We start from the raw sequence: 57,296 nt of genomic DNA on the forward strand, positions 1-57,296 counted from the left end.
CTCGACCCGACGTCCGCCCACGTCGACCACCCGCGCCAGCGAGAACGGGCGGTTCGGCGCGACGAGCGCGTCCGCGTCCACCCCGAGCTCGGCCGCGTCGCCCGCGCACTCCGGCCGCTCCAGCCACTCGGCCACGCTCTCGTGGGCGTAGGCGGGCAGGCCGGCGAACCCGGCCAGCCCGAAGAAGTGGTCGTAGTGCCAGTGGGTGACGACGACTGCGACGACGGGGACGCCGGCCGCCTGCTCGGCCCGCTCCCGGATCAGGGCGCCCTGCGCGGGCGACGAGCCGGTGTCGACCACCAGGCACCCGGACGGTCCGACGACCAGCCCGATGTTCACTCCTGCCGGCTCGGCGACGGCCACCAGGACCCCGTCGGCCACGGTCCGGAACTCACCCACACTGAACTGCGTCACTCCCGCAGCCTAACGCTAGACTGGCACTCCACCATCGAGAGTGCCAGTCGCTGACGGGAGGAGAGCATGCTCGACGACCGGAAGCTCGCCATCCTGCGGGCGATCGTGACCGACTACGTGTCCATGCAGGAGCCCGTCGGCTCCCGCGCGCTGGTCGAACGACACCACCTCGACGTCTCCCCTGCGACGGTCCGCAACGACATGGCCGTGCTGGAGGAGGAGGGCTACATCATGCAGCCCCACACCAGCGCCGGCCGCATCCCCACCGACAAGGGGTATCGCCTCTTCGTCGACCGCCTCGGCACCGTCAAGCCGCTGACCACCGCCGAGCGCAGGGCGATCGAGACGTTCATGGCCGGGGCTGTCGACATCGACGACGTCGTGCGCCGCACCGTCCGGCTGCTCGCCCAGATCACCCGCCAGGTGGCGATCGTGCAGTACCCGGTGCTGTCCAGCGCGACCATCCGGCACATCGAGATCGTCGAGCTCTCCGCAGGCCGCGGCCTGGTGATCGTCGTGAACTCCTCGGGCAAGGTCGACCAACGGTCCGTCGAGCTCGGCGACGCGCCCGCGGAAGTGGTCGCCGACCTGCGCCAGCGGCTCAACGCCGCCCTCGTCGGGCTGGCCCCCGCGCAGGCGGTGGAGCGGGCGGACGCGCTGGTCGACGAGCTCCCGGGGGCTGTCCGCGGGGTCGGCGCTGCCGTGGTCTCCGCCGTCCTCGAACTCGTCACCACCGACCCGTCCACCCGTGTCGTGGTGGGTGGCGTGCCGAACCTGACCCGGTTCTCCGACCAGTACGAGACCACCGTCCGCCCCGTCCTGGAGGCGCTGGAGGAACAGGTGGTGCTGCTGCGGTTGTTGGGGGAGGTGTCGGGCACGGGGGACGTGACCGTCCGGATCGGCCACGAGAACCCGTACGCGCCCCTGCGGGCCACGTCGGTGGTCGCCAGCGGCTACGGCACCACCACCGACATCTGGGCCAACCTCGGAGTGGTCGGCCCCACCCGGATGGACTACCCCTCGACGATGGCGGCGGTGCGGGCCGTGGCCCGCTACGTCGGCCGGTTCCTAGCTGAAGGATGATGTGTGAGCACTGACTACTACGAGGTGCTGGGGGTTCCCCGGGACGCGACGCCGGAGCAGATCAAGAAGGCGTACCGGCGCCTCGCGATGAAGTACCACCCGGACGTCGCCGACACCCCTGACGCCGCGGAGAAGTTCAAGCAGATCGGCGAGGCCTACGAGGTCCTGCACGACGAGAACAAGCGGTCGATGTACGACCGCGGCGGCGACCCGCTGGGCGGCGGCTTCGGCGGCGCGCAGGGGTTCGGCTTCCCCGGCGGCGGGTTCGACTTCACGAACCTGGTGGACGCGATGTTCGGCGGCCAGGCCAGCCGCGGACCCCGCTCGCGCGTGCGCCGTGGCCAGGACGCCCTCGTCCGGCTGAACCTGACCCTCGCCGAGGCGGCGTTCGGCATCACCAAGCCGCTGCGCGTCGACACCGCGGTGGTGTGCCCGAAGTGCAACGGCTCGGGTTCGGAGGGCGGCGGCGAGCCCGTCACGTGCCCGACCTGCCACGGCGCGGGAGACGTGACCCAGGTGCAGCGCTCGTTCCTCGGCGAGATCCGCACCAGCCAGCCGTGCCCGGCCTGCCGCGGCTACGGCACGGTGATCACGAACCCGTGCGGGGAGTGCTCGGGCGAGGGGCGCGTCCGCAGCAGCCGCACCATCAACGTGAAGATCCCCGCCGGCGTCGCGTCCGGCAACCGCGTCCACCTGGTCTCGCAGGGCGAGGTCGGGCCCGGCGGGGGGCCCGCCGGTGACCTGTACGTCGAGCTCACGATCGCCCCGCACGAGGTGTTCACGCGCAACGGCGACAACCTCGAGGTGGTCGTGAAGGTGCCGATGACCGCCGCCGCTCTGGGCACCCGGGTCACGCTCACCACGCTGGAGGCCGAGCGGGACGACCTGGACGCCGAGCTGGCCACGGTGGCCGTCGACATCCCGGCCGGAACCCAGTCCGGCACCCGGATCACGATCCCCGGCCGCGGCGTGCCCAAGCTGCGCCGCGAGGGACGCGGCGAGCTCGGCGTGACCCTGCTAGTGCAGACGCCGACCAAGCTGGACGACGAGCAGCGTGAGCTGCTCCGCCAGCTGGCCTCGCTGCGCGACGAGAGCCGCCCCGAGGTGTCGATGTCCCGGCACGGCAAGGGTGTCCTCGGCTGGCTGAAGGAGACGTTCTCGTGACCGAGCCGCTGTTCCTCGCGGCCCTCGACTCCCCGGCGGTCGGCCAGGTGGTGGAGCTCGGCGGTGAGGAGGGCCGGCACGCGGCCTCCGTCCGCCGGCTGCGCGTGGGCGAGGTGATCCTGGTCAGCGACGGCAACGGGACCGCCGTCCGCGGGCCGGTGACCGCCGTCGACAAGAGCACCCTGTCGATGACCGTCGAGGAGGTGCTGCGCGAGCCGGAGCGGCCCGTCCGCTACGTCGCCGTGCAGGCGCTGCCCAAGGGCGATCGGGCCGAACAGGCCGTGGAGATGCTGACCGAGCTCGGCATCGACGAGATCGTGCCGTGGCAGTCCGCGCGCTCAGTGGTGCGCTGGGCACCCGACCGCGTCGAGCGCGGGCTCACCCGCTGGCGGGCGACGGCGCGCGAGGCGGCCAAGCAGTGCCGGCGCTTCCGCGTCCCCACGGTCTCCACGCCGATGACCACCGCAGAACTGGCGCTCCGGATCGCACAGACCGACCTCACGGTCGTGCTGCACGAGACCGCGGAGACCCGGCTGGGCACGTTCGCGCTGCCGCCGATCGGGGAGATCATGTTCATCGTCGGGCCCGAGGGCGGGCTCACCGACGAGGAGGTGGAGGCCTTCACCGCCGCGGGGGGACGCACAGCGCTGATCGCGGACGCGGTCCTGCGCACCGCCACCGCCGGCGTGGTCGCGCTGGCCCAGCTCGAGGCGCTCGCCGTCCGTGACCGCTGACTTCTCGTTCACCCCGGGCGCCGACCTGCCCGACGGCCAGGGCCGCACCGGGGTGATCCACACCCCGCACGGCGACATCCGGACGCCGGCGTTCATCGCAGTCGGAACGAAGGCCACGGTGAAGGCCGTCCTGCCCGAGAGCGTGGCGGGCGTCGGCGCGCAGGCCGTGCTGGCCAACGCCTACCACCTGTTCCTCCAGCCCGGCTCGGACCTCGTCGACGAGGCCGGCGGGCTGGGTGCGTTCATGAACTGGCCGGGGCCGACGTTCACCGACTCCGGCGGCTTCCAGGTGATGAGCCTGGGGGTCGGGTTCAAGAAGGTGCTCGCGATGGACGCCACCGGGCTGGCCGACGACGACGTGATCGCCGCTGGCAAGAACCGGCTCGCCCACGTCGACGACGACGGGGTGACGTTCACCTCGCACCTCAACGGGGACCGGCACCGGTTCACGCCCGAGGTGTCGATGCGGATCCAGCACGAGCTGGGCGCGGACATCATGTTCGCCTTCGACGAGTGCACGACGCTGCTGAACACCCGTGGCTACCAGGAGCGGTCGCTGGCCCGGACGCAGGCGTGGGCCGTCCGCTGCCTCGCCGAGCACGGCCGGCTCACCCTGGCCCGCGTCGGCAAGCCCTACCAGGCGCTGTTCGGCGTCGTGCAGGGCGCCCAGTACGAGGACCTGCGCCGCACGGCCGCCCGCGACCTGGCCGGGCTCGAGGTGGACGGACGCCGCTTCGACGGCTACGGGATCGGCGGCGCGCTGGAGAAGGAGAATCTCGGCACGATCGTCGGCTGGGTGTGCTCCGAGCTCCCCGACGACGCCCCGCGGCACCTGCTCGGGATTTCCGAGCCCGACGACTTCTTCGCGGCGATCGAGGCCGGCGCCGACACGTTCGACTGCGTGATGCCGTCCCGCGTGGCCCGGAACGCGGCCATCTACACCGCCGACGGACGGTTCAACGTGAACACCGCGGCGAGCCGCCGGGCCTTCCGTCCGCTCGAGGACGGCTGCGACTGCTACACCTGCGCGCACTACACCCGGGCCTACCTGCACCACCTGTTCAAGGCGAAGGAGATGCTCGCGGCGACGCTGGCGACCATCCACAACGAGCGGTTCACCGTCCGGCTGGTCGACGACATCCGGCAGAGCATCGAGCAGGGTCGGTTCGCGGCGTTCCGGGAGGAGTTCCTGGGGCGCTTTTATTCCGGCCATCGCTGACGCGATGTCCGTCGAGACTCCCTGACGCAGTCTTCCTGTGTCCCACCTGTGGGGACTGACGTCGCAGGCGTGCGTCCGATTAGCCTCGGGGTGCTCATCCACCCCTCCCGAGGGCGTCAGCCCGGAAGGACTCCGTCGTGACGTGCCCGTCGTGCGGCCAGGACCTGGCCGACCCCACCCAGTCCTGCCCGACCTGCGGCCATCCCGCCCAGGAGAGCCCCTGGTCCAGGCCTGACTCCGAGGTCCAGTGGGCCGCCCCCGAGTCGGCTCCCGAGGCCCCAGGCGTTCCCCTCAGCTTCGCCTCGCCCGCCGAGTACGCGGCCGCCCATCCGGACGCCGCGGCGTCCGTCGCCACCTTCGTCCCGGAGTGGACGACCGCCGTCCCCGCTCGACGGCGCCGTCGTGCCCTGCCGGTGCTGGTGGCCGCGCTCGTGCTCGTCCTGGTCGGCGGCGGGGTGGCAGCCGCCGGCACGTACCTGGGCTGGTTCGGTGGCGCGGGGAGCAGGCCGGCGCAGGTCGTCCCTGCGTCCGCGGTCGGCTACGTCCAGGTGGACCTCGACCCCTCCCTCGCGCAGAAGGCCGCGGTGTGGCAGTTCCTGCGTGACCTGCCCGAGGTCAGGGACGCGGTCGCGGCCGGCGACGCGGACCCGCGCGCGATCGCCTGGAAGGTGATCGCCCAGGCCGAGGGCAGCCCGCTCGCCGGCCTGGACTACGCCACCGACGTGAAGCCGTGGCTCGGTGACGCGCTGGCCTTCGCCGCCGTGCCTCACGGCACCGGGGCCGCCGGGCTCGTGGTCGTCCAGGTCAGCGACGAGTCGAAGGCGAGGACCGCACTCACCGACATCGCGGCCAAGGTGGGCCAGCCCTGCGACGTGACGTTCCGGGACGGGTACGCCCTGCTCACCCTGACCGACGACACCCGCGCCGTCCTGGCCGCGCTCGACGCCGGGACACTGGCGCAGAGCCAGGCCTTTGCCGCGGACTTCGCGTCCCTCGGCGACCCCGGCATCCTCGCCGGCTGGGCCGACCTGGGCGCGCTGGCGAAGCTCCAGGGCGCCGACGACTCCAGCGAGGACCTGGCGAAGGGCCGTGCGGTCGGGGCGCTGTCCTTCAGCGCCGACACGCTCGCACTCGCCGGACGGATCGTCGGCCTGGGCGACGTCGGCCTGCACGGTCAGGCCGACATCGGAGAGCTCCCGGCGTCCACGTGGGCGGCGGTCGGGTACGCGGGACTCGGGGAGGCCCTGCAGAAGGCCTGGCCGCAGGTTGAGACCGAGGCAGGGCCGGCACTGGAGGGGATGGGGCTGACGAAGGAGGACCTCATCGCGCTGCTCGGCAGTTCGGTCACAGTGGGCGTGTCGTCACCGGGGTCCGAGCCCGACCTCGCCAGCACGCCGGACCTCGGCGCGCGGATCGTCACGCCCGACCCCGACCGGGCGTCCGCGGCACTGGAGAAGCTGCGTCCCGGGCTGTCCGGGGAGGCGATCTTCGTCCGGACCGGGGACGGGGTGCTGACCGTCAGCTCGTCGCAGTCCTACGGGGAGGAACTCGTCCGTCCGACCGATCGGCTCGTCGCGCAGGAGGTGTTCACGAAGGCGGTGCCCGACCACGCGACAGCGACGGTCTCCGGGTTCGTGAACCTCGCCGTGCTGAAGGACCAGCTGGACGGGGTCGACGCCCGCTACCGCGACTTCGTGGGCTCGTTGCGCAGCGTCGGGCTGTCCTACGTCTCCGACGGCGACGACTCCGGGGCGTGGGCGGTCCGCCTGATCCGGTCCTGAGCAGGAGCGGGAGCGGGGATTGCGCGCGGGCGGCTCCCGATCCCGCGGCGGGCGTGGCAGTCTAGGCACATGACCGACTACGACGAAGCCGTCCCCGAGGAGGCAGAGCAGCTCGACCAGCTCCAGCCCGACGAGACCCTGCTCGACCGCGGTGTCGACGATGTCCTGGACGAGGGCTACGTGACCGGAGAGAACTGGTCGCCCGCGCAGGGCTTCGGCAACACGGCGAAGGAGATGCGGCAGGGCGAGACCCTCGAGATGAGGATCGCACAGGAGTTGCCCGAGCAGCCGGTCAAGCTCGAGGGGCCGTGGAACCCGGACGCGTCCGAGCCCCGCGAGGTCGGGAAGGCCCGCGCGGGGCGCCTGGTGGACGCCAACGGTGGCGTGCCCGGGCTGGACACCGAGGCCGAGAGCGTGGGGTCCGACGTGGGCATCGACGGTGGGGCGGCGACCGCCGAGGAGGCGGCGATGCACATCATCGACGACTACGACGACGATGACGACGACTGAGGTGGCCGCCCTCGACGACATCCTCTACCCGCCCACAGAGCCGTACCTCGACGGCATGCTCGCCGTCGGTGACGGCCAGCAGCTGTACTGGGAGGAGTGCGGCAACCCCGACGGCAAGCCGGTGGTGTTCGTCCACGGCGGTCCCGGCGGCGGCTGTACGCCGAACTACCGCCGCTACTTCGACCCTGCGCGCTACCGGATCCTCCTGTTCGACCAGCGGGGGTGCGGACGCAGCACGCCCCACGCGAGCGAGGCCGTGGCCGACCTGAGCGCGAACACGACCTGGCACCTCGTCGACGACATCGAGCGGCTCCGCGAGGACCGCGGCATCGAGCGCTGGCAGGTCTTCGGCGGTTCGTGGGGGAGTGCGCTCGGCCTGGCCTACGCCGAGGCCCACCCGGACCGCGTGACCGAACTGGTGCTGCGCGGCATCTTCACGCTGCGGCGCAGCGAGCTGGACTGGTACTACAACGGCGGGGCCGCGAACCTCGCCCCGGAGTGGTGGCGCTCGTTCGAGGCGCCGCTTCCCGAGGGGTACGCCGGCGACCGGATGCTGAAGTACAACGAACTACTCTTCGACCCGGATCCGGCCGTTCACGGCCCGGCGGGGGTGGCCTGGACGACGTGGGAGGCCGCCACGTCCACGCTGGAGTTCTCCCAGGACCTGGTCGACGAGTTCTCCGACCCGGCGTTCGCGCTGGCGTTCGCGCGGATCGAGAACCACTACTTCGTCAACGCGGGCTGGTTCCGGGAGGGCCAGCTGATCGAGGACGCGGTGAAGCTCGCCGGCATCCCCGGCGTGATCGTGCAGGGCCGCTACGACCTGCCGTGCCCGATCACCACGGCCGACGCGCTGCACAGGGCGTGGCCGGAGGCGGACTATCGGGTGGTCCTGGCCGGCCACTCGGTGAGTGAGCCTGCGATCGCCGCGGAACTGGTGGCAGCGACCGACCGGTTCGCCTGATCGTCGCCGGCCGCGCCGGATGCGTCCCGCCCGATCCTTCCCGGGCGCCCCGCACAAACGCTCCCGAAACTCGCAAACGCTCCCGAAATTTCGGGAGCCTCTGCGCGTTTCGGGAGCGTCTGCGAGTCGGGACGCCTGCGGCGGACGGTGGGCAGGAACGGGTGGCATGGCGGACGGTTCGACGGGAGCGGGCGTGGGTGCCGGCGGTTAGGATGAGGGTCTGACGTCCAGGAGGAACTTCTGAATCAACCGCAGAGCGCTGTCGCCGAGCACCGCGTGGCGATCCCCGCGTCCATCAACATGGTGTCCGTGCTGGGCCCGCGCGACGAGTTCCTGCGGATCCTCGAGCGCGAACTGGCCGCTGACCTGCACGTGCGGGGCAACGAGATCACCATCACCGGGGCACCCGCGGACGTCACGGCGGCCACCGACGTCCTGACCGAGTTGATCACAATCGTCCGCACCGGGCAGGGGCTCACCGGCGACATCGTCGAGCGGGTGGTCGGCATGACCGCCGCCGAGGACGTGAGCGCCGCAGAGGTCCTGACCCAGAACATCCTGTCGAGTCGTGGTAAGACGATCCGTCCCAAGACGCTGAACCAGAAGCGGTACGTGGACGCGATCGACGCTCACACGGTGGTGTTCGGCATCGGTCCCGCGGGCACCGGCAAGACCTACCTGGCGGTGGCGAAGGCCGTCCAGGCGCTCCAGGACAAGCAGGTGAACCGGATCATCCTCACCCGCCCCGCGATCGAGGCCGGCGAGCGGCTCGGCTTCCTGCCGGGAACCCTGAGCGACAAGATCGACCCCTACGTCCGTCCGCTCTACGACGCGCTGCACGACATGCTCGACCCGGAGTCGGTGCCGAAGCTCCTCACGTCCGGCACCATCGAGGTCGCGCCGCTGGGCTACATGCGTGGACGGACGCTCAACGACGCCTTCATCATCCTCGACGAGGCCCAGAACACGACGATGGAGCAGATGAAGATGTTCCTCACCCGGCTGGGGTTCGGGTCGAAGATCGTCGTCACCGGCGACGTCACGCAGATCGACCTGCCCACCGGCACGCGGTCGGGGCTGACCGTGGTGGAGCAGATCCTCGACGGCGTCCACGACATCGCGTTCTGCCGCCTGACCAGCCACGACGTCGTCCGGCACCGCCTGGTGGGACGCATCGTCGCGGCCTACGACCGCTTCGAAGCCACCCTGCCGCCCGGCCGCCGCACCTGAGGAAGCCATGATCGAACTGAACAACGAGTCCGGAGTGGCGGTCGACACCGAGCGCCTCGTCCAGTTGGCGACCTTCGCCCTGGACGCGCTGCGGATCCACCCGCAGGCCGAGCTGTCGATCGTGCTCGTCGACACCGAGACGATGAGCGCGTACCACGAGAAGTTCATGGACGAGCCGGGCCCGACCGACGTGCTCAGCTTCCCGATGGACGAGTTGCGGGCGCCCGAACCCGACGAGGAGCCGCCCGTCGGCCTGCTCGGCGACATCGTGCTGTGCCCCGAGGTCACTGCGGCCCAGGCCGCTGAGAGCAACCGGACGCCGGAGGAGGAGGCGGACTACCTGCTCATCCACGGCCTGCTGCACCTGCTCGGCCACGACCACGCCGAGCCCACCGAGAAGAAGGTCATGTTCGACCTCAACGACAAGATCATCGCTGCCTGGACCGCGTCCCGCGCCTGAGCAGCCCGTCTGCGCCTTGCCCCGAGATCCCGGGTCAAGCCCGGGATGGCAGCTCCCGCACCACAAGGTGGACGGTTTGTCGTGAGTTCCCCGCGGAAGCGTCCACTCTGTGGTGGGCGGTGGCGGGGTCCGCGTCAAGGTGGACGGTTTGTCGGGAGTTCGCCGCAGAGGCGTCCACCTTGTGGTGGGCGGGCGGCGCGTCCGGTACACGGTGGACGTCGTCTTCGCCCTGCTCAAGGTGGACGGTTTGTCGCGAGTTCGCCGCAGTTGCGTCCACCTTGTGGTGGACGCGGCTGCTCAGGCGACGACGGGGCGGGGCCTCGACGCGACCGGGCCGGACGGGAGCGACGCCTGCGCGCGCCAGGCGCGGCCGAGGCGGCGCATCGCCTCGGCGACGACCTCGGGCGGGTCCTTGTACGGCAGCCGGACGTACCGCTGGAGGCCGTGGCTGACCGCGAACTGCGGGCCGGGACTGACCAGCAGGTCCTCGTTCCTCGCCGCGGCCGCCAGCTGGTTGGCCCGCGGCTCCGGCAGCTCCACCCACAGGAACAGGCCGCCGGCCGGCGTCACCCACCGCGCCCCCGGCAGCGCGTCCCGCAGCGCGGCGACCATCGTCGCCCGCGCCGCCCGCAACTCGTCCCTCCGCTCGGGGTGCAGCCCGTGGCCACGCCGCAGCAGCTGCACCAGCGCGAGCTGCTCGAGCACAGGTGCGCCGAGGTCGTCGGCGATCCGGGCCTGCGCGAGCTGGGGCAGCAGCGGACGCGGCACGCGCAGCCAGCCGATCCGCAGTCCGCCCCAGTGTGACTTCGACGCGCTCCCGACCAACACGCACCGCGACAGGTGGGCGGCGAACGGCAGCGGCACCGGCCCCTCGTCCAGCCGCACCTCGAGCATGGTCTCGTCGACCACGGCCACCGTCCCGGCCCTGCGCAGCGCCGCGGCCAGACGCTCGCGGTCGGCGTCCGGCATCAGCGCGCCGGTGGGGTTGTGGAAGTCGAGGATGAACTGGGCGACGACCGGGGTGGCCGCGGCGATCGTGGCCGCGGCGAGGTCGAGGTCCCAGCCGGTCGGGTCGACCGGGAGCGGCACCAGCCGTGCCCCCGACCGCCGCGTGGCGTCGATCGAGTTCGGGTAGGACGGCGACTCGACCAGGACGCGGTCGCCGGGCCGCGACAGCGCGCGGACCGCCAGCCCGACCCCGGCCAGGCCGCCGCCGACGATCATCACCTGGTCGGGCGCCGTCGGCAGGCCCCGTTCGGCGTAGCGCGCGGCGATCAGTTCGCGCAGCTCGGGCAGACCGGCCGTGGCGTACCCCGTCCCCGCGAGGTAGCTCGGGAGCGCGTCGAGGGCCGCCGCGTACGCCTCCGCCGTTCCCGCCGGCGCGCGACCGGCCGCGCAGGTGAGGTCCAGGACGTCCTCGGCGTCGCCGGTGCCCGGCAGCAGGGCGCCGCCCACCCCGAGCCGTTCCCTGCCCAGCGGCAGCGTGACCACGTGCCCCGACCCGTGCCGTGCGACCAGGAAGCCCGTCTCCACCAGCAGCGCGTACGCGCGGGTGACGGTGGTGCGGCTCGCGTCCAGCGCCTCGCTCAGCCGCCGCTCGCTGGGCAGGGCGTGCCCGGCCGGAACCCGGCCGTCGGCGATCACGCGACGCAGCCCGTCCGCCAGCCATCGGTACGCGGGCACTCCCGACTCCCTGCGCCCGAGCAGCTGGACGAGCCGGGCGGCACTGGTCGCGGGCGCAGTCATGGGAACCACTCTGCGCGAAGTGGCACTTTTTCACAAGGCCACTTCGCGAAAGGATGTGGTCATGCCGATCTCCAGCCCACTGCGGTCCACGGACGTGCTGGCCGACCTCGGTCCGCTCGAGCAGCTGCGCGCCGGGCGCCTCGGCCGGCGGCTGCCCCAGCTCCTGGTCGGGCTGTGGCTGTACGGCACGGCGATGGCCATGTTCGTCCGCAGCGGCCTGGGCCTCGATCCGTGGGACGTGTTCCACGCCGGCCTCCAGCACCTGCTGGGCTGGTCGTTCGGGACCGTGGTGATCGTCGTCGGCTTCCTCGTCCTGCTGCTGTGGATCCCCCTGCGGCAGTGGCCGGGGCTGGGCACCATCGCCAACGCCGTCGTGATCGGGCTCGCCACGGACGCGACCCTCTCCCTCCTGCCAGCGGCCACGTCCTGGCCGGTGGCCTGGGTACTGCTGGTCGGCGGCCTCGTGGTGAACGGGCTGGCCGGCGCCCTCTACATCGGGTCCCAGCTCGGGCCCGGGCCCAGGGACGGCCTGATGACCGGGATCGCGCGGCGCACGGGGTGGTCGCTGCGCCTCGTCCGCACCGGCCTGGAGCTGTCCGTGCTCGCGATCGGCTGGCTGCTCGGCGGTGCGGTCGGCATCGGAACCGTGGTGTACGCCCTCGCGATCGGACCGCTCGTGCAGTTCTTCCTGCCGTTCGTCGCCGTCCGGCTCGACCCCCCGGCGGACGGCCACTGAGCCGCACGCGCCGCGCTCCACTACACTGAACGCTCACCAAACCCGGAAGAGGCGTGTGAGCGACCGTTGACCCAGACCGAGTGGATCCTGGTGGCCGTTGCCGCCGTCTGCGTGGTCCTCGCCGCGCTCCTCACGACCGCGGAGGCCGCCCTCTCCGCGATTCCGCGCTCCCGCGCCGAGAGCCTCCTCGAGGAGGGGAACGGACGCGCCCGGCGGCTGCTGCTGGTCGCCCAGGACCCGGCCCCGCACCTGAACACCTCGATGTTCCTGCGGGTGTCGCTGGAGGTGGTGGCCACGGTCCTGGTCTCGCTCGTGATCTTCGAGCACGTGGACGCCACGTGGGAGCGGGTGCTGTACCCGGTCCTGACGATGGTGCTGGTCTCGTTCATCGTCCTCGGTGTCGCGCCGCGGACGCTCGGACGCCAGCACGCCGAGCGGGTCGCGCTCGCCGCGGCAGGGCCGATCGGGGCGCTGACGTCGGTGCTCGGCCCCATCCCGCAGCTGATGATCCTGATCGGCAACGCGTTGACGCCGGGCAAGGGCTTCACCGAGGGCCCGTTCACCTCCGAGGCCGAGTTGCGCGAGCTGGTCGACATCGCGGAGGCGCGCGAGCTGATCGAGGCCGGCGAGCGGAGGATGATCCACTCCGTCTTCGAACTCGGTGACACGATCGTCAAGGAAGTCATGGTGCCGCGCACCGAGATGGTGTTCATCGAGCGCAGCAAGTCCCTGCGCCAGGGCCTGTCCCTGGCGCTGCGCTCAGGGTTCAGCCGCATCCCTGTGATCGGGTCGGACGTCGACGACGTGGTCGGCATCCTGTATCTCAAGGACGTCATGCGCCGCATGTACGACAACCCGAGGGCGCAGTCGAACGAGACCGTGGACACCCTGATGCGCCCGCCGACCTTCTGCCCGGACTCCAAGCCGGTCGACGAACTGCTGCGCGAGATGCAGGTGACCCGCAGCCACGTCGTGATCGTGATCGACGAGTTCGGCGGCACCGCCGGCCTCGCGACGATCGAGGACGTGCTGGAGGAGATCGTCGGCGAGATCGTGGACGAGTACGACCACGAGGTGCCCCCGGTGACCCGGCTCGGCGAGAACCGGTTCCGGGTGACGGCACGGCTCCCGATCGACGACCTGGGTGAGTTGTTCGGCCTCAAGGTGGACGACGAGGACGTGGACACCGTCCTCGGCCTGATGGCCAAGGAGCTCAACAAGGTGCCGATCCCCGGCTCGGTCGTGCAGTGGGAGGGCATCGAGCTCACCGCCGAGCGGGGCACCGACCGGCGGCACACCATCCAGACCGTGCTGGCGTCCCTGGCCGACGACGACGCCGATTCGGCGGCGGACGCGGCGGCCAAGCTGGCCGAGGAGTCCGCCAGGAGGAGTTCATGACCACCCACCGTTCCGGTTTCGCCTGCTTCGTCGGCCGCCCCAACGCCGGCAAGTCCACCCTGACCAACGCGCTGGTGGGGGAGAAGATCGCGATCGCGTCCTCCCGTCCCCAGACCACCCGGCACGCCGTCCGCGGGATCGTGAACACCCCGGACGCGCAGCTCGTGCTGATCGACACCCCCGGCCTGCACCGCCCGCGCACGCTGCTCGGCGAGCGCCTCAACGACCTCGTCTACGAGACCTGGGCCGAGGTGGACGTGATCGGCGTCTGCCTGCCCGCGAACCAGCGGATCGGCCCCGGCGACACGTTCCTGGTCGGCGAGATCGCTAAGCTCCCGCGCCGGCCCAAGCTGGTCGCGCTGGCCACCAAGTCCGACCTCGTCAGCAAGCAGCGGATGGCCGAGCACCTGCTCCGGATCGCCTCACTGGAGGAGGAGTTGGGCATCCGGTGGGAGAGCATCATCCCCGTCTCCGCAGTGACGTCCGACCAGGTCGACGTGGTGGTGAGCGAACTCGTCGCGCTGCTGCCGGACGGCCCGAAGCTGTACCCGGACGATGAGGTCACCGACGAGCCGCTGGAGACCAGGATCGCCGAACTGATCCGGGAGGCGGCGCTGGAGGGCGTCCACGACGAGTTGCCGCACTCCATCGCGGTCATGATCGACGAGATGGGGGAGCGGGAGGGCCGACCGGCCGACAAGCCGCTGCTGGACATCTTCGCCTCGATGGTCGTGGAGCGGGACTCCCAGAAGGGGATCATCATCGGCCACAAGGGCGAACGCCTGCGCCAGGTCGGCACGGAAGCCCGGACGCAGATCGCCGCCCTCGTCGGCATGCCCGTCCACCTCGACCTGCGCGTCAAGGTGCTCAAGGAGTGGCAGCGCGACCCGAAGTACCTCAACCGGCTCGGCTTCTGAGGCCTCCTACACCCTGGCCGAACCGCGGGGCAGCCGCGGCCAGCCGCGCCGGGTGGGCCGGCCGTCCGGCGCCGGCGGCATAGCCTGACGACGTGGACGCAGCGGGCAGGACGTGGGAGCGGCTGGCTCGGCGGAGCCGCCGGCTCGGCGTCGCCCTGCGGCTGCGGGCCCGGGACGGCTGGCGGCGGGCCGTCGGCTCGTTCGTCCCTGTCCTTCAGGCCGCCGCCGCGGCGGCACTGGCGTTCTCGCTGGCGCACTTCGTGGTCGGGCACCCGTACCCCTTCTTCGCCCCGGTCGCGGCCTGGGTGTGCCTGGGGTTCACCCGCAACCGGCAGCCACGCCGGGTGGCGGAGCTCGGCGCGGGCGCCGTGCTCGGCGTGCTGACCGGCGAACTGCTGCACCTGCTGATCGGCACCGGCCCGTGGCAGATCGGGGTCGTGCTCGTCGTCGCGGCACTCGGCGCGAGGTTCGTCGACAGGGGCGACCTGTTCACCATGCAGGCCGGCGTCAACGCGATGGTCGTGCTCGCCACCTTCACCCTCATCACCTCCGACCCCGTGGGCCGGGCGGTGGACGCGCTGCTCGGCGCGCTCGTCGCCCTCGTCCTGGCCGTGCTGCTGCCCAGGGACGTGACCAGCAGGCCGAAGCGCTACCTCGCGTCCGTGCACACCGAAAGCGAGGTCCTGCTGCGGATGGTCGCCGACGCCCTCCGCTCCGGCGACACGGCAGGTCTGCGGGACGCGCGGACCCAGCTGCGCGGCGTCCGCGACATCCTCGACTACGGGCGAGCCGTGGTGGGTTCGTCCGGCCAGGTCGCGCGGCTGAACCCCACCCTGCGGCGCGACCTGCCCGTCCTGGCGGAGCTCGAACGCCAGGCCGTCCTGCTCCGCAGGATGCTGAACACCGTCGAACTGCTGGTCCGGCAGGGACGCGGCGTCGTGGGGGAGTCCGGCCCCCAGCCGGTGGTGGCGATGCTCGTCGCGGAGGCGGCAGGCGTGGCGGGCCAGCTGGCCGCCTCGGTGCGGGAGTGGAGCTTTCCCGCCGAGGCCCGGCGCAGGGCGTCCAACCTCGCGGCGGAGTGTGCGCCGTCCGCGGTGATGCACTCGACCTGGCGGGCCGTCGCGCTGGTCTCGGTGATGCGCTCGGTGACCGTGGACCTGCTCCAGCTGACCGGCCTGTCCCGGGAGGCGGCGCGGGCCGCGCTGCCCGATCTCCCCGATTCCCGCGAGGTCGAGGACGCCGCCGACGGGCCGGACGGGGCGTCCGGAATCTGGGCGGAACGTCCATGATCGCGTGTCGGGGGTTGGCGAACCGAGCGTCGGTGTGCCAGCATGACGGACATGTCATGGGCGCGACTCATCCTTCGTCGCCGCAGCGAGGCCTCGTAAGTCCCGATCAGGCCTCCTCGCTGCGGAGTTCGTCACGCGCCTGCCAGCCAGCCCGCACCAGCGAGGAACCATGACAACCAACACTTTCGGAACGCGCCAGCAGCCCGTCCCCGTCCAGCAGCCCAGCCCGATGCCGTTCGGACGGTACACGCCGTTCGAGCCCATCGACCTGCCGGACCGGACGTGGCCGACGAAGAAGATCACCGCCGCACCCCGGTGGCTGTCCACCGACCTGAGGGATGGCAACCAGGCGCTGATCGACCCGATGACGCCGTCGCGGAAGCGGAAGATGTTCGACCTGCTGGTCCGGATGGGCTACAAGGAGATCGAGGTCGGCTTCCCGTCCGCGTCCCAGACGGACTTCGACTTCGTGCGCAGCCTGATCGTCAGCGATGCCATCCCCGACGACGTCACCATCAGCGTCCTCACCCAAGCCCGTGAGGACCTGATCGAACGCACCGCCCAGTCCCTGATCGGGGCGAAGCGTGCGACCATCCACCTGTACAACGCGACCGCGGAACTGTTCAGGCGAGTGGTGTTCGGAATCGACGAGGCACAGTGCATCGCGATGGCGACCCGGGGGACCGAACTCGTCATGAAGTACGCCGAGCAGAACCTCGGCGACGTCGAGTTCGGCTACCAGTACAGCCCGGAGATCTTCACGCAGACCCCGACCGACTTCGCGCTCGAGGTGTGCAACCAGGTGATGGAGAGGTGGCAGCCCGACCCCGGCCGGGAGATCATCCTGAACCTGCCGGCCACGGTCGAGCGGTCCACCCCCAACACCTACGCCGACCAGATCGAGTACTTCGGTCGGCACATCGACAACCGGCCCTACGTGGCCATCTCCCTGCACCCGCACAACGACCGCGGGACGGCGGTGGCTGCGACCGAGCTGGCCCTGATGGCCGGCGCCGACCGGGTCGAGGGCTGCCTGTTCGGCCACGGTGAGCGGACGGGCAACGTCGACCTGGTCACGCTCGGCCTGAACCTGTTCAGCCAGGGCGTCGACCCGAAGATCGACTTCTCCGACGTCGACGAGATCCGTCGCACGGTGGAGTACTGCACCAACCTGCCGGTCCACCCGCGCCACCCGTACGCGGGGGACCTGGTCTACACCGCCTTCTCGGGCTCCCACCAGGACGCCATCAAGAAGGGGCTGGAGGTGCTGGAGAGGACGGCCGCCGCCCAGGGGATGGGTCTGCACGAGATCCCCTGGGAGGCGCCGTACCTCCCGATCGACCCGCACGACGTGGGCCGCACCTACGAAGCCGTGATCCGGGTCAACAGCCAGTCCGGCAAGGGCGGCATGGCCTACATCATGAAGTCCGAGCACAAGCTGGACCTGCCCCGTCGGCTGCAGATGGAGTTCTCCCGGGTCGTGCAGGCCCGTACCGACTCCGAGGGCGGCGAGGTCGGGCCCGAGGAGATGTGGAAGATATTCTCCTCCGAGTACCTGGAGGACTCCGCCCCGCTCGAGCTGGTCACGGTGAAGTCGGTGTCGAACGGTGGTGGGTATGTCGTGACCGCTGTCGTCCGCGACCACGGCGTCGAGCGGGAGATCACGGGCGAGGGCAACGGCCCGGTGTCGGCGTTCGTGGACGCCCTGGGCATCCTCGGCTACCACGTCCGCGTCCTCGACTACACCGAGCACGCGCTCTCCTCCGGAGGGGACGCGAGGGCCGCTGCCTACGTGGAGGCCGAGATCGGGGAGGGTGAGGACGCGCACGTCCTGTGGGGCGTCGGCCTGCACGAGTCGATCGTCACCGCGTCCCTGAAGGCCGTGGTCGGCGCGCTCGACAGAGACGCCCGGATCCAGGCCGCGGAGTCGGTGCCCGGCGAGCCGCGTCCCTGAGCGGTCAGGCCAGGCCGGCCTGGTAGTGCTCCTTGGCCTGGGCGGCAGTGAGCACCGCGGAGTAGACGGCTGCGTACTGGATCTGGCCCTTGAAGTAGTTCAGCGAACTCCAGCTGGCCGAACCGGCCGCGTTCGGCCAGCTGCCGCCGAGGTTTCCACACCCGGCCTTCCAGTAGCCCGTGGTGTTCTCCGCGGCGGTGTAGGACGTGTTCGACGCGACCAGGGCTCCGTCGATGTACAGCTTCATCCCCGTGCCCGCGGAGAACGTCGCGATCACGTTGTGCCACGCGCTGTCGGCGTAGCTGGTCCCGGCGGGGGAGGAGATCACCTGGAAGCCCCCGTTGTAGGTGCCGAACACCACCCTGCCGGCGTCGTCGACGTACACGTGCCGGTCGTAGGTCGTGTCACTGCCGTTCTGGGTGTTCCCGAAGCCGATCACCTTCCCGTTCGGCTTCGTGGCGGTCCAGAACCACGCCTCCAGGGAGAACGTCTGGGGGTTGGAGATCGTCGCGCCGGTGTAGAGGCACTGTGACGTGCCGTTGAAGTACACCGACGCCTTCGGGGTGTCGTTGTTGCAGCCGACCGTCGTCGTGCCGGTGGTCGACGTCCCCAGCGCCGTCGAGTTGGCGAACGTGCCGACCCTGGTGGTCGCCGTGCTGCCATTGAGGTCGGCGGCCTTCGTGGTGCCGGCCGTGCCCATCGCCCAGGCCAGGTACGGGCTGCCGCCGGACGACGTCACGGCGTTCGTGCAGGTGAAGAAGGTCCGGTTGCCGGCGGTGTTGGTGCTGTTGGCGACCTTCGCCGTGAGGGCGGCGCTGGTGGTGCTGAAGGTCACCACGGCGACGCTGACCACGACCGCGAACACGATCGCGGCGATCAGGATCAGCCGACGCAGGTCGGGGTGGTCCTCCTCCTCGTCCCCTCCAGCGTCCTCGGCGGGTGCGGTCGCGTCCTGCGCGCCCGCGTCGGCGGTGGCGTCCTCCTCCACCGCGCGGCTGGGGGTGTGCGGGACGCGGTCGTCCCTGATCAGGAACGCGATCAGGGTCGGGACGAGGCAGAGCAGCAGGAGGCCGAGTTGCTCCCACCAGTGGAAGGCCAGGCCGGGGGTGAGCGTGTACTCCCCTGCGGCGTTCTGTTCGGTGACGTGGACGATGGCGTCCTGGCCGCTGACGAGCCGGTCGCCGAGGACGTTCAGAGGGAAGAGCCCCGTGTTCACCACGTGCATGTCGGCGCCGCCGGTGTCGGCCGGCGTCCACGACAGCATCGAGAGGCTCACCCACGGCCGCAGCCAGAAGGCGACCAGACAGATCACCAGGGTCCAGCCGCTGAGCCGGAGCACCCACCGCCAGGTCCGGTCGAACCGGCTGTTCAGGGAAACGGCGTAGACCACCAGGCCGCCCAGGAGGAGCCAGGGCAATCCGCGCCACAACCAGCCCAGCCCCGGCGCGATCCAGATCGCCCTGCCCACGATCTCCCTGCTCGAGACCGGGAGGGGGTCGGCCGACGCGTTCAGGTCGCCCTTGGTGACGAACGTCCCGTCCGGGTTGGCGGTGATGATCCGGTGGGTGTAGCTGCGTCCGTTGCGCTCATAGGTGACGACCTCACCGACCTGGTAGGCGTCGGCCGGGCGGGTCACCACGAGGGTGCCGACCGGGGCGGTCTCGCCCATGGACGGGGTCATCACCGTGTAGAAGCGCAGCCCCGATGCAACGATCAGGGCGGCGATCACGACTGCTGCTCCGATGACGGCGGCTGCCCAGACGGCTGCTCGCTTGGTCATGTACTGCATCACCTTCCGTCGGTACGGCTACAGGGGCCGGGGGCGGCAGAGCGCTCCCCGGCCCCAGGCCGAGAGTATTTCAGGCCGAGACCCCTGCCGGGCTCAGGCCCCGAAGGTCCAGGTGATCGGCTGGGTGATCGCCAGGCCCTGGTAGGTCGCGTCCGCGGAGGAGTCGAGGGTGATCTTCACTACGATCGTCACGGTCGAGCCGGCGGTGACGCCGGAGCCGATCGTCGTGGTCGTCCCTGCGAAGGCCGCAGCGGTGCCGGTGTAGACGCTGGTCCCGCCCGCGGTGATCACGAGGTTGAACTTGCCGCACAGCTGGGCCTGCGTGGCGGAGCCGTTGACGGTGCCGTTGGTCGACATCGTGCAGGTGCCGCCGCCCATGGTGAAGGTGGAGGCGTCGACGGTGCCGGAGTTCTTGATCGTGACGGTCGAGGTGACCGAGCCGCCCGGCTTCAGCGCCATGTAGCCGCTCGAGGCCGTGTTGCCGCCGAACTTGTTGATCGTGGAGCAGGTGGCGCTGCCGGTGGCGCCGCTGGTGCAGGTGGTGCCCATGTCGCTGCTGGTCTCGGTCATGACCAGGGTGCCCGTACCGGCGGTGTTGGCCGAGTTCGTGATCGCCGCGGTCAGCGCGGAGAAGGTCGGGGTCAGGCTGAAGGCCAGCAGCAGGGAGCTGAGGCCGCCGGCGATGACAACGGGCAGCGCGACTCCGCGACGCTTCCGGGCAGGCTTGTACGAATCGGACATGGCAGTAATTCCCCTAAGTCGTTGGATGAGTGGCACTCCCTGGGCGGCTGAGGACCCCTCCCGTAGCCGCTTGCAGTTCTTGTCGTGATGAATCATGTCGGATTCGCAACCCGTGTGCGAGTCCCCACGCAGGCGACACCCGTCCGGGTATCGCCTGCGTGGGTGACAAGGGCGTTCCCGGTCCCGTTCCGGGGTCGTGCGCGACCACCGATAGGATCGTCGGCATGCCCAAGGTCCTCACCGAACTCCCTGTCGGCGAACGCATCGGTCTGGCGTTCTCCGGCGGTCTCGACACGTCCGTCGCCGTTGCCTGGATGCGCGAGAAGGGCGCGGTGCCGTGCACCTACACCGGCAACCTCGGCCAGTACGACGAGCCCGACATCGACTCCGTCCCCGGGCGCGCGCTGGAGTACGGCGCGGAGCTGTCCCGGATGGTCGACTGCACGCCGGCGATGGTCGAGGAGGGCCTGGTCGCGCTGGTCTGTGGCGCGTTCCACATCCGCACCGGCGGCAAGACCTACTTCAACACCACCCCGATCGGACGCGCCGTCACCGGCACCATGCTCGTCCGCGCCATGCGTGAGGACGACGTGTGGATCTGGGGCGACGGCTCCACCTACAAGGGCAACGACATCGAGCGGTTCTACCGCTACGGCCTGATGGCCAACCCGCAGCTGCGGATCTACAAGCCGTGGCTGGACGCCGACTTCGTCCGCGAGCTCGGTGGACGCGCCGAGATGAGCCAGTGGCTGGCTGAGCGCGACCTGCCGTACCGCGACTCCAAGGAGAAGGCCTACTCCACCGACGCCAACATCTGGGGCGCCACGCACGAGGCCAAGGAGCTGGAGAACCTCGACGTCGGCATCGAGATCGTCGAGCCGATCATGGGGGTCCGGTTCTGGGACCCGGCCGTCGAGATCCTGACCGAGGACGTCACGGTCGGCTTCGAGCAGGGCCGGCCTGTGACCATCAACGGTCGGACCTTCGCCACCGCGGTCGACCTCGTCCGGGAGGCCAACGCGATCGGCGGGCGCCACGGGCTGGGCATGAGCGACCAGATCGAGAACCGGATCATCGAGGCGAAGTCGCGCGGCATCTACGAGGCGCCCGGGATGGCGCTGCTGCACATCTGCTACGAGCGGCTCGTCACCGCCATCCACAACGAGGACACGTTCACGAACTACCAGCTGGAGGGGCGCAAGCTCGGCCGGCTGATGTACGAGGGTCGCTGGCTCGACCCGCAGTCGCTGATGATCCGAGAGTCGCTGCAGCGCTGGGTCGGGTCCGCGATCACCGGCTCGGTGACGCTGCGGCTGCGCCGCGGGGACGACTGGTCGATCCTCGACACCGAGGGCCCGGCGCTGTCGTACCACCCCGAGAAGCTGTCCATGGAGCGGGTGGGCGACGCCGCGTTCGGGCCGACCGACCGGATCGGCCAGCTCACCATGCGCAACCTGGACATCGCCGACTCCCGCACCCGGCTCGAGCAGTACGCGCAGCTCGGCCTGGTCGGTGGCGAGGTGTCCGCCCTGGTCGGCCAGCTCGACTCCGGTCGGGCGTCCCAGATCACCGCGGGCAACGCGACCGAGCCCGCGATCGAGGAGGCCCAGAACCTCTCCGGCATGGAGTCCGGCACCGACTGACGCGAACCCGCTGCGCCACCACCATCGGCGACAGCCCGGCCGCCCTTCTCTCCTGTCATCCCGGCGCAGGCCGGGATCTCGTGGTCGGCCCCCCTCTTCTGTCATCCCGGCGGAGGCCGGGATCTCGTCGTCGGCCCGCCCACGGTTGTCATCCCGGCGGAGGCCGGGATCTCGTGGTCGGCCCACCCTCTTCTGTCATCCCGGCGCAGGCCGGGATCTCGTGGTCGGGGTGGGGTCTGGTCTGTGGAGGGATCCCGGGTCAAGCCCGGGATGACGGGGGGTGGGTGCGCAGGCCGGGATCTCGTGGTCGGGGTGGGGTCTGGTCTGTGGAGGGATCCCGGGTCAAGCCCGGGATGACGGTGGGGCCACGCTCTTCTGTCATCCCGGCGGAGGCCGGGGTCTCGTGGTCGGGGTGGGTGTGGTCTGTGGAGGGATCCCGGGTCAAGCCCGGGATGACGGGGGGTGGGTGCGCAGGCCGGGATCTCGTGGTCGGGGTGGGTGTGGTCTGTGGAGGGATCCCGGGTCGAGCCCGGGATGACAAGTGGGTGGGGCAGGCTCAGCCGAGTTGGTTGGGGACGGCGCCGCCGTAGCGGCGGTCGCGGTGGGCGTACAGCTCGATCGCGCGCCACAGGTCGCGGCGGTCGAAATCGGGCCACAGTCGGTCCAGGAAGACCATCTCCGCGTACGCGGACTGCCACAGCAGGAAGTTCGACGTGCGCTGCTCGCCAGACGAGCGCACGAACAGGTCGACGTCGGGGATCTCGGGTTCGTCGAGGAAGCGGCGGAACCGTTCCTCGGTGAGCCGGGACGGGTCGAGCTCGCCGCGGACGGCTGCCTCGGCGACCGCGCGGGCCGCGTCCACGATCTCGGCCCTCCCGCCGTAGTTCACGCAGAACTGCAGAGTGAGGACATCGTTGCCCTCGCTCTGCACCTCCGCCTCCTGCAGTTCCCTGATCACGCTGCGCCACAGCTTCGGCGTCCGGCCCGCCCACCGGATCCGGACGCCCATGGCGTCCAGCTGGTCCCTGCGGCGGTGGATGACGTCGCGGTTGAAGCCCATCAGCCAGCGCACCTCGTCGGGGGAGCGGCGCCAGTTCTCGGTGGAGAACGCGTAGGCCGACAGGTACCGCACCCCGATCTCGATCGCGCCCTCGATCACGTCGAACAGCGCGTCCTCGCCGCGGGCGTGGCCCTCGGTGCGGGGCAGGTTCCGGGCCTTCGCCCAGCGCCCGTTCCCATCCATCACGATCGCGACGTGGCGGGGGAGCAGCTTCGGGTCGATCACCGGCGGCCGGGCGCCCGAGGCGTGCGGGACGGGCGGACGGAACTGCTTGCGCTGGGCCACGCCAGAACTCTACGGCCCGGTCAGGTGAAGGGGAGCGACACCTTGTTCAGGCGGTTGTGCTGCGCCCTGGTCAGCTTGAGCTCCGCGGCCGCCATGATCGGGCCGACCTGCTCGGCCGAACTCGCGGACGCGATCGGCGCCGCGACCCCCGGCTGGTGGCCGACCCACGCCAGGGCGACCGTCGCCGGCTCGACCCCGAGTTCGTCGGCGACGGCCACGACCGCGTCCACCACGTCGAAGCCGGCGTCGGTCGCATAGGAGCGCACCCGTCCGGCACGGGCACCATGGATCTGCTCGCCGCGCCCATACTTGCCGGTGAGGAAGCCCGCGGCCAGTCCGTAGTACGGGACGAGCGCGAGGTGGTGCTGCGCGCACAGCGCGGCCAGTCCGGAGGTCTCCACCTCCGCCCGGTGGACCAGGTTGTACTGCGGCTGGACGGCGACCGGCAGCGCGAGGCCCTCCTTCGTGGCGACGTCCATCACCTCGGCGACCCGCTCGGTGGTGAAGTTGGACAACCCGTAGTGCCGGACCGCCCCGCTGTGGATCAGCTGGTCGAACGCGCCCAGCCACTCCGCGGTCGGCACGTGGGGGTCGTCCTCGTGCGCGTAGTACAGGTCGATCGTCTCGACGCCGAGCCGCCGCCGCGAGCCGTCCAAGCAGATCCGGATGTTGGCCGGACGCAGGCCACGGTGGACGGGGTGCTTGGCGACCTTCGTGGCCACCACCACCTTGTCCCGGTTGCCGCGGTGCCGCAGCCAGCCGCCGATCACGCTCTCGGACTCGCCTCCCCGGTGGCCCGGCACCCAGGTCGAGTACGCGTCCGCGGTGTCGACGAAGTTCCCGCCCGCGTCGACGAACGCGTCGAGGACGGCCTCGGACGTGGCCGCGTCGGCCGTCCAGCCGAACACGTTCCCGCCGAGGCAGAGCGGAGACACTCTCAACGTTGAGATCCGGTGCATGGCCTCAGCCTAGGGTGACAACGCGAAGTCCACGCTCAGATGCACGCAGAGCTCGCTCGTGGCGTTCAGTTCGATGCCGAGGTCGAGGGGCGCGGACGCTCCGCGCGCCGACGCGGCCATCATCGGGGCGGGGAACGCCCGGTCCATCCGCGCGGGCATGCTCCACGAGTCCGACGCCTCCAGGATCCCGGTCACCTCGAGTCCGGCGGCGGCAGCGACGGCGTCCGCCTTGCGCCTGGCCATCGTCATGGCCGTGGCGGTCACTCCGACACTGGCCTCGAACTCGTCGTAGACCCACTCGACCCGGTCCACGGCCAGGCCCTGGCGGTCGGCCAGCACGCCCAGCACGTCGGGGAGCAGGTCGGTGGCGACGTCGACGACCAGGCCGAACTCCACGCTCTGGCTGCGCAGCAGTCGGCCGTCGCTCGTGGACAGGCGCACACCGGTGACCTCCACGGCATCCTCGGGCACGCCGTGCGCGGCCAGGTCGGCCACCAGTTCACGGACGAGCGCAGCCTTCCGCCCGGCCACGCCGGAGGTCAGCGTCGCCGAGCCGGTGACCGTGGCGTGGACGCGGGCGGAGCGCGCCGAGATCCGAACGGTGTGGTCGACGGTGATGCGAAGGGTTCCCATGGCAGCGAGCCTAGATCAGGAGGGTACGAAGCCACCCACTACGGCCCTGAACCCAGAGCCGCCACAGTGGAGCGGCACGAAAGCTGGGCGGCTCCCTCTCCTTGGGGACGCCGTTCGCTGACAGCGAGGTTTCACGGGTTATCCGGCGAGGATGCCGACCGCCAGCCCGAGACAGCGAGGTTGCCCGGCATATGGGGCGGCCGGCCGGGCGGATAAGCCGGGCAACCTCGCGGTCAGCCGGGGCGATGGTCGGAGACGTCCCGATAACCCGGGAAACCTCGCGGTCGCGCTCGGTCCCCGACGGCCTCCCTGCCGCGCGAGACCAGCAGCGGGTCGGTCTCGCCAACGATCGCCCCGTCCTTGCCCTTGTCGTCGAACAGGCTGAGGAACAGGCGCATCGCGTTCAGCCGGTCACCCTTCTTGTCACTGCTCTGAACCGTCTGGGCGTGGCCCCCGGATCCGGAGCACGCCGCAGTATGGCCGGGAGGTCAGGTGTTCTCGACCGCGGCCCGCTCGACGACCAGGCCTGCGGCGAACCGCTCGACGTACGCCTCGAAGCCGGCGACGTCGGACGGGTCGGGCTCGACCGTCTCGATCGCGGCACCGGCGAAGACCGTGGTGGTCAGGTAGTCGGCGAGCGACTGGCCCTCCGCGCGGTCCCTGGCGTAGGCGGCGAGCAGTGCGATACCCCAGGCGCCCCCCTCCGCGGCGATGTCGCCGACCGAGACCGGCGCGTCGACCGCAGCCGCGAGGTAGCGCTGGGCGACGCCCCGCGTCCGGAACAGGCCGCCGTGGGCGAACAGTGCGTCCAGCCCGACGGACTCCTCCCTGAGCAGGATGTTCATGCCGATCCGCAGGCTCGCCAGCGCCGCGAACAGCTGCGCGCGCATGAAGTTCGCGAGCGTGAGGTGGGAGTCCGGCGTCCGAACGAACAGCGGCCGGCCCTCCTCCAGCCCGGTGATGTGCTCACCGGAGAGGTAGTTGTACGCGAGCAGGCCGCCCGCGTCCGGGTCGCCCTCGAGGGAGGCACGGAACAGCGTCTCGAAGACGGTCCCGGTGTCGGCGGTGGCGCCGATCCGTCCAGCGAACTCCCCGAACAGAGCGGCCCACGCGTTCAGCTCGCTCGCCCCGTTGTTGCAGTGCACCATCGCCACCAGGTCGCCCGACGGGGTGGTGACCAGGTCGAGTTCCGGGTGCATCCGGGTCAGCTCGTGCTCGAGCACCACCATGGCGAAGATCGACGTGCCCGCGCTCACGTTGCCCGTGCGAGGCGCCACCGAGTTGGTGGCGACCATCCCGGTACCGGCGTCGCCCTCCGGCGGGCAGAACGGGATCCCCGGCTGCAGGGTGCCGGACGGGTCGAGAAGCGCGGCCCCGGCCGCGCTCAGCGCTCCGGCGGGCTGCCCGGCCGCGCGCACGGAAGGAAGGATGTCGGCGAGGTTGCAGGCGAAGCCCGCCTCAGCGACCAGCTCGTCGAACCGGGTGACCATGGCGGCGTTGTAGCCGCCGGTCGTGGTGTCGATGGGGAACATGCCGGACGCGTCGCCGACGCCGAGCACGCGCTCGCCGGTGAGCTGGTGGTGCACGTAGCCGGCCAGCGTGTTGATCGTGGCGATCCGCGCCACGTGCTCCTCGCCGTTGAGGATCGCCTGGTACAGGTGCGCGATCGACCAGCGCTGCGGGATGTTGTGGCCGAGGACCGCGCTGAGCTGCTCGCTCGCCGGCCCGGTGATCGTGTTGCGCCAGGTGCGGAACGGCACCAGTAACTGGTCGTTCGCGTCGAAGGCGAGGTAGCCGTGCATCATCGCCGAGACGCCCATCGCTCCGACGGTGCGCAGTTCGACGCCGTACCGCGCGCGGACGTCGTCGGCCAGCGAGCGGAACGCGTCCCTCAGGCCCGTCCACACGGCGTCCAGCGAGTACGTCCACACCCGGGCGACGAACTGGTTCTCCCAGTCGTGGCCGCCGGTGGCGAGCGGCTGGTTGTCCGGGCCGGTGAGGACGGCCTTGATCCTCGTCGAGCCGAATTCGATGCCCAGCGCCGTGCGTCCTTCCGCAATGGCGGCGCGGATGTCCTCGATCATCGTTGATCCCTTCCTCGAGCGGTCAGCGCGGCGACGTCCAGCGCGTCCCGTGACCGGTCCACGGCCATCATGGCAGGCGAGTGTGTGCGCTAACAACGGCTCGCCGCGTCGTCCTGTCCGGCTCCCGTGCCGAGCGGGGGGAGAATGGTCGCGTGCCGACCTACCGTGACGAGGCGGTCGTGCTCCGGACCCACAAGTTGGGCGAGGCCGACCGGATCATCACCATGCTCTCGCGTCGGAACGGAAAGGTCCGGGCCGTCGCCAAGGGCGTGCGGCGGACGTCGTCGAAGTTCGGCGCCCGCCTGGAGCCGTTCAGCCACGTCGACCTCCAGTTCGCGACGGGTCGCACGCTCGACGTGATCACCCAGGCCGTCACGCTCCACGCGTACTCCGAGCCGCTCGCGCACGACTACGAGCGCTACACGACCGGGCAGGTCATGATCGAGACCGCCGACCGGCTGGTCACGGAGGAGCGCGAGCCGGCCCTGCAGCAGTTCCAGTTGCTCGTCGGGGCGCTGCACGCGCTGACCGCGGGCACGACGGACGGGCCCCGGCCACCCGCGATGGTGATGGACGCCTACCTCTTGCGCTCGGTCGCGCTCGCCGGGTACGCCCCGACGCTCACCGACTGCGCGCGCTGCGGTGCGGAGGGTCCGCACGAGGCGTTCTCGCCCCAGCTCGGCGGGATGGTGTGCCGGCGCTGCCGGCCGCCGGGCTCCGCGCACCCCGCTCCCGCAACCGTCGCCTACCTCGCCGCCCTGCTCACCGGGGACTGGCAGGGCACGCAGGGGGTCGGCGACGTCACCGTCCGGCAGGGCAGTGGCCTGGTGGCCGCGTTCATCGGCTGGCACCTGGAGCGCGGACTGCGCTCGCTGGGGCACGTCGAGCGCACCCGCGTCCCTGATTGAACGACACGCTGCGCGACCCCTCTGCACTTGCCACGGGGCTGTCGGAGGTGCTGTGATACCGGTAACATCAGGGAGGTCGGCGGCACCGAGGCCGCGAAACCCCGGACTCACAGTGAGGTGACGGATCCCGTGCGAACCACATCGCGACCGGCTCTACCCGGCGTCCCCCGCGCAGGCGGCGGACGATGACCGGCGTGCCGGCGGAACTCCGGCAGGTCGTCGACGAGCTGAAGGCCGAGGTCGCGGCGCTCCACGCGGAGCTGCCGCGCAACAACCTGGTGGTCTGGACGGCGGGCAACGTGTCGGCCAGGGTGCCGGGCGCCGACCTGCTGGTGATCAAGCCGTCCGGCGTGTCGTACGACGACCTCACCCCGGAGGCGATGGTGGTCTGTGACTTCGAGGCGAACCTCGTCGAGGGGGAGCGCAACCCGTCCTCCGACACCGCGGCGCACGCGTACGTGTACGCGCACATGCCCGAGGTCGGCGGGGTCGTGCACACCCACTCCGACTACGCGACGGCGTGGGCGGCCCGGCGTGAGCCGATCCCGTGCGTTCTGACCATGATCGGCGACGAGTTCGGCGGGGAGATCCCGGTGGGCCCGTTCGCCCTGATCGGTGACGACTCGATCGGCCGAGGCATCGTCGAGACCCTGCGCTCGAGCAGGTCTCCGGCGGTGCTGATGGCCAACCACGGCCCGTTCACGATCGGGGCCAGCGCCAGGGCGGCGGTGAAGGCCGCCGTGATGGTCGAGGACGTCGCGCGCACCGTCCACCTGGCCCGGCAACTCGGCGAACCGGTGCCGATCCCGCAGGCCGACATCGACAGGCTTTTCGACCGTTACCAGAACATCTACGGACAAGGGAGTGCCCAATGAGCAAGCAGATCTGGTTCCTGACCGGCAGCCAGGGCCTGTACGGCGAGGACGTGCTGCTGCAGGTGCGGGACCAGTCCGCGCAGATCTCCGACGCGCTCGCCGCGTCCGAGCAGATCCCCGTCGAGGTCGTCGCGAAGCCGGTACTGACGGACGCGTCCGCGATCCGCCGCGTGATGCTGGACGCGAACGCCGACGACGACTGCGTCGGTGTGATCGCATGGATGCACACCTTCAGCCCGGCGAAGATGTGGATCGGCGGCATGGACGCGCTGGCCAAGCCGTTCCTGCACCTGCACACCCAGGTGAACGTGGACCTGCCGTGGGCGACCATCGACATGGACTTCATGAACCTCAACCAGGCCGCGCACGGCGACCGCGAGTTCGCGTTCATCGCCACCCGGCTCGGCGTCCCGCGCAAGACCGTCTCCGGCCACGTCTCCGACCCCCGCGTGGTGGCCAGGGTCGGGGTGTGGGCGCGTGCGGCGCTGGCGCGTGCCGAGGTGCGGACGCTGAAGCTGGTCCGCTTCGGCGACAACATGCGCAACGTCGCGGTCACCGAGGGCGACAAGGTCGAGGCCGAGCGCCGGTTCGGCGTGTCGGTGAACACCTGGGGTGTGAACGACATGGTCGCGGTGGTGGACGCGGTCGCCGAGAGCCGGATCGACGCGCTGGTCGAGGAGTACCTCGACCTCTACGACGTGGCTCCCGAACTGCACCCGGGCGCCGACCGGCATGATTCGCTGCGCTACGGCGCCCGGATCGAGGCCGCCCTGCGTACCTTCGTCGTGGACGGCGGCTACGGGGCGTTCACCACGAACTTCGAGGACCTCGGCGGGCTGCGCCAGTTGCCCGGCCTGGGCGTCCAGCGCCTCGAGGCGGAGGGCATCGGCTTCGCCGGCGAGGGCGACTGGAAGACCGCCGTCCTGGGCAGGACGCTGGGCGTGATGGCCGCGGGGCTGCCCGGCGGCACCTCCTTCATGGAGGACTACACCTACCACCTGGAGCCCGGCAACGAGCTGAGCCTCGGCGCGCACATGCTCGAGGTCAGCCCGTCCATCGCGCTCGGCAAGCCGCGGATCGAGATCCACCCGCTGGGCATCGGGGACCGCGAGGACCCGGTCCGGATGGTGTTCGACGCGGCTCCGGGCGAGGGCGTCACGCTCGGCCTGTGCGACCTGGGCGACCGGTTCCGCATGGTGGCGAACGAGATCGAGGTGGTCGCGCCGCTGGCCGACATGCCGAAGCTCCCGGTCGCACGGGCGGTGTGGAAGGCGAAGCCGGACTTCACCACGTCGACGGAGTGCTGGCTGAGCGCGGGCGGGCCGCACCACACCGTGCTGTCGACCGCGCTCACCTCCGAGCACCTGACCGACCTGTCCGAGATGCTCGGCGTCGAGCTCGCCCTGATCGGCGAGGGCACGACGACCAACCAGTTCATCAAGGAACTGCGCTGGACCAACGCCTACCACCGCCTGGCGATGGGCTTCTAGGCCGGCCCCCCACCGTCGAACCCCGGACCGCGCGAGCGGTCCGGGGTTCGCTGTGTCCGTGCGGCTCAGGCGGGGTCGGCGATCAGGACCTCGGAGATCGCCGACTCGAGGGTCGCGCGGATCTCGGCGCTGGCCCCGTGGTCCATCACGATCGTGTCCGCACGGCTGAGCGGAGCCATCGAGACGAGGCCCACCACTCCCCATTTGGTGTGGTCGGCGACCACCACGAGGTGCTGCGCGGCATCGATGAGGTAGCGGTTCGTGTCGGCCTCAAGGAGGTTCGGGCAGGTGAACCCGACCCGCTCCTCGATCCCGTGCACGCCGAGGAAGACGACGTCGAGGTTGAGGCCGGTGAGGGAACGGACGGCCAGCTCGCCGACCAGGGCGTCGGACGGCGTCCGTTGCCCACCGGTGAGCAGCACTGTCCGGTCGGGGCGAGGGCTCTCGCGGAACACCTGGGCGACCGGGATGGAGTTCGTGATCACCGTGAGGTCCTCCACGTCCAGCAGGTACCGGGCGAGCGTGGCCGTGGTCGTGCCGGCCGAGAGCCCGATCGTCTGGCCGTGGGTGACGAGCGTTGCCGCGACCTGCGCGATCGTCTGCTTGGCCGCCTCCATCTCGCCGCGCTTGGCGTCGAAGCCGGGCTCGTGCCTGCTGTCGTTCCTGCGGGCCCTCGCGCCGCCGTGCACGCGGGAGACCAGGCCCTGGCGGTCAAGTTCGACGAGGTCACGTCGCACGGTCATGTCGGACACCTGGAACGTGCGGGTCAGGTCGCTGACCCGGACCCAGCCGCGTTCGGCGACGAGCGCCAGGATCGACTGCTGCCGATCCGCAGCCAGGAGGAGACTGTCTCTGCTCACGTGAGCGATCATGCCAGATTCACCCGTAATAATCACCAGTTGATGAGTGTTTTCGTTCGGAATCTTCGTCTCGCGCGGGTCCGTCCGCACGTCGTGGGGCGGCTTCGACCGCGCCTGTCGACCCGGGTGGGGAGGTGTGATCGCGAATCGATCTCCGTCGGAACGGCCGAGCTCCCCAATGTGACGTTCACTAGGTGGTATGAGTCCATCCTAGGCCTGAACTGCGAGCAAGGGCGGCTCGGCACAGGCGCCACACAGGCGACTCTCATGGTCCCGACAAGTTGCCCACAAGTTGCCGAAAAGCGGTTGACACCGCCTCCGTGGGGATCGAAAGTGAGCGCGTCGCAAATGTGCGATTGCGTTTGGTTCCTGTTCGCAGCTGGTGTTCGACTCAGAGAGGAGTCACTCTTTCATGCTACGTAAATTGACGGTCCTGGCGGTGGGCGCAAGCCTCGCCCTCGGGCTGCCTGCGCTGTCGTTGGCCACGGCGCCAACGGCCGCCGCCCTCGACAACGGCCTCGCACTCACCCCTCCGATGGGCTGGAACGACTGGAACTCCTTCGGGTGCGACATCAACGAACAGGACGTCATCGACACGATCGACCTGTTCGTCTCCACCGGCCTGCGGGACGCGGGCTACGAGTACATCAACATCGACGACTGCTGGGCGGAGTCGACCCGAGACGCCGACGGCAAGCTCGTGCCCAGCGCCGAGGACTTCCCCGACGGGATCGCCTACGTGGCCGACTACGCCCATGCGCACGGCCTGAAGCTCGGCATCTACTCCAGCGCGGGCGACACCACCTGCCAGCGGGTCCAGCCCGGCTCCCTCGGCCACGAACTCACCGACGCCCGGACGTTCGTGGAGTGGGGCGTCGACTACCTGAAGTACGACAACTGCGGCACCAAGGACGGGTACGAGGAGACCCAGGAGTCCTACATGGCGCGCTACCAGGTGATGGCGGACGCCATCGCCCAGGTCAAGGAGGAGACCGGGAAGTCGCTGCTCTACAGCATCTGCGAGTGGGGCAACTACGAGCCGTGGACCTGGGCAGGGGAGCAGGGCAACCTGTGGCGGACCACCTTCGACATCTCCGACACCTACTCCAGCATGCTGGGCATCTTCAAGGACAACGCCGCACTCGCCGAGTACGCCGGTCCCGGCGCCTGGAACGACCCTGACATGCTGCAGGTCGGCAACGGGGGCATGACCGACGAGGAGTACCGCACACACTTCAGCCTCTGGTCGATGATGGCCGCACCGCTGCTGATCGGTACCGACCTGCGCGAGGCCGACGAGGCCACGATGGACATCTTCCTGAACACCGATGTCATCGCGGTCGACCAGGACACCCTCGGCAAGCAGGCCACCGTGATCAGCCAGGACAACGGGTTGTACGTCCTCGCCAAGCCGCTGTCGAACGGTGACGTGGCCGTCGCGTTGTTCAACTCCGGGTCGAAGGCACGCACGATCTCCACGACCACGACCGCGGTGGGCGCGGCCAGCAGCAAGAACTACAAGCTGACCGACCTGTGGTCGAAGGAGGCCACCGCAACCACGAAGAACATCAGCGCGTACGTCTCCGGTCACCAGACGGTGGTCTACCGGGTGTCGGCCACCTCCCAGGTGCGGCCCTCGACCACGCTGTCGATCAAGGCGTCCTCGGAGTCGGTGAAGGCCGGTGGCACGACGAAGGTCTCCGTGACGCTGAAGAACAACAGCGACTCGAAGCTCACCTCGGCCTCGGTCAAGCTCACCCGGCCCGATGGCTGGAAGCTGGTGAACCGGAACGCGGGCAGGACGACGATCACGAAGGGCTCGAAGTCCACGACCACCTTCGTCGTGAAGGCGCCCAAGGCGTCCACGCCGATCAGCTCCGGAACGTTCACCGCCGCGTCGTCCTTCCGGTACGGAGGGATCACCTACACCGGGTCCTCGGCGCTGGACGTCTCCAGCTACAAGCCGGTGACCAGCACGTTCCGCGTGGCCGACACCACGTCCAGTGATGATGCGGTGGCCGGCCAGCTCGGCTCGACCATCCAGATCCTGGCCGCAGGATCGGGCGTCGGGCCGGCCACGAGCAGCTTCACCGGCACGACCGCAGCGTCCGATGAGTACGGTGCGGTCTACCGGAAGAAGTCGGTGGACGCGGATGACACGATCCAGGCCACGGTCACCACGGTCGGTGGCACCGGTTCTGCGGACCGGACCGGCCTGATGGTGCGCAACGACATGGACGGAGGCGTGGTGGGCGTGGCCCTCTACGTGAACGGCCAGAGCAGCGTGTCGATGGTCTACAGCACCGAGGCGGGCACCGAGTACACCGCGAGCTACCCGGTGAGCCAGGGCCCCGGCCCCGGCGGTCCCGGTGGCGGCGGGATCAGCGTGACCCTTCCGGTGACGCTGAAGCTGGAGCGCAGTGGCACGACCTTCATCGGCTACTACTCCACCGACGCGGGCGCGACCTTCACCCGGATCGGCGGTGATGACGGGTCGGTGACCGTTGCCGACGCGGCGGCCGCGACCACGATGGACGCCGGTGTCTTCCACACCTCCGGATCGGGTGCGGCAGCGACCACGGCGGAGGTGAGCGGCCTGGTCGTGAGTTGACCGTCCCGCCCCAGGGACGCTGAGGGTGCCGGCCGGACCCCCGTCCGGCCGGCACCGCCCACAGGGTAGGCCGGAACGCACGATTTCCGCGGCGCCCCTGCCATCCGAAGAATGCAGGAATGCCGGTTGCCGAAGGTTTTCGGCAGCTCTCGAGAATGTATTTCAAGGGGTGAATTCGGCGTGCGGTCGGCGCCGGCGCAGCCGAGGACGCGACGCCGGTGGTCGGCCGGCCCTGCGCCTGGGCAGACGCTGGCCCCGTTCGACGAAGCCAGCCCCTGTTCGTCGCCCTCGACGGATGCTCCCGGTGTCGCGCACGGCTCGCGGACAGCGTCTGCGACGCCGTGATGTTTCCGGTAACATCCGCCGTGGTGTTTGCGGTCACATCGTTGTGAAACTGTGACCTTCCGCACGCCGTGGCCGCGTTGACGCGGTGGCTGCGGGATGAAAACATGACGGCACGCACACTTCCCGGCAAAGGCTGCCGGAACGACCATTCAGGTCGGTACTCAAGGACGAGAAGGAGCGCACAAGAAATGCGGAAGATTGGAATGGCGATCGTCAGTATCGCCACCGCACTCATGCTGGCCGCCTGTGGCGGCACCGGTGCCGGGGGTGGCGCAGCCACGTCCGCCAGCGCCGGCGGCAGCGCGGCAGCCGGCGACACACTGGTGGGCGTGGCCATGCCGACGCAGACCTCGGAGCGTTGGATCGCCGACGGCAACGCGGTCAAGGAGGGCCTGGAGAAGGCCGGCTACAAGGTCGACCTCCAGTACGCCAACGACGACATCCCGACCCAGACCCAGCAGATCGACGCCATGATCACCGCCGGCGCCAAGCTGCTGATCATCGCGGCCATCGACGGCACCGCGCTCACCAGCCAGCTGGAGACCGCGGCGTCCAAGGGGATCAAGGTCATCGCGTACGACCGCCTGATCCGCGACAGCGAGAACGTCGACTTCTACGTGTCGTTCGACAACTACAAGGTCGGCGTGGCGCAGGCCACCGCCCTGCTGTACGGCCTCGGCGTGACCGACCGTGACGGCAAGGCCACCGGCACCGCGACCAAGGGCCAGAAGATCGAGCTGTTCGCCGGCTCGCTGGACGACAACAACGCCCACTTCTTCTGGAACGGCGCCATCGACACCCTGAAGCCCTACATCACCGACGGCACCCTCGTCGTGGGCTCCGGCCAGGACACCATCGAGCAGGCGGCCACGCTGCGCTGGCTGCAGGAGACCGCCCAGAAGCGCATGGAGGACCTGCTGACCTCCACCTACGGCGGCAAGGGCACCGGCCTCAAGGGCGTCCTGTCCCCGTACGACGGCATCTCTCGCGGCATCATCACCGCCCTCCAGGGTGTGGGCATGGGCCCGTCGATCAAGGAAGGCCTGCCGGTCGTCACCGGTCAGGACGCCGAGATCGCCTCGGTCAAGCTGATCGCCGACGGCGTCCAGCAGTCCACCATCTTCAAGGACACCCGCAAGCTGGCCGCGCAGGCCGTCACCGCCGCCCAGGACTTCCTGAGTGGCAAGACCCCGACCCCGAACAACACCACGGACTACGACAACGGCAAGAAGGTCGTCCCGTCCTTCCTGCTCGAGGTCGACACGGTCTACGCCGACACGATCCAGGCCATGCTGATCGACTCCGGCTACTGGACCGAGGACGAGGTCAAGTCCGGCGTCGCCAAGTGATCGAGTCCTGACCAACCGGGGTGGGCCCAGTTCGACTGGGCCCACCCCGGGCAACTGTCTGTCTGAGGAAGTGAAATGAGCGAAATCCTCCAGATGCGGTCGATCACCAAGGAGTTCCCCGGCGTCCTCGCCCTGAAGGACGTGACGCTGACGGTGGAACAAGGGGAGATCCACGCGATCTGTGGAGAGAACGGGGCCGGCAAGTCGACCCTGATGAAGGTCCTTTCGGGGGTGTACCCCCACGGCACGTACACGGGCGAGATCATCCTCGACGGCGAGGAGATGAGCTTCGGATCGATCAACGACTCCGAGGCCAGGGGCATCGTGATCATCCACCAGGAGCTGGCCCTCGTGCCGTACCTCTCGGTGGCGGAGAACCTCTTCCTCGGCAACGAGGTGAAGGGCTTCGCGGGGTTGATCGACTGGAATGCCGCCAACGCCCGGGCCACCGAACTGATGAACCGGGTCGGCCTGCACGAGAACCCGACCACACCGGTCTCCCAGCTGGGCGTCGGCAAGCAGCAGCTGATCGAGATCGCGAAGGCGCTGGCCAAGGACGTCCGGCTGCTGATCCTCGACGAGCCCACCGCCGCCCTGAACGACACCGACTCCGAGCACCTGCTGGGGCTGATCCGTCAGCTCAAGGAGCAGGGCATCACGTCGATCATGATCTCCCACAAGCTGAACGAGATCGCCGAGATCGCCGACAACACCACGATCATCCGGGACGGTCGCACGATCGAGACGATCGACATGTCCGACCCGGCCTCCACCCAGGAGCGGATCATCCGCGGCATGGTGGGTCGCGACCTCGAGCACCGGTTCCCCGAGCGGACGCCGGAGATCGGCGACCCCGTCCTCGAGGTGAAGGACTGGACGGTCTACCACCCGACGCAGACCGGGCGGCTGATCATCGACCACGCGTCCTTCAGCGTCCGGGCCGGCGAGGTCGTCGGCATCGCGGGGCTGATGGGCGCCGGGCGCACCGAGCTGGCGATGAGCCTGTTCGGCCACTCCTACGGTCGCGACATCAGCGGCGAGATCAGGATGCACGGCCAGGTCATCGGGGCACCGACGGTGTCGGACGCGATCCAGCACAAGATCGCCTACTGCACCGAGGACCGCAAGCGCTACGGCCTCAACCTGATCGCCGACATCAGGGAGAACATCTCCTCCGCGGGGCTGTTCAAACTGGCCAAGGGCGGCTGGGTGAACGGCAACGAGGAACTCCAGGTCGCGGAGGAGTACCGCAGGAACCTGAACATCAAGACCCCGACGGTGATGGCGCAGGTCGGCAAGCTGTCCGGCGGCAACCAGCAGAAGGTCGTGCTGAGCAAGTGGCTCTACACCGACCCGGAGGTCCTGATCCTCGACGAGCCGACCCGTGGCATCGACGTCGGCGCCAAGTACGAGATCTACACGATCATCAACCGCATGGTCGCAGCGGGGAAGGCCGTCGTGGTCATCTCCTCCGAGCTGCCCGAACTGCTCGGCATCTGCGACCGCATCTACACCCTCGCCTACGGGCGCATCACCGGTGAGCTGCCGGTCGGCGAGGCCTCCCAGGAGCGGCTGATGTCGCTCATGACGCTGGAGCGCGACCAGCCGATCCCGGTCACCAGCTTCTCCAGCTACGCCGCGCGCGTCGCGGACTCCACCACCGACTTCACGGACGAGACGAAGGGACTTCAACGATGACTGCCACCTCTGTGGCCGAGACTGCCGGGGTCGGCGAGGTTCTGAAGAGGAACCTGCGCCAGAACGGCATCCTGATCGCCTTCATCGTCGTCTTCGGCGTGGCGGCGGTGCTGAACCCGAACTTCCTCAGCGGCGGCAACATCACCAACCTGGTGCTGCAGTACTCCTACATCCTGATCCTGGCGATGGGCATGCTGCTGGTCATCGTCGCGGCGCAGATCGACCTGTCGGTCGGCTCCGTCGTCGCGCTGACCGGCGCCGTGTCGGCCGTCCTGGTGATCAAGAACGGCATGCCGTGGTGGGTGGGCGTCCTCGCAGCCCTCGGCGTCGGCCTGCTGGTGGGCGCGTGGCAGGGCTTCTGGGTGGCCTTCGTCGGCATCCCGGGCTTCATCGTCACGCTCGGCGGCATGCTGCTGTTCCGCGGCCTGACCTACCTGGTCCTGAACAGCATCTCGCTGTCGCCGTTCGGCGGCGCCTACTACGACATCGCGAACGGCTTCCAGAACGGCCTGCTCGGCGGGTACGGCGTGGACAACTTCACGATGCTGGTGTTCGCGCTGGGCGGGCTGGCCTTCGTCTACCTGCAGTGGCGCACCCGGCAGGGCCGGCTCCGCTACAAGCAGCAGGTCGACGGCCTGCCGCTGTTCATCGGCAAGCAGGTGGTCATCTTCGCCGTGCTGATGTGGTTCGGCTACCAGCTCGCCACCAGCCGTGGCCTGCCGAACGTGCTGGTGCTGCTGGTCATCCTGATCATCATCTACACGCTGGTCAGCCAGAAGACCGTGTTCGGACGCCACGTGTTCGCCATCGGCGGCAACCTCAACGCGGCCAAGCTGTCCGGCGTCCGGGTGCGGCGGATCAACTTCTGGGTGTTCGTGAACATGGGCCTGCTGGCGGCCGTCGCCGGCATCGTGTACTCGTCCCGCATGAACGCCGCGCAGCCCAACGCCGGTGACGGTGTCGAGCTGGACGCGATCGCCGCCTGCTTCATCGGCGGCGCGTCCACCACGGGCGGTATCGGACGGATCGGCGGCGCGATGATCGGCGGCATGATCATGGCCGTGATGAGCAACATCATGCAGCTGATGGGCTGGCCGCAGCCGACCCAGAAGGTGGCCAGGGGCCTGGTCCTCCTGCTCGCCGTCGCGTTCGACCTGTGGAACCGTCGTCGCTCGGAGACGGCCGCCTGATCGATCGTCCCGTGCGCCCACCCGGCCTCCCGGGTGGGCGCACGGCTGTGTCCTCCCCGGGTGGTTAGGCTGGGCCGGTGATCGCGATCAGCAGGTTCCGGGTGCCGGGGGACGCGTCCGGGTTCGTCGGCCTGGCGCAGCTGGTCGTCGAGCGGTTCGCCGCGTCCCCGGGCTGTGTGGACGCGCGGCTCGTGCAGAACCTCGACGAGCCGGAGCTGTGGGCGCTGGTGAGCAACTGGGCCGACGTCGGGTCGTACCGGAGGGCGTTCAACGGGACCGAGGCCAAGCTTGTCCTGATGCCGCTGATGAGCCTCGCGATCGACGAGCCGGGGGCCTACGCGGAGCCGTCGGCGGTCGGCGAGAACCGTCCCCGCGGGACGGTAGGCTAGCCGGGCTGCCAGCCAGGCAGCACGTCGCAACGACAAGGAGTGCATGGTGGCCAGCCGCCTGGAGAACGTGATCAGCCTGACCAAGCGGCGGGGGTTCGTGTACCCCTGTGGCGAGATCTACGGAGGCACGAGGGCTGCCTGGGACTACGGCCCCTTCGGCGTCGAGCTGAAGGAGAACATCAAGCGGCAGTGGTGGCGCTCGGTGGTGCAGGGTCGCGACGACGTGGTGGGCCTGGACTCCTCGATCATCCTGCCGCGGCAGGTATGGGTCGCGTCCGGTCACGTCGGGGTCTTCTCCGACCCGCTGACCGAGTGCCTGAACTGCCACAAGCGGTTCCGCGCCGACCAGCTGGAGGACGCGTTCGCGTTCAAGAAGGGACGCGCCCCGTCCGGCCTGGAGGAGATCAACTGCCCCGAGTGCGGCACCCTCGGCCAGTTCACCACCCCGCGCGACTTCAACATGATGCTGAAGACCTACCTCGGCGTGATCGAGGACGAGTCCGGGCTGCACTACCTGCGTCCGGAGACCGCACAGGGCATCTTCATCAACTTCAAGAACGTCGAGGGCACGAGCCGGATGAAGGTGCCGTTCGGCATCGGCCAGGTCGGCAAGAGCTTCCGCAACGAGATCACGCCGGGCAACTTCATCTTCCGGACGCGAGAGTTCGAGCAGATGGAGATGGAGTTCTTCGTCAAGCCGGGCACCGACGAGGAGTGGCACCAGCACTGGATCGACGCCCGGACGGACTGGTACACCGACCTGGGCATCAGCCGGGACAACCTGCGGCACTACGAGCACCCCAAGGAGAAGCTGTCGCACTACTCCAAGCGGACCGTCGACATCGAGTACAACTTCGGCTTCACCGGCGGCGACGGCTGGGGCGAGCTGGAGGGCATCGCCAACCGCACCGATTTCGACCTCGGGACGCACTCCGAGCACTCCGGGACGGACCTGAGCTACTTCGAGCAGGCCAGCGGCGAGCGCTACCTGCCGTACGTGATCGAGCCGGCGGCCGGCCTCACCCGCTCGCTGATGGCGTTCCTCGTCGAGGCCTTCACCGAGGAGGAGGTGCCCACGGCCAAGGGCGGCACCGAGACCCGGGTCTCGCTGAAGCTCGACCCGCGGCTGTCGCCGGTGAAGGTCGCCGTGCTGCCGCTGTCCCGCAACACCGACCTCTCGCCGAAGGCGCGTGACCTCGCCGCGCAGCTGCGCAGGGCGTGGAACATCGAGTTCGACGACGCCCAGTCGATCGGACGCCGCTACCGCCGTCAGGACGAGATCGGCACGCCGTTCTGCGTGACCGTCGACTTCGACACGCTGACCGACGACGCGGTGACGATCCGCGAGCGGGACACGATGACGCAGGAGCGGGTCGCGCTCGACCAGGTGCAGGGCTACCTCGCGTCCCGCCTGATCGGCTGCTGAGGGGCGCGCGCGGCGTCCGCGGCTACACCAGGGGGACGAAGGCGAAGCGGTAGCCGGTGACGGGTTCGCGGTGCCAGCCCTCGTGGTCGCGGTCCACCACCCACATCACGCCGGCGGCGGGCAGCACCATGCGTCCACCCGCCGCGAGCTGGGTCTCCAGCGCCTCGGGGACGCCGCCGGCGTCCGCGGAGACGAGGATGCGGTCGAACGGGCCGTGGTCCGGCGCACCGACGCGGTCGGGGTCGGCGGCGACGATCTCGGCCCACGGCAGGTGGAACGCGGAGAGGCTCTCCGTCCCCATCGCGACCAGCTCCGGCACGACCTCCACGCCGCGCACGCTCCCTCCGGCACCGACGAGGTGGGCGAGCAGCGCGGTCGTCCAGCCGGACCCGCTGCCCACGTCCAGCACCGTGGCGCCCTCGGGGACGCGGAGCAACTCGAGCATGAACTGGACCGTCCACGGCTGGGAGTTGGTGGCGCCGTGGCCGATCGGCAGCGGCTCGTCGAGCGCCGCCCGGTCGCGGACGGAATCGGGCAGGAAGCGGGCCCGCGGGATGGCCGCCATCGCTGCGATCACGCGGCTGTGGTCGGTGCTCATGGTCCAGAGCACACCGGGGGACCGCGTTGGCGCAAGGGCCCTAGGCAAGGGTCGGTAGGCTGGCGGGCCGAACATCGTGACGTGATTCCGCCGTTCGACGGTCAGGACGGGACGTGGGGGACGGGTGGTGCGGCAGGAGTGGCCGGATCGCGACAAGGAGTGAGGATGGCTGAGCAGTTGCGCCTGGTGGCGCCGTCGGGGGGCACCGTGGAGGTGCCGGTCCCGGTCGTGCTCGCGCCCATGGCCGGCATCACGAACGCCGCCTACCGCCAACTCTGCCGCGAGCAGGGTGCGGGTCTGTATGTCTGTGAAATGATCACGTCCCGCGGGATCGTCGAGCGAATCCCGAAGACGTTCGACATGCTGCGGTTCGATCCGGGCGAGACCGTGCGGTCCGTCCAGCTGTACGGGGTCGACCCGCAGGTGATCGCGAAGGCGACGAAGATCCTGTGCGAGGAGTTCGGGGTGGCGCACGTCGACCTGAACTTCGGCTGCCCCGTCCCGAAGGTCACCCGACGCGGCGGCGGCGGCGTCCTGCCCTGGAAGCGTGACCGGCTCGCCGCGATCCTTCGTGCCACCGTGGCGGCCGCGGACCCGTACGGCGTCCCCGTGACCATCAAGACGCGGCTCGGCATCGACGTCGACCACCTGACCTACCTGGACGCGGGCCGGATCGCGCAGGACGCCGGGTGCGCGGCCATCGCTCTGCACGCCCGGACCGTGCAGCAGGCGTACTCCGGAGAGGCGGCCTGGGAGACGATCGCCACCCTGGTGGACGCCGTCGCCATCCCGGTCCTCGGCAACGGCGACATCTGGGAGGCCGCCGACGCCGTCCGCATGGTCGAACAGACCGGGTGCGCGGGCGTGGTCGTGGGCCGGGGCTGCCTGGGGCGTCCGTGGCTGTTCCGCGACCTGGCCGACGCCTTCGAGGGCAGGACGACCCGCACCCTGCCGACGCTGGGTGAGGTGGCCGCGATGGTGCGCAGGCACGCGGAGCTGCTGGCCGGCCTGTACGGCGAGAGGCACGGCCTGACCGACCTCCGCAAGCACATGGCCTGGTACTTCAAGGGCTTCCCGGTCGGCGGGGACCTGCGGCGGTCCCTGGCGATGGTCTCGACGTTCGAAGAACTCGACGCGGCCCTCGCCCCGCTCGACCCCGCGGTGCCCTTCCCCTCCGGGGAACTCGGGGCACCGCGGGGTCGCCAGGGCACGCCGCGCGATCGCGTGGTCCTTCCGTACGGCTGGCTCGACTCCACCGAACTCGGCGAGGAGGACATCGCCGCCGCCGAGTCGGACGCGTCCGGGGGCTAGCCCGTCCCGGCGACCGCGGCCGGCAGCGACGCTCAGTCGTCGTAGCCGTGCCGGTTCTCCCAGCGGTCCTCCACCCGGTCGGACGCGTGGCGCTGGCGCAGGATGTCGCTCCCGGTGCCGCCGCTGAGCCGGTCGGACCCCGTCCCGCCCTCGAGCAGGTCGTGCCCGGACTGGCCGTACAGCCGGTCCGCGCCGGACTCGCCCTCGAGGTGGTCGTTGTTGCTGCCGCCGTAGAGGGTGTCAGCGCCGGTGCCGCCCTCGAGCCGGTCCCTGCCCGATCCCCCGGAGATCCAGTCGTTGCCGGAGCCGCCGTCGACCTCGTCGTGGCCGGCGCCCGCGCAGATCACGTCGTTGCCGCCGTTGCCGTCGATCTCGTCGTTCCCGCCCAGCGCGACGATCACGTCCCGCCCCGGGGTGCCCTCGATGTCGTCGTGCCCGTTCGTGCCCACGATCGTCGCGGCCAGGCCGTGGCAGGTGTAGGTGGCCGCCTGGGCGGTGCCTGCGGGGACGAGTGCGAGGACGGCGCCGGCGCCGATGGTGGCGAGGGCGGTGATCGTGGTGCGAGTGAAGCTGGTCATGTCGTTCCTCCTGACGGGGATTGGTGATGGCGTCAGCAGACCAGTCGTGCGTGAGGCGTCGGTGAGCCCTCGATGAGACTTCCCTCATCGGGAGGGCCGCAGCTCCCGCACGTCGGCCGGACCCGGCAGACTGAGGGGATGAGCCGTCCGGCCTGGAGCATCCGCACCCGCGTCATCGCCGCTGTGGTCGCCCTCACCGGCCTGGCCCTGGCCACGTCCGGGCTGATCGTGGCGAACCGCGGCCACGCGGTCACCGAGCAGCGCGTGGCCGCCGAGCTGCAGCGGGTCGCCGAGGAGTTCGAGAACCTGGCGCTCGACGGGATCGACCCGGCGACCGGCCAACCGTTCGCGAGCGCGGAACCGCTGGTGCGGGTCGCCGTCCAGCGCTCCGTGTTGGCGCCGAACGAGGGGGTGTTCGGCGTCGTCGACGGACGCGTCCGCTGGACGGCCCAGTCCGGAGTGGTGTTCCGGCCCGACGAGGATGCGGCGTTCGTGGCCCACGTCCTGCCCCTCGCCCGTGCGGCGACGACCAGCCAGGGACGCGTCGAGACCGACCAGCGCGACTACCGCTACCTGGTGGTGCCGGTCACCTTCGCCGTCTCCGGCTCCAGCGGTGCGCTCGTCCACGCCGTCGACTTCGCAGCGGAGGAGAGCCTGCTCGCCGACGTGTGGCGCAGCTACGGGCTGGTCGCGCTGGGCTCGCTGGTGCTGGTCGGGCTCCTGATCTGGCTGCTGGTCGGGCGGTTGCTCGAACCGATCGCGCGGATGCGGCGCACCGCGGAACGGATCACCGCGACCGACGCGTCGGACCGCATCGAGGTGCGCGGCTCCGACGACCTGTCGGCGCTGGGCACCACCGTGAACGGGATGCTCGACCGGCTGGAGGGGGCCGTGGGCGCCCAGCGCGAACTGCTCGACGACGTGGGCCACGAGCTGCGCACGCCGCTCACGATCATCCGCGGTCACCTCGAGTTGCTCGATCCGGAAGACCCCCGCGACGTCGTGGCGACAAAGGCCCTGCTCCTGGACGAGGCCGACCGGATGGGCCGCCTGGTCGACGACCTGCTCACGCTCGCGAAGGCGCAGCGTCCCGAACTCCTGCAGCGCGAGCTCACCGACGTGGCCCGACTCACCGACGAGACCCTCGCGAAGGCTGCGGGCCTCGGCCGGCGACGCTGGACGCTCGACGACCTCGCGGACGTCGACGCGCTGATGGACCCGCAGCGGGTGGCCCAGGCCTGGCTGCAGCTCGCGGCGAACGCCGTCCGGTACTCGGCGGAGGGGTCCCGGGTCGGCCTGGGCAGTGCCGTCCGGGACGGCGAACTGTGGCTGTGGGTCCGTGACCACGGGGTCGGCATCGACCCGGCGGACCGGGAGCGGATCACCGGGCGGTTCGAGCGGGGCACGGGCGCGGACGGCTCAGGCCTCGGCCTGGCCATCGTGAGCGCGATCGCGGCCGGTCATGCCGGGCGGCTCGACATCGAGTCGGAGCCGGGCGCCGGCAGCACGATCAGCATCGTGCTGCCGCTGAGACGGGAGGGGCAGCCATGAGCCAGGTACTGATCATCGAGGACGAGCCACGGATCGCGTCCTTCATCGCCAAGGGCCTGCGTGCGGCCGGCTTCACCACGCTGGTCGAACCGTCGGGTGAGGCCGGGGTGCAGCTGGCGGTGAGCGAACCGGTCGACCTCGTCCTGCTGGACGTGGGACTGCCCGACATCGACGGCTTCGAGGTGCTCGCCAGGCTGCGTGGCCAGGGGGTCACGGTGCCGGTGATCATGCTCACCGCCCGGTCGTCGGTCGCCGACCGGGTGGCGGGTCTGCAGTCCGGCGCGGACGACTACGTGCCCAAGCCCTTCGCCTTCGAGGAACTGCTCGCCCGGATCCACCTGCGCCTGCGGCCCGAGCCTGCCGGCGACCCTGCCGGTGTCCTGACCCACCGCGACCTGTCGCTCGACCTGCGCACGCGGCGGGCGAACGTGGGTGGCCGCTCGGTCGACCTGACCGGACGCGAGTTCACCCTCGCCGAGGTGTTCCTGCGCAACCCGGGGCAGGTGCTCAGCAGGGAACAGTTGCTGTCGGGGGCCTGGGGCTACGACTTCGACCCGGGGTCGAACGTGGTGGACGTCTACGTCCGCTACCTGCGGCGCAAGCTGGGAGCGGACTACTTCGAGACGGTCCGCGGGATGGGGTACCGGTTGGCCTGATCAGCCGGGGGTCTCGGCCGAGGGGGGCGACACCGGCGACGGCGCCGTCGGGGCGGTCGTGGACGGCGGAGCGGTGGCGGTCGTGGTGGTGGCCGAGGGCCTCGGGGAGATCGTGGCGTCCGCGTCCCTGGTGGCGGGCACGGTGATCGCGGGTCGGGGCTGCGGGTCGGCCTGGCCACTGCCCTGGGCCGCCACGGTGCCGATGGCGACCGTCGCCAGACCGATCGCGCCGGTGACCACCCACGCGGTGGAGTTCCCCTTCACGACCACCTCCTCACGTCTGTTCCGTTCAGGCTAGGCCGACGGTCCGGCCCGGGACCAGCACTGCCGGATGAGGGTTCTCTCATCCGCCGTCCGGGGTCGGCCCACCCGCCCACGCCTCGGCCAGCCCGAGCCGGTGTTCGGCCTGGTCCCCGTCCCCGCCCGCGACCAGGCTGAGGATGACCGCCGCCGTCCGCGCACGCAGCGCGTCCGGGTCCACGAGGCTCTCGAAGTGCCCCGTCCACTGCTCCAGCAGGGAGGGCACGAGGCCGTAGTGGGCGGGGGAGAGCCCGGGCAGGACGGCCAGGTGCCCGAGCAGGCAGCCCAGATCGTCCTCCCGCAGGCCGGGGCCGGCTGCGTCCAGGTCGATCAGGCCGAGCCTCCCGCTGTCGACGAAGAGGTTCGCCTCGTGCAGGTCGCCGTGGGTGGGCCCCACCGGCCCGACCGGTGCGGTCGCGACCACACGTCCGATCCGGCCGGCGATGGTCGCGATCCGCCCCGCCTCGTCCGGCAGCCGTTCGGCGGCGGTGGCCGCGTGGAAGTCGAGCCGCTCGGACCACGCCGGACGCCGAGGCAGGGCGGCGAGCCCCGACGGCAGGGCGTCGAGCAGGTCGACGATCTCCGCGGGCGTGGGCAGTGCGGGACGGGAGGGATCGGCCAGCGCCGCGGCGAGCGAGCGGCCCGGGGCCGCGTCGGTGACCAGGACGCCGGGACGCGGTCGCGAACGCAGCGGTGGGGTCAGGCCCGCCCCGGCGACCAGGTGCTGGCGGAGGGCGAGTGCGTCGGCCCGGTCGGGACGGAGCACCTTCAGGTACGTGGTCGTCCCGTCGGCGGTCGCCCGGAGCACAGCCCGGCGCAGGGGTCGGTAGCCGAGCAGGGCGAGGCCGAACTCTCGGGGGTGGACGTCGAGCCAGCGCATAACCTCCTCCGGCGAACAGGCGGGGGCCAGACCGGGCAGCAGCGGATCGCCGGGGTGTCTCCACACGGCGAAGCTGAGGCCGTCCCTGCTCGCCCTCACCGCGGGTGGGCCGACCGTCGCTGTGGTCACGAAGAGGTGCTCGGTGACGGTGCCGTCGCTGACGGCATACGTGGCTTCGTAGCCGGCGGTGGCCTCCGCTCCCGGCCGGTACTGCCAGTTCGTCAGGCGGACCGAGAACCCCGGCGGGACGGGGTCGGCGGCGCCGGTGAGAGCAGCGAACAGCAGCCCTGCTGCGTCCTCAGAACGCAGCAGGGCCGCCGCCTGCTCAAGGCTGGTCATCCCCTCAGTCTGCCGAACCCGCGGTCGGCGCACTCGGTGCGGACGCCGGCGAGTTCGGCGTGTTCGGCGAGTTCGGGGTGTTCGGGGTGTTCGGGGTGTTGGGCGTGGTGGCCGTGACGGGGCTGGTCGCCGTCGCAGGCGTGGGCGCGGTGGTGGCGCTGGGTGCGGTGTTGGCGGTCACCCTGGGTTCCGTGGGGGTGGACGGTGCCGTGCTGCCGGCCGTGGCCGACCCGGTCCCGGACGGCGTCGCCGGGGCGGTGCCACTGCTCGCGGGGGGCGTCGGCGTCGCGGTCTCGGCGAACGCGACGGTCGTGCCGCCCAGGACGGCGAGGCCCAGGGCGCCGGTGAGGGCCCAGGCTGTGGTGGAGCGGTTGAACATCATCTCGGAGTTCCTCTCTGGCGGTCTGTCGATGTCCACCACTCCACCAAGGGCGGGTGAGGTGCCGAGGAGAGGGCGGTGAGAGTCCTCTCATCCGCTCGCGGAGGATTACTGACGGGGGTTCCGTCGAGGGTCCGCCACCGGCCCGCGCCGGGACGACAGGGGTGCGACCGACCTGTCAGGGAGTGCTGAGCGCGACGTCGGCCAGACCGGAACGGCCGACCAACGCGGCGCCGAGGGCGGCGAGCGGGAGGTCGGATGGCAGCGCGGCGAGCCGGTCGGGCAGGGCCAGAGAGGCCAGGAACGGCGACTCGCTCGCGCGGCCGGCCAGTACCCGGCGCACCCGCTCGACGAGTCCTTCGGCCGTGTGGACGACGCCCCCACCGAGCGCGACCAGCGGGGACCCCTGCGTGAGCACCACGAGCTGGATCGCCGTCGCCATCCCGCTGCTGATCCGGTCGACCTCGATGCGTGCATCGGCGTCCCCGGCGTCGGCGGCGGCGAGCAGCGTCGGCAGGGCGAAGCGGGCGGAGAAGGGAGCCAGCCGGGCGGCGATGCGCCCGCCCCCGACCAGAACCTCGAGGCAGCCGCGCTGGCCGCAGGCGCAGCGGTCGGCCGACGGGTCCACCGGGATGTGCCCGATCTCTCCGGCGAGGTTCCCGCTCCCGCGCAGCAGCCGTCCCCCGACGAGGGTGGCCGCGGCGACGCCGGTCCCGACGTTCAGGTAGGTGAGGTCGGCCACGCCCAGGTGGGCGGCGGCGCCGCGCGCCGCGGCCTTCACGTCGTTGTCGACCGCGACCGGGACGCCCAGTTCGGCGGCGAGCAGCGCGCCGAGGTCGAGGCGCTCGATGCCGAGGTTCACCGCCGTCCGGACGACGCCCGCATCCGGGTCGACCTGCCCGGGGATGCCGACGCCGACGCCGGTCAGGCCCGCCCGGTCCAGGCCGGCGGAGCGCAGGCAGCCGTCGGCGACCGCGAGCGCGGACGCGACCACCCCGTGGGTGCCGTGAGACGTCGGCACCACGGTCTCGGCGAGGGTGTGGCGCGCCTCGTCGAGGAGGATCCCGTGTGTCTTGGTGCCGCCGATGTCGATGCCGAGGACTGGTCCGCGCACCGGCAAGCGGGTCATCTCGATCCCTCCGCGAGAAGTCTGATCAGGCAGGTCGCAGCGCCCCTGCCGCTGCCGTAGGTGGCGATGTCGATCGCGCCCGGCAGCTCGGGCCACCCCAGCTCCACCACCAGCGCGTCAGGACGCCGCTGGAGCACCATAGCGGTCGCATCGACCAGGAACGGCACCCGGGCCAGATCGCGGCCCTGCACCACCAGCGGACGGCCCGCGGAGGCGTCCAGGACGGAGGCCAGCCCGGCCAGGTCGGCGGCGTCCGCGCACGTGGAGCCGGGCAGCCGGTCGGCCAGTTCGTCGGCGAGGTGCTCGGCCACGCCCCAGACCGTGTCGCCCGCGGCGATGTTCGCCGTGGAGGCCAGGCGGAGGAACACCGGGGCGGTCAGCGGGGCGACGGGACCACGCAGCCAGAACCCGGACGCGGACAGTGGCGGCGGCCCTTCGTGACGCGCTTCCCCTCGCGGATCCTGGGGCTTCACGGTCCCTGAGGAGCTCCGGGTGAGGAACGAGCCCGGAGCGTCACGAAGGGCCGCGACCGCAGCAGACAGTGCCGCCACCCGTTCGGCGGCGTCGAGCAGGCGCGTTTGGGGCAGCCGGCCCTCGGCGACGGCCGCCAGGACGTGCGCGCGGATCTCCGCCAGCTGCTCGGCGGTGTTGTCCGTGCCGATGCAGAGCAGGTCGCAGCCGGCGGCCAGCGCGAGCACGGCGGCCTCCGGTATTCCTCGGCCGCCGCCGCTGGCACCGGCCATGTCGAGGGCGTCGCTGACGATCGCGCCGGTGAAGCCGAGGTCCTCCCTCAGCAAGGCCAGGACCGGCGCCGACAGGGTGGCCGGCAGGTCCGGGTCGATCGAGGGGACGAGGATGTGCGAGGTCATCACCGCGAGCGTCCCCGCCTCGACGGCGGCGCGGAACGGCACCAGCTCGCGCGCAGCGAGGGTGGCCGCGTCCACCGTGATCGTGGGCAGGGCGAGGTGCGAGTCGGTGGCCGTGTCCCCGTGGCCGGGGAAGTGCTTGGCGCAGGCCGCCGTGCCGGCGGCCTGCAGGCCACGGGTGTACGCGGCGACGTGCCGTCCGACCAGCCCGGCATCCGCGCCGAAGCTGCGCACGCCGATCACCGGATTGCGGGGGTTGGAGTTCACGTCGGCGTCGGGGGCGAGGTTGAGGTCGATCCCCGCAGCGAGCAACTCCGCGCCGATCCCGAACCCGACCCGCTCGGTCATGTCCTCGTCGTCCAGGTGGCCGAGGGAGGCCATGGACGGGTAGGGCGACCCGGCGGCGTGGTGCAGGCGGGTCACGTCGCCGCCCTCCTCGTCGGTGGCGACCAGCGCGGCCGGGTTCGCGGCGTGGATCGCGTCGGTGAGGGCACGGACCTGGCCGGCGTCGACGATGTTCGTGCTGAACAGGCACACCGAGCCGAGGCCTTCGGCCAGTTCCGCGGCCAGCCACCCGGGCAGGTCGGGGCCCTCGAAGCCGGGCATCAGCGTGGCGTTGACGGCCCGGCGGAGCGTCTCGTCGTCCATCTCAGCCCTTCACCGCGCCGGCGACGAGCCCCGAGGTGAGCCGGCCCTGCACGATCAGGAAGAAGATGATCACCGGCACCGCGACCAGCGTGGACGCGGCCATCACCTGCCCCCAGTCGGTCGCCCGGCTGGCGCTGGACTGGACGAAGCCGCGCAGCCACAGGGGCAGCGTCCGGAACTCCTCCTTCTGGAGGATCACCAGCGCGACGGTGAACTCGTTCCACGCCTGCAGGAACGCGTACACCCCGGACGCGACCAGGCCGGGCGCGAGCAGCGGGAACGTGATCCGGAAGAACGCCTGGGTGCGGCTCAGGCCGTCGACCATCGCGGCCTCCTCGAGTTCGATCGGGACGCCGGCGACGAAGCCCCGCAGCATCCAGATCGTGAACGGCACGACGGCGGCGACGTAGAGGATCGAGACGCCGAGCACCGTGTTCAGCAGGTTCAGCGAGCTCATCAGCTTGTACTGGGCGATGAACAGGCCCTCCGCGGGCAGCATCTGGATGAACAGCACGGCCAGCACGAACGACGCGCGACCGCGGAAGCGGAACCGGCTGATCGCCAGCGCGGCCAGGAATGCGAACAGCAGGCAGAAGACGACCGTGGTCAGGGTGATCGCGAGGCTCATCCCGAGCGCGGGCCAGAACGTGCCCTGCGCGAACACGGCGGTGAAGTTGTCGAGAGAGCCGCCGAAGGGCAGGAAGCGCGGCGTGGTGGAGGTGAGCACCGTGTTCGGCAGCAGCGAGGAGTTCAGCATCCAGTAGACGGGGAACGCCCACGCCAGGGCGACGAGCACGGCGACGACGGTCGCCAGGGCGCGCCCGGGACGGAACCGGCGGCGGTGGGTCGGGACGGTGGTGGTGGCCATCAGGCGTCCTCCTCCTTCATGAGGTGCATGACGTAGAAGAAGCTGAGCGCGACGGTGAGCACGAGCACGAAGATCGACAGCGCGCTGGCCATGCCGAAGTCGGACGAGCCGACGCCCAGCCGGTAGATGTAGGTGCCGAGCAGGTCGGTCGACGAGGTCGGCGCACCCGCGTCCTGGAGCATCTTGATCTGGGCGAACACGCGCAGGTCCCAGATCACCTGGAGCAGGGCGACGATCATCAGGACGGGACGGATCATCGGCATCGTGATCGAGAAGAACCGCTGGGCGGGAGAGGCGCCGTCGAGCGCCGCGGCCTCCATGACCTCCTCGGAGATTCGGGTCAGACCCGCGTAGACGGAGAACGCCACGAACGGCACCGACATCCACACCACGATCACGGTCGCGACGAAGTAGAAGCTGAGCGGCTGTTCCAGCCAGTTGTGGTTGGTGAAGTCGAGGCCCAGCTGGGTGAGCAGCCAGTTGACGACGCCGCGGTGCCAGTCGAACAGCCAGATCCACACGGTCATCGAGGCGATCACCGGCATCGCCCAGGCGAGCAGCATCGCGACCTGGAGGATCAGCCGCGTCACCGTGCCGACGGCGTTCATCAGGAGCGCGACGAGGACGCCGACGACGACGGTGACGGCGGCGTTGACGAGGCAGAACGCGATCGAGCGTCCCACGACGGCCCAGGTCTGCGGGTCGGTGAAGAGCGTGGTGTAGTTGGCCAGGCCGACGAACTCCGGCGGCCGGCCGAACTGCTGGGCGAGGCCGAACTTCTGCGTCGATGTCCAGAACTGCCACACCAGCGGGTAGCCCAGCGCGAGCAGCAGCACGGCGATCGTCGGGACGAGCAGCAGGTAGGGCGCGATCGGGGTGCGGCGCCGACGCGGGGGCGGCGCCGGCGCCTGCGTCGTCGGCCCGGTGTGGGAGATCGCTGTCATCGGACAAGCCTCTCAGGTGGTGGTGCGAGAAGGGAGACGACCCTGATCAGGGCAGTGGCAGGGTCCCGCGTCCCCGAACGACGCGGAACCCTGCCACCGGGGTTGGTTACTTACCGTTCAACATCGGGGTCAGGATGTCGTCGTACTCCTTGGCGAGCGCGGTGACGTCCCCACCCTCGGCGACCTTCTGGAAGAACTCCTCCAGCTTGCCGGACGCCTCGACCGTCGCCCAGCCCGGGGCCGCCGGGGTGAGCTTGGAGTTGGACGCTGACTCGATCAGCGCCTTCGCGAACTGGTCGTCGCCGAGGCTCGAGGTGTAGTCGGAGTTCGCCGGGCCGAGGCCGTTCTTGCCCAGCATCTGCTGGTACTCGGCGCTGAAGATGATCTTCAGGAGCTCACGCGAGCCCTCCTGGTTCTTGGACGCGGCCGAGATGCCGATGTTGGAGCCGCCGGCGAAGACCGGGGCCGGCTTGCCGTCGTTGCCGGGGAGGGCGAAGACGCCGAAGGTGTCGTCGTTCCACTCCCGGACCTCCTTGCCGTCCTTCTTGACCAGGTCGCCGATCGACCAGTGCGCCCAGCCCGGAGCCATCACGGTGGCGGCGGAGAGGCTGGTCTTGGTCTTGGAGCTGTCGGCGCCGGTGAGCACGTCGGAGTTGTTCAGGTACAGGTACACCGACTGGTCGGTCATGGTCTTCGGGGCGTGGGACGCGCTCTGGTAGAGCTCCTGGAGCTGGGTCAGGCCCTTGATGCTGTTCGGGTCGGACAGGGTGCTGGTCCAGGTGCCGTTGTCGACCTTGGCGAGGTCACCGCCGTTGGCGAAGATCCAGGAGATGCCGTTGCGCCAGTCCTGGCCGCCGAGGAAGAAGCCGGAGAAGTCCTTGATGTTCTTCGGGTTCTTCTCCGTGATCGTCTTCACCGCGGTGTTGAACGCGTCCAGGGTGGTGGGCACCTCGACGCCGGCGGCCTTCCAGATGTCCTTGCGGTAGAACATGTAGCGGGAGCCGAAGTAGTACGGCAGCGTGTAGTTCTTGCCGTCCACCTTGCCGACCTCGACGAACGAGGGGAGCAGCTTGTCCCCGCCGAGCTCGGAGTACATGTCCGAGATGTCGGAGAACGCGCCCACGTTGGTGAAGGTGGGCGACTGCGTGTTGCCGACCTCGACGACGTCGGGGGTGTTGTTCGCGTCCGGGAGCGCGGTGGTCAGCTTGGTGACTAGGTCGCCCCAGGACTGCTCCTCGATCGTGAGGGTGCCCCCGGTCTTGGCGTTGTAGGTGGTCTTGAGGTAGTCGCGCAACGCGTCCGGCGTGTCACCACCGGCCAGCCACAGCGTGATGTTCTGCGGGGCCGCGGACGTGGCGGAGCCCGCCGCGGTCGGGCTGGAGGTCGTGCCGGAGGAGCACGCGCTCAGCGCCAGGGCTGAGGCGGCCGCCAACGCGACCACCGACAGCATCTTCTTCATTGTCTTCCTTTCGGATTGGGACGGGACGGAAGGAGTCATGGTCAGCCGACCCCCAGTTCGCCCAGCAGCACGAGGGCGGCTGAGCCGAGGAGGACGGCGTTCGCACCGAGGGAGCTGGCGACCAGTTCGAGCTCGGGACGGAATTCGGAGCGGGTGCGTTCCGCGATGCAGTCGCGGGCGGCGTCCAGCAGGGGCGTGGCGGCCACGTGCGCGGGGCCGCCGACGACGATGTGTTGCAGGCCCAGCATCCCGACGACCGGGGCGAGGGCGAGGCCGAGCCGGTGGCCGGCCTCGGCGAGCAGTTCGTCGCGGTGGTCGGGGTCGGCCTGGATGCGGGCGGTCAGCGCGGGCACGGACGTCCAGGTCTCCAGGCAGCCGGTCTTGCCACAGCTGCACGCCGGGCCGGTCTCGTCGATCACGACGTGGCCGATCTCGCCGGCGTCGCTGGCCGCGCCGTGGACGAGGCGGCCGCCGACCAGGAGGCCGGCGCCCACGCCGCGGGAGAGCTGGACGCGGACCAGGTCGTCGGGCCCGCCGGCGAACCGGCGCTCGGCGAGGACGGCGACGTTCGCGTCGTTCTCGACCCTGACCGGGAGGTCGAGGTCGTCGTGGAGGAGGTCCTGCAGCGCCAGGTTGTGCCAGTGCAGGTTGGGCGCCGCGAGCACGGTCCCGGAGGTGTTCACGGTGCCGGGGGTGCCCACGCCCAGTCCGAGGACCGGGTGGGTGGCGGCCCGCCGGAGCTCGGCGGCCAGCTCGCGCGCAGCGGCGAGGGCGTCGTCCCCGACCGCTCCGTCGAGGGGACGCTCGACGGTCACGATCGGCTCCCCGCGCAGGCTCAGCACGGCACCGCGGAACTGGTCGCGGGCGGAGAGGTCCATCGCGAGGATGTCGCGGGCCGAGGCGTGGAAGGCCAGCAGGGTGGACGGCTTGCCGGGGCGGGGGTTGCCGCTCGTCCCCGACTCCTGCACGAGGCCGGCCGCCATGAGCTCTGCGACCAGGTCCGAGACCGTGACCTTGGTCAGGCCGGTCGCCCTGGCGATGTCGGCCCGGGACAGACGGGAGTCGTCGTAGATGGCCTGCAGCACCAGCGCGAGGTTGCTGCGGCGGGCGTCCTCGGGCCGCAGCGTGCGTCTGATCGGGTACTGCATGTCGGTTAGTAAACTTTACTAACCAACTCGGGTCAAGGGGTTCCCACCGGGTTTACCGAACTGTTACCGAGCGCCCGCGACGGGTCCTACCGCGCCAGCGCCTCGAGGTAGGGACCCATCGCAGTGAACGCGACGGCGATGATGATGATCGGGGTGACCACACCGAGGACGATGGTCAGGACGCCCCACAGTCGCCCGCGGCGGGTGACGGTGGCGACGATTCCCGCAATCCAGGCGGCGAAGCCTCCCCACCCCGTGACGTTGAGGGCCATCGTCTGCACGGGGTAGTTGTTCAGGAGAACGGTCTCGAGCGCCCGGGTGAGCGCGGCCTGGTCGAGCGTGCCCCCGCCGGAGAGCGTGGCGATGTACTGGGCGGCCACCTGCATGATCTGGAAGCCGCAGATGCTTCCGACCACCACGCACGCGGCGAGCACGGCGAAGGCGATGATGCCGAGCATCGGGCTGCGATCCGCGGGCCGGGTGGGCTCGAACGCGTTCGCCGCGGGGTACGGCTGCGCGGGGTAGGCCTGCGGGCTGCCGTAAGGGGCCTGGTACGGGTTCGCCTGCGGCTGCTGCCCGTAGGCCTGCTGTCCGTAGGCCTGCTGCCCGTGTCCGTGCGACGACTGCGGGGGGTACCCGTACGGGGCCTGCGGCTGCCCGTAGCCGTAGGCGCCCTGCTGCTGGCCGTACGGTGCCTGCTGCGGATAGGCCCGTGGCTGCTGGCCCTGCTGTGGGTAACCCTGCTGCGGGTGGCCGGACGGGTGCTGCGGCGCCGAGGACGTCCCGTCCTGCTGCTCGTTGGACATGCCACACAGGGTAGCGCCGCGGCCACACCCATCGGCGGTGCCACTCACGGCCCCCGCGGCGCGTGGCGCCTGACAGGATGGGGGCATGCCAGAACTCCCGCCGCGCGCCGTCGCCTGGGCCGAGACGATGGCCGGCCACCCCGACGACCACCTGGTCCGGGCGCACGCCGAGCCGGGTCCGGGGCTCGCGCCGGGGTCACCGGTGCTCAGGGAGCAGCGGGAGGAGTGGGAGGCCGGCCACCTGCGTCCCGGCGCGGCGCTCGCCGTGGGGGCGGGCGACAGGGAGATCCGGGAGGAGCCGGACCCGGAGCGGACCTGTTTCGAGCGGGACCGCGACCGGATCGTCCACTCCACGGCGTTCCGGAGGCTGGCGGGCAAGACCCAGGTCGTCGTCTTCCCTACCGACCACCAGCGCACCCGGCTCACCCATGCGCTCGAGGTCGCGCAGGTGGCCACGTCCATCGCCCGCGGGGTCGGGGCCAACGCCACGCTGGCCGAGGCGATCGCGCTGGGCCACGACTGCGGGCACGGTCCCGGGGGCCACGCCAGCGAGGACGCGTTCGACGCGTTCGTCCCGGGCGGCTACGACCACGGGCCGTGGGGCGCCGACGTGGTGCTGGCCGGGCTCAACCTGTGCGCGCAGACGCTGGACGGGATCCGCAACCACTCCTGGTCGCGGCCGACCCCCGCCACGGTCGAGGGCGAGATCGTCAGCTGGGCGGACCGGATCGCCTACTGCGCGCACGACCTGGAGGACGCCGCGGACGCCGGCATCGTCGACCTGGCCGACCTGCCCGACGAGGTCGTCCAGGTGGCGGGCCGGACGCGTCGCGCCCAGCTCGGCACGTTCGTCCGCGCGGTGATCGCCACGGCGACCGCGACCGGATCGGTGGGCATGGCCGCCGAACCGGCCTCCGCGCTGGCCGCACTCCGGGCGTTCAACTACGCGTCCATCTACACCCGGCCCGACTCCGTCGCCCAGGCGCAGGCCGTCGGCGCCGTCCTCCGGGGGCTCGTGGAGTACTACGCGCAGGAGCCGCTCGCCCTGCCCGTCGACTTCGTCGCGGCGGACCAGGGCGCGGAGGGCCGCGTCCGGGCTGCCGTGACCTACGTGGCGGGCATGACCGACCGCTTCGCCTTCGCGCAGGCGGTCGACCTGCTCGGCTGGAACCCCGACCGCCTTCCGCGGGGGATCGGCCGCGGCGCCTGACCGGCATCGTGCACCCGCGGGCTAGGGTGGTGCGCATGGGAATTCCCGGCGCAACGGGCACGCGCTGACCACCAGACGCGTGCCGGCTCCTCCACGGAACTGATCCACCCGATCAGCGGTACGGCCAGGACGGTCGGCAGCTTGGCCTCGACCCGTCGTTCGACCCTTCGGAGTTCCGCGTGTTCCTCGTCCTGTTGGCCTACCTGGCCTTCTTCAGCATCGCCCTGCCCGACAGCATGCTCGGCGTGGCCTGGCCGACCATGCGCATCGACTTCGGCCAGCCGATCAGCGCCGCCGGCCTGGTGCCTCCCTTCGGCGTGGCGGCGACGCTGGTCGCCACCAGCCTGACCGGCCGCCTGCTGGCCCGGTTCGGTGTGGGCCGGCTGCTGGCGGCGAGCACACTGCTGTCGACGGCGTCGCTCGTCGTGGCGGCGACCAGCCACAGTTTCGCGCAGTTCCTGGCGAGCGCGGTGCTCGCCGGACTGTCCGGCGGGGCGATCGACGCCGCGCTCAACGCCTACGCGGCGCGCTGGTTCGGCCCGCGCCGGATCAGCCTGCTGCACGCGTCCTACGTGCTGGGGGCGGCGGCGTCCCCGCTGCTGGTCACCGCCACCGTCCAGGCCGGGCTGGGTTGGCGGTGGGCGTGGGCCGTCGTCGCGGGCGTCCAGGCCGTGCTCTGTGGGGTCTTCCTGCTCACCAGGCACCGCTGGACGTCCGGCGATCGACCAGCCTCCGCGGGGGGCGGCGCAGGCCGCGGGCTCGCGGGTGCGCGCCCGCTGGACGTCGGCCTCGGCCTGCTCGCCGTGGCCGTCCAGACCGGCATCGAGTCGAGCGTCGCGCTGTGGGCGTTCACCGCCCTCACCCAGAGTGCGGGGGTGAGCGTCGTCGTGGCGGGGACCATCGCGTCCGGCTACTGGGTGGCCATATTCGTCGGGAGGGTGGTGCTCGGATGGGTCGCCGAGCGGACGGGGCCGTGGCTCGTGATGGGCGGCGGGGTGGTCGGGCTGCTGGGCGCCGCGGGCCTGGGACTGCTGGGCGGGCCGGTGGCGGCGCCGATCGCGATCGGGCTGTTCGGCCTGGCGGCCGCGCCGGTCTATCCGTTGCTCACCCTCACGACGGCCGAACGCACCTCCGAGGCCGCGGCCGACACGGTCGTCGGCTTCCAGGCCGCCGCCTCGTCGCTGGGCGCGGCGGTGTTCCCGCTGCTCGTCGGCATCGCGCTCGACCGGTCGGCGTCCGGTTTCGCGCTGGCCATGGCCGGCCTGTGCATCGGGGCCGCGCTGCTCCAGGCCGGGCTGCAGCTTCGGCGCAGGGCACGGCGCGTCGCCGGCACGTCCTAGAATCGCGGCGTGGCCGGCCTGATCAACGAAGAGGACCTGGCGACCGTCCGGGAACGCTCGAGGATCGAGGACGTCGTCGGGTCCTACGTCACGCTCCGGCGCGGCGGCGGCGGGTCGATGGTCGGCCTGTGCCCGTTCCACGACGAGAAGACGCCGTCGTTCCACGTCACGCCGGCCCGCGGCTTCTTCCACTGCTTCGGCTGCGGAGAGGGCGGCGACGTGATCAGCTTCGTCCAGAAGATCAACCACGTCAGCTTCGCCGAGGCCGTCGAGTTCCTGGCCGACCGCGTCGGCGTCCAGCTGCGCTACACCGACGGTGGCGGCCAGCGGATGGAGCCCGGGCTGCGGTTGC

The 57,296-nt window shown here is 70.8% G+C and carries 52 protein-coding genes (2 of these 52 cut by a window edge); 31 read left to right on the plus strand and 21 right to left on the minus strand.

Translation table 11 applies throughout. The features are described from left to right. Positions 1-414, minus strand: the 5' end (the start) of a protein-coding gene (locus tag QM779_RS02345; RefSeq protein WP_428531019.1) for an MBL fold metallo-hydrolase. It extends 426 nt beyond the left edge of the window; 414 of the gene's 840 nt are visible here — the first part of the coding sequence; the start codon lies at positions 412-414; its stop codon lies off the left edge, out of view. A 66-nt stretch (positions 415-480) separates the two neighbouring features. On the opposite strand from QM779_RS02345, the gene hrcA reads away from it, so the two are divergent. The 9 genes from hrcA (at position 481) to ybeY (ending at position 9,559) form a co-directional block, all read left to right on the plus strand. After that, positions 481-1,497 carry a heat-inducible transcriptional repressor HrcA gene (hrcA, locus tag QM779_RS02350; protein WP_428531022.1) on the plus strand — a complete coding sequence of 339 codons (1,017 nt, stop codon included), beginning with the start codon at positions 481-483 and terminating at the stop codon, positions 1,495-1,497. A gap of 3 nt (positions 1,498-1,500) precedes the next feature. Then, a complete protein-coding gene (dnaJ, locus tag QM779_RS02355) occupies positions 1,501-2,661 on the plus strand; it encodes a molecular chaperone DnaJ (RefSeq protein ID WP_428531025.1) in 1,161 nt (386 codons plus the stop codon). Continuing rightward, entirely contained in the window at positions 2,658-3,395 is a 738-nt protein-coding gene (locus QM779_RS02360) for a 16S rRNA (uracil(1498)-N(3))-methyltransferase (protein WP_428531028.1), read from the plus strand. Before dnaJ ends, QM779_RS02360 begins: the two co-directional genes overlap by 4 nt. Then, positions 3,385-4,614 (plus strand): tRNA guanosine(34) transglycosylase Tgt, encoded by a 1,230-nt coding sequence (gene tgt, locus QM779_RS02365; protein ID WP_428531031.1) that lies wholly within the window; start codon positions 3,385-3,387, stop codon positions 4,612-4,614. Before QM779_RS02360 ends, tgt begins: the two co-directional genes overlap by 11 nt. Positions 4,615-4,751: 137 nt before the next feature. Then, complete coding sequence (locus tag QM779_RS02370) at positions 4,752-6,395, plus strand: DUF3352 domain-containing protein (protein ID WP_428531034.1); 1,644 nt, start codon at positions 4,752-4,754, stop codon at positions 6,393-6,395. Positions 6,396-6,464: 69 nt separating this feature from the next. After that, on the plus strand, positions 6,465-6,905 hold the full coding sequence (locus QM779_RS02375; protein WP_428531037.1) for a DUF5709 domain-containing protein: 441 nt from the start codon (positions 6,465-6,467) through the stop codon (positions 6,903-6,905). Then, positions 6,892-7,869 carry a prolyl aminopeptidase gene (gene pip / locus QM779_RS02380; RefSeq protein ID WP_428531040.1) on the plus strand — a complete coding sequence of 326 codons (978 nt, stop codon included), beginning with the start codon at positions 6,892-6,894 and terminating at the stop codon, positions 7,867-7,869. Before QM779_RS02375 ends, pip begins: the two co-directional genes overlap by 14 nt. A 300-nt stretch (positions 7,870-8,169) precedes the next feature. Beyond that, complete coding sequence (locus QM779_RS02385) at positions 8,170-9,099, plus strand: PhoH family protein (protein ID WP_428533034.1); 930 nt, start codon at positions 8,170-8,172, stop codon at positions 9,097-9,099. A gap of 7 nt (positions 9,100-9,106) precedes the next feature. Beyond that, positions 9,107-9,559, plus strand: coding sequence for an rRNA maturation RNase YbeY (gene ybeY, locus QM779_RS02390; protein ID WP_428531043.1), 453 nt, complete (start codon positions 9,107-9,109; stop codon positions 9,557-9,559). Between the two features lie 297 nt (positions 9,560-9,856). On the opposite strand, the gene QM779_RS02395 is transcribed toward ybeY, so the two are convergent. Further along, on the minus strand, positions 9,857-11,305 hold the full coding sequence (locus QM779_RS02395; RefSeq protein WP_428531046.1) for a PLP-dependent aminotransferase family protein: 1,449 nt from the start codon (positions 11,303-11,305) through the stop codon (positions 9,857-9,859). 61 nt (positions 11,306-11,366) lie between these two features. Between QM779_RS02395 and QM779_RS02400 the strand changes: the two genes are divergently transcribed. The 5 genes from QM779_RS02400 to leuA all read left to right on the plus strand — a co-directional run bounded on the left by QM779_RS02400 (position 11,367) and on the right by leuA (position 17,599). Beyond that, the gene (locus QM779_RS02400) at positions 11,367-12,041 is read left to right on the plus strand and encodes a YczE/YyaS/YitT family protein (RefSeq protein ID WP_428531049.1); all 675 of its coding nucleotides are present in this window, start codon (positions 11,367-11,369) and stop codon (positions 12,039-12,041) included. A 66-nt stretch (positions 12,042-12,107) separates the two neighbouring features. Further along, positions 12,108-13,439: a hemolysin family protein gene (locus tag QM779_RS02405; RefSeq protein ID WP_428531052.1), complete on the plus strand. Its 1,332-nt coding sequence runs from the start codon at positions 12,108-12,110 to the stop codon at positions 13,437-13,439. After that, on the plus strand, positions 13,436-14,356 hold the full coding sequence (gene era, locus QM779_RS02410; protein ID WP_428531055.1) for a GTPase Era: 921 nt from the start codon (positions 13,436-13,438) through the stop codon (positions 14,354-14,356). The genes QM779_RS02405 and era overlap by 4 nt, the downstream gene beginning before the upstream one ends. A gap of 92 nt (positions 14,357-14,448) precedes the next feature. Then, positions 14,449-15,645, plus strand: coding sequence for an FUSC family protein (locus QM779_RS02415; protein WP_428531058.1), 1,197 nt, complete (start codon positions 14,449-14,451; stop codon positions 15,643-15,645). A 169-nt stretch (positions 15,646-15,814) separates the two neighbouring features. Then, on the plus strand, positions 15,815-17,599 hold the full coding sequence (gene leuA, locus QM779_RS02420) for a 2-isopropylmalate synthase (RefSeq protein WP_428531061.1): 1,785 nt from the start codon (positions 15,815-15,817) through the stop codon (positions 17,597-17,599). 4 nt (positions 17,600-17,603) lie between these two features. Here the strand turns inward: leuA and QM779_RS02425 are convergent, their stop codons facing one another. Both QM779_RS02425 and QM779_RS02430 read right to left on the minus strand, forming a co-directional pair. Next, positions 17,604-19,379: a LamG-like jellyroll fold domain-containing protein gene (locus QM779_RS02425; protein ID WP_428531064.1), complete on the minus strand. Its 1,776-nt coding sequence runs from the start codon at positions 19,377-19,379 to the stop codon at positions 17,604-17,606. A gap of 102 nt (positions 19,380-19,481) precedes the next feature. Further along, the gene (locus QM779_RS02430; protein ID WP_428531067.1) at positions 19,482-20,129 is read right to left on the minus strand and encodes a hypothetical protein; all 648 of its coding nucleotides are present in this window, start codon (positions 20,127-20,129) and stop codon (positions 19,482-19,484) included. A gap of 224 nt (positions 20,130-20,353) precedes the next feature. Between QM779_RS02430 and argG the strand changes: the two genes are divergently transcribed. Then, on the plus strand, positions 20,354-21,772 hold the full coding sequence (argG, locus tag QM779_RS02435; protein WP_428531070.1) for an argininosuccinate synthase: 1,419 nt from the start codon (positions 20,354-20,356) through the stop codon (positions 21,770-21,772). Between the two features lie 556 nt (positions 21,773-22,328). Here argG and QM779_RS02440 read toward each other — a convergent pair. The 5 genes from QM779_RS02440 to QM779_RS02460 form a co-directional block, all read right to left on the minus strand. Beyond that, positions 22,329-23,117, minus strand: coding sequence for an isoprenyl transferase (locus QM779_RS02440; RefSeq protein WP_428531073.1), 789 nt, complete (start codon positions 23,115-23,117; stop codon positions 22,329-22,331). A 20-nt stretch (positions 23,118-23,137) separates the two neighbouring features. Beyond that, the gene (locus tag QM779_RS02445; protein WP_428531076.1) at positions 23,138-24,052 is read right to left on the minus strand and encodes an aldo/keto reductase; all 915 of its coding nucleotides are present in this window, start codon (positions 24,050-24,052) and stop codon (positions 23,138-23,140) included. 33 nt (positions 24,053-24,085) lie between these two features. Then, positions 24,086-24,709: an SIMPL domain-containing protein gene (locus tag QM779_RS02450; RefSeq protein ID WP_428531079.1), complete on the minus strand. Its 624-nt coding sequence runs from the start codon at positions 24,707-24,709 to the stop codon at positions 24,086-24,088. Positions 24,710-24,942: 233 nt separating this feature from the next. Then, positions 24,943-25,107 (minus strand): hypothetical protein, encoded by a 165-nt coding sequence (locus QM779_RS02455; protein WP_428531081.1) that lies wholly within the window; start codon positions 25,105-25,107, stop codon positions 24,943-24,945. A 90-nt stretch (positions 25,108-25,197) separates the two neighbouring features. Beyond that, on the minus strand, positions 25,198-26,793 hold the full coding sequence (locus tag QM779_RS02460; RefSeq protein ID WP_428531084.1) for a xylulokinase: 1,596 nt from the start codon (positions 26,791-26,793) through the stop codon (positions 25,198-25,200). A 152-nt stretch (positions 26,794-26,945) separates the two neighbouring features. Here QM779_RS02460 and recO point away from each other — a divergent pair, with 152 nt between their 5' ends. The 3 genes from recO to araA all read left to right on the plus strand — a co-directional run bounded on the left by recO (position 26,946) and on the right by araA (position 30,066). After that, on the plus strand, positions 26,946-27,701 hold the full coding sequence (recO, locus tag QM779_RS02465) for a DNA repair protein RecO (RefSeq protein ID WP_428531087.1): 756 nt from the start codon (positions 26,946-26,948) through the stop codon (positions 27,699-27,701). Between the two features lie 185 nt (positions 27,702-27,886). After that, positions 27,887-28,576: an L-ribulose-5-phosphate 4-epimerase gene (locus QM779_RS02470; RefSeq protein ID WP_428531090.1), complete on the plus strand. Its 690-nt coding sequence runs from the start codon at positions 27,887-27,889 to the stop codon at positions 28,574-28,576. Next, a complete protein-coding gene (araA, locus tag QM779_RS02475) occupies positions 28,573-30,066 on the plus strand; it encodes an L-arabinose isomerase (RefSeq protein ID WP_428531093.1) in 1,494 nt (497 codons plus the stop codon). The genes QM779_RS02470 and araA overlap by 4 nt, the downstream gene beginning before the upstream one ends. Before the next feature lie 65 nt (positions 30,067-30,131). Here araA and QM779_RS02480 read toward each other — a convergent pair whose 3' ends face one another. Beyond that, positions 30,132-30,926: a DeoR/GlpR family DNA-binding transcription regulator gene (locus QM779_RS02480; RefSeq protein WP_428531096.1), complete on the minus strand. Its 795-nt coding sequence runs from the start codon at positions 30,924-30,926 to the stop codon at positions 30,132-30,134. A 439-nt stretch (positions 30,927-31,365) separates the two neighbouring features. Here QM779_RS02480 and QM779_RS02485 point away from each other — a divergent pair, with 439 nt between their 5' ends. The 6 genes from QM779_RS02485 to QM779_RS02510 all read left to right on the plus strand — a co-directional run bounded on the left by QM779_RS02485 (position 31,366) and on the right by QM779_RS02510 (position 39,934). Beyond that, positions 31,366-33,537, plus strand: coding sequence for an NEW3 domain-containing protein (locus tag QM779_RS02485; RefSeq protein ID WP_428531099.1), 2,172 nt, complete (start codon positions 31,366-31,368; stop codon positions 33,535-33,537). 548 nt (positions 33,538-34,085) lie between these two features. Next, positions 34,086-35,231, plus strand: a complete 1,146-nt coding sequence (gene chvE / locus QM779_RS02490; RefSeq protein ID WP_428531102.1) for a multiple monosaccharide ABC transporter substrate-binding protein — start codon at positions 34,086-34,088, stop codon at positions 35,229-35,231. A gap of 75 nt (positions 35,232-35,306) precedes the next feature. Next, entirely contained in the window at positions 35,307-36,929 is a 1,623-nt protein-coding gene (gene mmsA, locus QM779_RS02495) for a multiple monosaccharide ABC transporter ATP-binding protein (protein WP_428531105.1), read from the plus strand. After that, entirely contained in the window at positions 36,926-38,119 is a 1,194-nt protein-coding gene (mmsB, locus tag QM779_RS02500) for a multiple monosaccharide ABC transporter permease (protein ID WP_428531108.1), read from the plus strand. The genes mmsA and mmsB overlap by 4 nt, the downstream gene beginning before the upstream one ends. Before the next feature lie 77 nt (positions 38,120-38,196). Beyond that, positions 38,197-38,508, plus strand: a complete 312-nt coding sequence (locus QM779_RS02505; RefSeq protein ID WP_428531111.1) for an antibiotic biosynthesis monooxygenase family protein — start codon at positions 38,197-38,199, stop codon at positions 38,506-38,508. Positions 38,509-38,551: 43 nt separating this feature from the next. Next, a complete protein-coding gene (locus tag QM779_RS02510) occupies positions 38,552-39,934 on the plus strand; it encodes a glycine--tRNA ligase (RefSeq protein ID WP_428531114.1) in 1,383 nt (460 codons plus the stop codon). Positions 39,935-39,956: 22 nt separating this feature from the next. Here QM779_RS02510 and QM779_RS02515 read toward each other — a convergent pair whose 3' ends face one another. Continuing rightward, positions 39,957-40,532 (minus strand): protein-L-isoaspartate O-methyltransferase family protein, encoded by a 576-nt coding sequence (locus QM779_RS02515; RefSeq protein ID WP_428531117.1) that lies wholly within the window; start codon positions 40,530-40,532, stop codon positions 39,957-39,959. A gap of 165 nt (positions 40,533-40,697) precedes the next feature. Here QM779_RS02515 and dusB point away from each other — a divergent pair, with 165 nt between their 5' ends. Then, a complete protein-coding gene (gene dusB, locus QM779_RS02520) occupies positions 40,698-41,843 on the plus strand; it encodes a tRNA dihydrouridine synthase DusB (protein WP_428531120.1) in 1,146 nt (381 codons plus the stop codon). A 32-nt stretch (positions 41,844-41,875) separates the two neighbouring features. Here dusB and QM779_RS02525 read toward each other — a convergent pair whose 3' ends face one another. Next, on the minus strand, positions 41,876-42,421 hold the full coding sequence (locus QM779_RS02525) for a calcium-binding protein (RefSeq protein WP_428531123.1): 546 nt from the start codon (positions 42,419-42,421) through the stop codon (positions 41,876-41,878). 138 nt (positions 42,422-42,559) lie between these two features. Here QM779_RS02525 and QM779_RS02530 point away from each other — a divergent pair, with 138 nt between their 5' ends. Then, positions 42,560-43,972 carry a sensor histidine kinase gene (locus tag QM779_RS02530; RefSeq protein ID WP_428531126.1) on the plus strand — a complete coding sequence of 471 codons (1,413 nt, stop codon included), beginning with the start codon at positions 42,560-42,562 and terminating at the stop codon, positions 43,970-43,972. After that, positions 43,969-44,628 (plus strand): response regulator transcription factor, encoded by a 660-nt coding sequence (locus QM779_RS02535; RefSeq protein ID WP_428531129.1) that lies wholly within the window; start codon positions 43,969-43,971, stop codon positions 44,626-44,628. Before QM779_RS02530 ends, QM779_RS02535 begins: the two co-directional genes overlap by 4 nt. On the opposite strand, the gene QM779_RS02540 is transcribed toward QM779_RS02535, so the two are convergent. Then, entirely contained in the window at positions 44,629-44,892 is a 264-nt protein-coding gene (locus QM779_RS02540; RefSeq protein ID WP_428531132.1) for a hypothetical protein, read from the minus strand. Between the two features lie 79 nt (positions 44,893-44,971). Next, positions 44,972-46,147: a phosphotransferase gene (locus QM779_RS02545; protein ID WP_428531135.1), complete on the minus strand. Its 1,176-nt coding sequence runs from the start codon at positions 46,145-46,147 to the stop codon at positions 44,972-44,974. Positions 46,148-46,206: 59 nt separating this feature from the next. Between QM779_RS02545 and QM779_RS02550 the strand changes: the two genes are divergently transcribed. Beyond that, on the plus strand, positions 46,207-46,608 hold the full coding sequence (locus tag QM779_RS02550; RefSeq protein WP_428531138.1) for a hypothetical protein: 402 nt from the start codon (positions 46,207-46,209) through the stop codon (positions 46,606-46,608). Between the two features lie 96 nt (positions 46,609-46,704). On the opposite strand, the gene QM779_RS02555 is transcribed toward QM779_RS02550, so the two are convergent. From QM779_RS02555 to QM779_RS02585, 7 genes are all read right to left on the minus strand, one after another. Further along, a complete protein-coding gene (locus QM779_RS02555; protein WP_428531141.1) occupies positions 46,705-47,655 on the minus strand; it encodes an ROK family protein in 951 nt (316 codons plus the stop codon). Then, positions 47,652-49,169 carry a glycoside hydrolase family 3 protein gene (locus tag QM779_RS02560; protein WP_428531144.1) on the minus strand — a complete coding sequence of 506 codons (1,518 nt, stop codon included), beginning with the start codon at positions 49,167-49,169 and terminating at the stop codon, positions 47,652-47,654. The genes QM779_RS02555 and QM779_RS02560 overlap by 4 nt, the downstream gene beginning before the upstream one ends. A gap of 1 nt (position 49,170) precedes the next feature. Further along, the gene (locus tag QM779_RS02565) at positions 49,171-50,037 is read right to left on the minus strand and encodes a carbohydrate ABC transporter permease (RefSeq protein ID WP_428531147.1); all 867 of its coding nucleotides are present in this window, start codon (positions 50,035-50,037) and stop codon (positions 49,171-49,173) included. Further along, a complete protein-coding gene (locus tag QM779_RS02570; RefSeq protein WP_428531150.1) occupies positions 50,037-50,981 on the minus strand; it encodes a carbohydrate ABC transporter permease in 945 nt (314 codons plus the stop codon). Before QM779_RS02570 ends, QM779_RS02565 begins: the two co-directional genes overlap by 1 nt. 106 nt (positions 50,982-51,087) lie before the next feature. Beyond that, positions 51,088-52,440 carry an extracellular solute-binding protein gene (locus QM779_RS02575; RefSeq protein ID WP_428531153.1) on the minus strand — a complete coding sequence of 451 codons (1,353 nt, stop codon included), beginning with the start codon at positions 52,438-52,440 and terminating at the stop codon, positions 51,088-51,090. Between the two features lie 41 nt (positions 52,441-52,481). Next, positions 52,482-53,588 (minus strand): ROK family transcriptional regulator, encoded by a 1,107-nt coding sequence (locus QM779_RS02580; protein ID WP_428531156.1) that lies wholly within the window; start codon positions 53,586-53,588, stop codon positions 52,482-52,484. A gap of 86 nt (positions 53,589-53,674) precedes the next feature. Further along, complete coding sequence (locus QM779_RS02585) at positions 53,675-54,394, minus strand: hypothetical protein (protein ID WP_428531159.1); 720 nt, start codon at positions 54,392-54,394, stop codon at positions 53,675-53,677. Positions 54,395-54,479: 85 nt separating this feature from the next. Between QM779_RS02585 and QM779_RS02590 the strand changes: the two genes are divergently transcribed. The 3 genes from QM779_RS02590 to dnaG all read left to right on the plus strand — a co-directional run. Further along, positions 54,480-55,604, plus strand: a complete 1,125-nt coding sequence (locus QM779_RS02590; protein WP_428531162.1) for an HD domain-containing protein — start codon at positions 54,480-54,482, stop codon at positions 55,602-55,604. A gap of 179 nt (positions 55,605-55,783) precedes the next feature. Continuing rightward, positions 55,784-56,944 (plus strand): MFS transporter, encoded by a 1,161-nt coding sequence (locus QM779_RS02595; RefSeq protein WP_428531165.1) that lies wholly within the window; start codon positions 55,784-55,786, stop codon positions 56,942-56,944. A gap of 9 nt (positions 56,945-56,953) precedes the next feature. Further along, positions 56,954-57,296, plus strand: partial view of a DNA primase gene (dnaG, locus tag QM779_RS02600; RefSeq protein ID WP_428531168.1) — the 5' portion only. Its footprint extends 1,532 nt past the window's final position; 343 of the gene's 1,875 nt are visible here — the first part of the coding sequence; its start codon is at positions 56,954-56,956; its stop codon lies beyond the right edge, outside the window.

Source organism: Propionicimonas sp. (assembly GCF_049840635.1).
Lineage (GTDB): Bacteria > Actinomycetota > Actinomycetes > Propionibacteriales > Propionibacteriaceae > Propionicimonas.

Coding starts and splice junctions, on each gene's coding strand:
- hrcA (WP_428531022.1), top strand. CDS start 481: ATGCTCGACGACCGGAAGCTCGCCATCCTGCGGGCGATCGTGACCGAC.
- QM779_RS02375 (WP_428531037.1), top strand. CDS start 6,465: ATGACCGACTACGACGAAGCCGTCCCCGAGGAGGCAGAGCAGCTCGAC.
- pip (WP_428531040.1), top strand. CDS start 6,892: ATGACGACGACTGAGGTGGCCGCCCTCGACGACATCCTCTACCCGCCC.
- QM779_RS02385 (WP_428533034.1), top strand. CDS start 8,170: ATGGTGTCCGTGCTGGGCCCGCGCGACGAGTTCCTGCGGATCCTCGAG.
- ybeY (WP_428531043.1), top strand. CDS start 9,107: ATGATCGAACTGAACAACGAGTCCGGAGTGGCGGTCGACACCGAGCGC.
- QM779_RS02395 (WP_428531046.1), bottom strand. CDS start 11,305: ATGACTGCGCCCGCGACCAGTGCCGCCCGGCTCGTCCAGCTGCTCGGG.
- QM779_RS02400 (WP_428531049.1), top strand. CDS start 11,367: ATGCCGATCTCCAGCCCACTGCGGTCCACGGACGTGCTGGCCGACCTC.
- era (WP_428531055.1), top strand. CDS start 13,436: ATGACCACCCACCGTTCCGGTTTCGCCTGCTTCGTCGGCCGCCCCAAC.
- leuA (WP_428531061.1), top strand. CDS start 15,815: ATGACAACCAACACTTTCGGAACGCGCCAGCAGCCCGTCCCCGTCCAG.
- QM779_RS02425 (WP_428531064.1), bottom strand. CDS start 19,379: ATGACCAAGCGAGCAGCCGTCTGGGCAGCCGCCGTCATCGGAGCAGCA.
- QM779_RS02430 (WP_428531067.1), bottom strand. CDS start 20,129: ATGTCCGATTCGTACAAGCCTGCCCGGAAGCGTCGCGGAGTCGCGCTG.
- argG (WP_428531070.1), top strand. CDS start 20,354: ATGCCCAAGGTCCTCACCGAACTCCCTGTCGGCGAACGCATCGGTCTG.
- QM779_RS02450 (WP_428531079.1), bottom strand. CDS start 24,709: ATGGGAACCCTTCGCATCACCGTCGACCACACCGTTCGGATCTCGGCG.
- QM779_RS02455 (WP_428531081.1), bottom strand. CDS start 25,107: ATGCGCCTGTTCCTCAGCCTGTTCGACGACAAGGGCAAGGACGGGGCG.
- QM779_RS02460 (WP_428531084.1), bottom strand. CDS start 26,793: ATGATCGAGGACATCCGCGCCGCCATTGCGGAAGGACGCACGGCGCTG.
- QM779_RS02470 (WP_428531090.1), top strand. CDS start 27,887: ATGACCGGCGTGCCGGCGGAACTCCGGCAGGTCGTCGACGAGCTGAAG.
- araA (WP_428531093.1), top strand. CDS start 28,573: ATGAGCAAGCAGATCTGGTTCCTGACCGGCAGCCAGGGCCTGTACGGC.
- chvE (WP_428531102.1), top strand. CDS start 34,086: ATGGCGATCGTCAGTATCGCCACCGCACTCATGCTGGCCGCCTGTGGC.
- mmsA (WP_428531105.1), top strand. CDS start 35,307: ATGAGCGAAATCCTCCAGATGCGGTCGATCACCAAGGAGTTCCCCGGC.
- mmsB (WP_428531108.1), top strand. CDS start 36,926: ATGACTGCCACCTCTGTGGCCGAGACTGCCGGGGTCGGCGAGGTTCTG.
- QM779_RS02510 (WP_428531114.1), top strand. CDS start 38,552: ATGGTGGCCAGCCGCCTGGAGAACGTGATCAGCCTGACCAAGCGGCGG.
- QM779_RS02515 (WP_428531117.1), bottom strand. CDS start 40,532: ATGAGCACCGACCACAGCCGCGTGATCGCAGCGATGGCGGCCATCCCG.
- dusB (WP_428531120.1), top strand. CDS start 40,698: ATGGCTGAGCAGTTGCGCCTGGTGGCGCCGTCGGGGGGCACCGTGGAG.
- QM779_RS02525 (WP_428531123.1), bottom strand. CDS start 42,421: ATGACCAGCTTCACTCGCACCACGATCACCGCCCTCGCCACCATCGGC.
- QM779_RS02530 (WP_428531126.1), top strand. CDS start 42,560: ATGAGCCGTCCGGCCTGGAGCATCCGCACCCGCGTCATCGCCGCTGTG.
- QM779_RS02535 (WP_428531129.1), top strand. CDS start 43,969: ATGAGCCAGGTACTGATCATCGAGGACGAGCCACGGATCGCGTCCTTC.
- QM779_RS02545 (WP_428531135.1), bottom strand. CDS start 46,147: ATGACCAGCCTTGAGCAGGCGGCGGCCCTGCTGCGTTCTGAGGACGCA.
- QM779_RS02555 (WP_428531141.1), bottom strand. CDS start 47,655: ATGACCCGCTTGCCGGTGCGCGGACCAGTCCTCGGCATCGACATCGGC.
- QM779_RS02560 (WP_428531144.1), bottom strand. CDS start 49,169: ATGGACGACGAGACGCTCCGCCGGGCCGTCAACGCCACGCTGATGCCC.
- QM779_RS02565 (WP_428531147.1), bottom strand. CDS start 50,037: ATGGCCACCACCACCGTCCCGACCCACCGCCGCCGGTTCCGTCCCGGG.
- QM779_RS02570 (WP_428531150.1), bottom strand. CDS start 50,981: ATGACAGCGATCTCCCACACCGGGCCGACGACGCAGGCGCCGGCGCCG.
- QM779_RS02575 (WP_428531153.1), bottom strand. CDS start 52,440: ATGAAGAAGATGCTGTCGGTGGTCGCGTTGGCGGCCGCCTCAGCCCTG.
- QM779_RS02580 (WP_428531156.1), bottom strand. CDS start 53,588: ATGCAGTACCCGATCAGACGCACGCTGCGGCCCGAGGACGCCCGCCGC.
- QM779_RS02585 (WP_428531159.1), bottom strand. CDS start 54,394: ATGTCCAACGAGCAGCAGGACGGGACGTCCTCGGCGCCGCAGCACCCG.
- QM779_RS02590 (WP_428531162.1), top strand. CDS start 54,480: ATGCCAGAACTCCCGCCGCGCGCCGTCGCCTGGGCCGAGACGATGGCC.